The sequence below is a fragment of the Oerskovia sp. USHLN155 genome, assembly GCF_037145535.1.
Classification (GTDB): domain Bacteria; phylum Actinomycetota; class Actinomycetes; order Actinomycetales; family Cellulomonadaceae; genus Oerskovia; species Oerskovia rustica.
The window spans coordinates 341,235-398,058 of the sequence record NZ_JBBCXG010000002.1 but is presented as its reverse complement, the minus strand read 5'-3'; the positions used below and the strand labels follow the sequence as shown (position 1 = coordinate 398,058).

Genomic DNA, 56,824 nt, shown 5'->3' with positions numbered 1-56,824 from the left:
TGTGGTGCGGCGGCCCCGCGCGGTGCAGGTGATGCGATCGTACCGGTCGAAGGGCCCCGAAGCGCTGGCTGGAGCGCGTTCGGGGGGAGGTTTCGTGCACGTCGTGTCGACGTCCCGGCGCGAGCGGGAACGGATGCGGGTCCCGCGACGTTGAGAGGGGACAATGGACCGTGTGAGCAGTGACGTGAGTGCCCAGCCCTGGACGCCCCCCTCGTGGGACCAGATCGTGCGGGAGCACTCCGCGCGCGTGTACAGGCTGGCGTACCGCCTGACGGGGAACCAGCACGACGCCGAGGACCTGACCCAGGAGACCTTCATCCGGGTGTTCCGCTCGTTGTCGAGCTATACGCCCGGGACGTTCGAGGGCTGGCTCCACCGCATCACGACCAACCTGTTCCTCGACCAGGTCCGGCGCAAGCAGCGCATCCGGATGGAGGCCATGGGCGACGACTCGGCGCAGTACCCGGCCACCGGTGAGATGACCCACCCGGAGCGAGGGTACGAGCACACGAACCTCGACCACGACGTGCAGCGGGCGCTCGACGCCCTGTCCCCGGAGTACCGGGCGGCGGTCGTGCTGTGCGACATCGAGGGGCTGAGCTACGAGGAGATCGCGGTCACGCTCGGGATCAAGCTGGGCACGGTGCGCTCACGCATCCACCGCGCCCGCACCCAGCTCCGCGCGGCGCTGCCCCACCGCGACCCGTCCGAGCGCCCCGGGAGCGACGCCGGTTCCGTGCCCTCGGCGGACTCCGCCGTCGACGAGCTCGCCGCGCTCGCGGCGCACACCGCCCCGGGGGGACCATGACGCACCTCGGGACCCTCGTCAGCGCCCTCGCCGACGACCAGCTCTCACCGGCCACGCGCGAGCGCGCGCTGACGCACGTCGCGGGCTGCGACCAGTGCGCCGCGGAGCTCGCGGTGGCGCGCGCGGTGCGCAAGCGGCTCTCGTGCGCGCGCGACGTCCTGCCCACCACGGACCTGACCTCCCGCCTGCTGGCGCTCTCGTCGGAGATCCCTGCGGCGCAGGGGGACCCGCTGCGGCAGGGGCCGCCCGCCCGCGACCCGTGGGCTGCGGCGCCCGAGGCCGGCGCGCTGCGGGACGCCCTCACGGGGGACTTCGTGGCTCACGCCCGACGGCGGCGCTCGCGTCGGACGGTCGTCGCGGCGTCGAGCGGTCTCGCAGTCCTCGCGGTCGCGTTGTTCACGCTCGGTGACCGTCCGGTCGTGGTGCCCGACCGGCACGTCGCGGCCCCGCTGACGCTCCTCGCGCAGGCGGGGGACGACGCGCAGGACGCGACGGACCCCGGCCTGGTGCCGGTGCGTCCCACGGCCGGCGGGTCGGGGACCAGCGCCTCGGCCGCAGCCTCCACCGACTCGATGGACCTGGTCGACTCCGCGGCGCTCGCGTGGATGGCCGACCACGGCTGGACGAGCCCCTCGGGGATCCTCGAGGGATTCGACGTGACGGGCGTCCACCTCGTCGGGGACGACAGGGACGTCCTGCAGGTCGATCTCGCGGGGCCCGAGGGGACGATCGTGGTACGCGAGCAGGTGGGGCGGCTGGACACCACGTCGCTGACGCGGTCCGAGGGGTTCGACGGGCGCGCCGTCTACGTCCTGTCCGACGAGCCGTGGCACGTCGTGTGGCAGGCTGGGGACACGGTGATCGACGTGGTGGCCGAGGCTCGCAAGGAGGTCCTCGCCGCGTTCGTCGCGACGTTCCCGGCGCACGACTTCGACGCGGGGGTCCCGGCCCGCATCTCCCGGGGATGGACGACCATGACAGGAGCCTTGGGCACCCCATGACCGCACACGACTCAGCGCCCGGACCCGCGGAGCCGCAGCCGGACGGCGCCCGGCCGGAGCCCGCACCGTCCCAGCAGGCGTCCGACCACCGCGAGGCGCCGCCGCAGGAGCCCCGGAACCCGTTCGCGCCACCGTCGTCGTACCGGTCGACGCCTGCGGCGCCGGTGCCGGTCGAGAGGAACGCCTCGGTGCCGCCCGCCCCCGTGACCGGACAGCACGACACGCGACCCTACGGTGCGCCGCTCGGCCCGCTGCCGGTCGCGCGCCCCGGGCTTGCGGGCTACGGGGCCGCCCAGGGGCCACAGTCCCCGGTCCCGCCCCCGCCGTCGTACCAGGTGGCCCGGCCCGGGGTGTACCCACCGGGACAGCACCCCCAGCAGCCAGGCCGTCCTGCGCCGCAGCCGCAGGTCGGTCCGCCGGCTCCCCCCGTCGAGCCCTGGGGCGAGCAGCAGGCGCCGCCCGCCCCGTCACGACGGCGCGGGCTCGGCGCGGGGGCCGTCGCCGGCATCGCGGCTCTGGCCCTGGTCGCCGGGGCGGTCGGAGGGGTCGCAGCGGACAGGATCGTGGACGGGTCGGACCGTCGGCCCGTGGACGTCTCCCTCCCGGCCGCGGGCACGGCCCCGGGGGAGGAACGACCCGCAGGGTCCGTCGCGGCCGTCGCGGCGAGCGTGCTGCCGAGCGTGGTCTCGCTCCAGGTCGAGGGTGCGGACGGTGTCTCGACCGGGTCGGGCTTCGTGATCCGTGAGGACGGCTTCATCCTCACGAACAACCACGTGGTCGCGGGCGGTGCGGCGGGGGGCGAGGTCACGGTGCTCTTCGCCGACGGCAGCGAGCGTCCGGCCGAGATCGTCGGCCGCACCCCCGACTACGACCTGGCGGTCGTCAAGGTCGACGAGTCGGGGCTGACTCCGCTCGTGCTGGGCGACAGCGACGCGGTCGTCGTCGGCGACCCGGTCGTCGCGATCGGTGCGCCGCTCGGACTCAACGGGACGGTCACGACGGGGATCGTGAGCGCACTGCACCGGCCGGTCGCCGCGGGCGACTCGGCGGAGACGGCGTTCATCGACGCCATCCAGACGGACGCCGCGATCAATCCCGGGAACTCGGGCGGACCGCTCGTCAACGGTGCGGGGGAGGTCGTCGGGGTGAACTCGGCGATCGCGCAACCGCCGGGCACGGGCGCGGCGACGGGGAGCATCGGGCTCGGCTTCGCGATCCCCTCGAACCAGGCCCGGCGCACCGCGCAGGAGCTCATGGCCAGCGGTACGGCCACGTACCCGGTGATCGGCGTCCTGCTCGACTCCCGCTACCAGGGTGAGGGCGTCCAGGTCACGACCGAGCCGCAGGGCGGGCAGGCCCCCGTGACGGCGGACGGACCTGCCGCCGTGGCAGGGATCCAGGCGGGTGACGTGATCCTCTCGATCGACGGACGGCCCGTGAGCCTGAGCGACGAGCTCATCGTGGCGATCCGGGCCAAGGCGCCCGGGGACACCGTGACGCTGCGCGTGCGCACGGGGGACCAGGAGCGCGACGTCCGTGTCGTGCTCGACGAAGCCACGAGCGAGTAGTCTGACCGCGTGTTCGGAATCAACGGCTGGGAATTCGGGATCATTCTGGTGGTCGCCGTGATCGTCATCGGTCCGGAGAGGCTGCCCCGGTACGCCGAACAGCTCGGCGCGTTCGTCCGCACCGCTCGCGGCTTCCTGAAGGACGCCAAGGAGCGGGTCGACGACGAGCTCGGCGACCAGGTCGGCGACGTGGACTGGTCCAAGCTGGACCCGCGCCAGTACGACCCTCGGCGCATCGTCCGTGAGGCGTTGCTCGACGACGACGTGCTCGGCCCGTCGGCGCGACCGCGTGCTGGGGGCCCCGTCCCGCCCCCGCCCCCGCCTTCCGTGGGCTCTGCCACCGAGGTACCGGTGCCCGGGCGGCGCGCACCGTTCGACGACGAAGCCACCTGAGTCCGGGCCCTCCGGACCCGGCGGTCGGCCCGGATTCGGCCAGGGCACCTCGACCTGTCAGAATGGGGCAATGGTCAACGAGGTTCCCGGTGTACGGCGTCCACGCATCTTCTCGGGGATGCAGCCCACGGAAGACTCCCTCCAGCTGGGGAACTACATCGGGGCTCTGAGCCAGTGGGTGGCCCTGCAGGAGTCGTACGACGCGATCTACTGCGTGGTCGACATGCACGCCCTGACGGTCAACCCCGAGCCGGAGAAGCTGCGCGAGCGTACGCGCCGCACCGCGGCCCAGTACCTGGCCGGCGGCGTGGACCCCGAGGGGTCGACGCTGTTCGTGCAGTCGCACGTCCCGGAGCACGCGGAGCTCGCCTGGGTGCTCTCGTGCCAGACAGGGTTCGGCGAGGCCGGCCGCATGACGCAGTTCAAGGACAAGTCGGCGAAGCAGGGCACTGACGGCACGACGGTCGGGCTCTTCACCTACCCGGTGCTCATGGCCGCAGACATCCTGCTGTACGACGCGGCGCTCGTACCGGTCGGCGAGGACCAGCGCCAGCACCTGGAGCTCGCCCGCAACCTGGCCGAGCGCCTCAACTCCCGCTTCGGTGAGGACACCGCGGTCGTCCCCGAGCCGCACATCGTCAAGGCCGTCGCGAAGATCTACGACCTGCAGGAGCCCACGGCCAAGATGAGCAAGTCCTCCTCGGGGGGCAAGGGGGTCATCTGGCTCCTCGAGGACCCCAAGGTCGCGGCGAAGCGCGTCAAGTCGGCGGCGACGGACTCGGAGAACGAGATCCGTTACGACCCCGTGGCCAAGCCCGGCATCTCGAACCTCCTGACGATCTTCTCCGCGCTCACGTCGCGGCCCGTCGACCAGATCGCGGCGGACTACGAGGGCAAGGGTTACGGACACCTCAAGGTGGACCTGGCCGAGGTCGTGGTCGACTTCCTGACCCCGTTCCAGGCGCGGGCGAACGAGTACCTGTCGGACCCGGCCGAGCTCGACGCCGTCCTTGCGCGCGGCGCGGAGCGGGCTCGTGGCCTGGCTCAGGACACCCTCGACCGCATCTACGACCGGGTCGGGCTGCTGCCCGCTCGTCGGACGCGCTGATGAACCTCCCCGAGCGGGGTCCGCACCAGGTGCGGATCGGTATCGCGATCGAGATCCCCGAGCCCTACGGCACCGCGCTCCAGGAAGCACGGGCGGCGTTCGGCGACCCGTTCGCGGGAGACATCCCTCCGCACATCACCCTCCTCGGGCCGACCGTCGTGGACGAGTCCGACCTCGACGAGGTGTACGCCCACCTGGAGCACGTCGCGGCGCACGCGGCGCCGTTCCGAGCCATCCTGCGTGGTTCGGGGACGTTCCGTCCCGTCTCGCCCGTGGTCTTCGTGGTCGTCGCGCAGGGGATCGCGGAGTGCGAAGGGCTCGAGGGAGCCGTGCGTTCAGGGATCCTGGACCAGGAGCTGCGCTTCAACTACCACCCGCACGTCACGGTCGCGCACGAGGTCGACGACGAGGCGCTCGACCTCGCTTTCGACGAGATGGCAGGCTTCGAGGCCGCGTTCGACGTCACGGGTATCCACCTGTACGAGCACGGCGACGACGGCGTGTGGCGACCGGCTCGCAGGTTCGACCTCATCGGGCTGTCGGACGGGTGAGTCGCGCCGTCCTCTTCTAGGCTCGGGCGATGACCCAGGCAACCACCCCGGCACCCGTTCGTAGGGCCGGGACCGCACGTCCGGGCCGTGACGGCCCATCCTCCGACGCCCGGAAGACCAGCACGCCGCATGCCCGCACGCCCCGCACCGCGCCCGACGACGGTGCCTCGGACGTCCCCGGGACGGTCGCTCGCCTGACAGCCCGTGCCAAGGGGCTCCAGGCCTGGTGGAACACGACCCGACCGGCTCGCGCGCTCGCGCAGTACGGGGTCCAGCGCGGAGCCCTCCTGTGCGGCGGCATGGCCTACTCGGCCCTGTTCTCCCTGTTCGCCGGGCTGACGATCTTCTACACGGCCTTCATGGCCTTCCTGGGCAACCGGGAGGAGCTGCGCGACGAGATCTTCGCGCAGATCGACAAGGCGATCCCGGGGCTCATCGACACCGGGGACGGCAGCAGCGGGATCATCTCGCCCGACCAGCTGATCCTCGACCGTGGCTTCGACCTGTCGAGCATCATCGCGGTGTTCGTGCTGCTCTTCAGCGCGATCTCCTTCATGGCGGCGCTGCGCACCTCGACCCGGGCGATGTTCTCGCTCACGAACGTCGGTCAGAACCCGGTGCTGTCCAAGCTGCGCGAGCTGGGCGGGTTCGCCGTGCTGGGGATCAGCGTGGTGATCTCCGCGGCCGCGACGGTCGTGGTCCAGAGCCTCGGGGCGACGATCTTCGGCGACGGCGTCCTGGCGGCCGTCCTGGTGCCCGTGGGCGGCATCCTCGTCGGGCTCGTCTTCGACGCGATCGTGGTCCTGCTCATCGTCCGCTTCGTCGCGGGCGTACGTCCGCCGCGCAAGGACCTGTACATCGGCGCCATGACGGCGGCTGCGGCCTTCGGGGTGCTGCGCTACCTCGGGACGAGCATCATCGTGGGCAGCTCGTCGCGCAACGCGCTGCTGGGCTCGTTCGCCACGTTCGTGACGATCCTCCTGCTGGCCAACTTCGTCACCCGGATCCTGCTCATGGTCGCGGCGTGGATCGCGGACCCGCCCGCGCAGCCGACCGCGGACGAGCTGCGCGAGCAGGCCGAGGCGGAGCAGGACGAGCGGCTCGAGGCGCGCGTCCGTCGAGGGGCCGGGTACGGCTATCCCTGGAGCCCCCTGGTCCGCGGGGTCCGCCGGGGGCGGGAGCCCCGGGTGTCCGTCAGGCTCTGAGCCGCCGAACGCCGACGGCGGCCCACCGGCGAGAGCCGGGGACCGCCGTCGGGCAGTGCAGGGAGGCGTGTCAGAACGCGCGGGTGATCATCGCGCGCTTGACCTCCTGGATCGCCTTGGTGACCTCGATGCCACGAGGGCACGCCTCGGTGCAGTTGAAGGTCGTGCGGCAGCGCCACACGCCTTCCTTGTCGTTGAGGATCTCCAGGCGCTGGGCGGCTCCCTCGTCGCGCGAGTCGAAGATGAAGCGGTGGGCGTTGACGATCGCCGCGGGGCCGAAGTACTGACCGTCGGTCCAGAACACGGGGCAGGACGACGTGCACGCCGCGCACAGGATGCACTTGGTCGTGTCGTCGAACCGCTCGCGCTGCTCGGCCGACTGCAGCCGCTCCTTGCTGGGCTCGTTCCCCGAGGTGATGAGGAACGGCATGATCTCGCGGTAGGAGGCGAAGAACGGCTCCATGTCGACGACCAGGTCCTTGATGACCGGCAGGCCCTTGATGGGCTCGACGGTGATCGGCTTGTCCGGGTTGACGTCCTTGAGCAGCGTCTTGCAGGCCAGGCGGTTGCGGCCGTTGATCCGCATCGCGTCCGAGCCGCAGATCCCGTGCGCGCACGAGCGACGGAACGTCAGCGAGCCGTCGTGCTCCCACTTGATCTTGTGCAGGGCGTCGAGCACGCGGTCCGTGCCGTGGGCCAGGACCGTGTACTCCTCCCAGTACGCGTCGTCCCCGTGCTCGGACTCGGGGTTGTAGCGGCGGAGCTTGATCGTGACCTCGAAGGAGGGCACGGCGCCGACCTCGGTCTTCTCAGAACCGGCAGGGGCTTCGAGTGTGGCAGTCATCAGTACTTACGCTCCATGGGCTCGTACCGGGTCTGGGTGACGGGCTTGGAACCCAGCACGATCTTGTAGGAATCGAACTCCTCGACGTGGTCGAAGTAGCCGTCGACGTGACCGTCGGCGGTGTCGCCGGCGGAGGTGGGGCGACGGTAGGCCATCGTGTGGAGCATGTAGTTGGCGTCGTCGCGGTTCGGGAAGTCCTCGCGGTAGTGACCGCCGCGCGACTCCTTGCGGTTGATCGCGGCGATGACCGTGACCTCGGCGATGTCGAGCAGGAAGCCCAGCTCGATGGCCTCGAGGAGGTCCGTGTTGAACAGGCGTCCCTTGTCCTGGACCGAGACGTTGCGGTAGCGGTCCTGGAGGGTGCGGATGTCCGAGAGCGCCTGGTCGAGCGACTCGCCCGTGCGGAACACCTGGGCGTTGGCGTCCATGGTCTCCTGGAGCGCCTTGCGGACGTCGGCCACGCGCTCGCCGTCGGGCCGGTTGCGCATCTCGTCGAGCTGCGCGATCACGGCGGCCGCAGGGTTCTCGGGGAGCTCGCGGTACTCGGCCGTCGCGGCGTACCTCGCGGCCTCGCGGCCGGCGCGCTTGCCGAACACGTTGATGTCGAGGAGCGAGTTGGTGCCGAGGCGGTTCGATCCGTGGACCGAGACGCACGCGACCTCGCCGGCCGCGTACAGGCCGCGCACGACGTTGTGGCCGTCGCGGAGCACCTCGCCGCCGACGTTGGTCGGGATACCGCCCATGGCGTAGTGCGCCGTGGGGTAGACGGGCACGGGCTCCGTGTAGGGCTCGATGCCGAGGTACGTGCGCGCGAACTCCGTGATGTCCGGCAGCTTGGCGTCGATGTGCGCGGGCTCGAGGTGCGTGAGGTCGAGCAGGACGTAGTCCTTGTTCGGCCCGGCGCCGCGGCCCTCGCGGACCTCGTTCGCCATCGAGCGGGCGACGATGTCGCGCGGCGCGAGGTCCTTGATGGTCGGGGCGTAGCGCTCCATGAAGCGCTCGCCCTCGCCGTTGCGCAGGATGCCGCCCTCACCACGGGCTGCCTCCGACAGGAGGATGCCCAGTCCTGCGAGGCCCGTCGGGTGGAACTGGAAGAACTCCATGTCCTCGAGCGGGAGACCGCGGCGGTAGGCGAGCGCCATGCCGTCACCGGTGAGGGTGTGCGCGTTCGACGTCGTCTTGAAGATCTTGCCTGCGCCGCCCGTGGCGAAGATGATCGCCTTGGCCTGGAAGACGTGGATCTCGCCCGTCGCGAGGTCGTAGGCGACGACGCCCGTCGCGTTGACCTGCTCGCCGTCCGGCACGTCCTCGGCCGCGAGGTCGTGGTCCGTGATGAGGTCCAGGACGTAGAACTCGTTGAAGAACTCGACGTTCTGCTTGACGCAGTTCTGGTAGAGCGTCTGGAGGATCATGTGACCCGTACGGTCCGCGGCGTAGCACGAGCGGCGGACCGCGGCCTCGCCGTGGTTGCGCGTGTGCCCGCCGAAGCGGCGCTGGTCGATCTTGCCCTCGGGGGTGCGGTTGAACGGCAGGCCCATGCGCTCGAGGTCGAGCACCGCGTCGATGGCCTCCTTGGCCATGATCTCCGCGGCGTCCTGGTCGACGAGGTAGTCGCCGCCCTTGACCGTGTCGAACGTGTGCCACTCCCAGTTGTCCTCCTCGACGTTCGCGAGGGCGGCGCACATGCCGCCCTGCGCCGCGCCGGTGTGGGACCGGGTGGGGTAGAGCTTCGAGATGACCGCCGTGCGGACCTTGCCGGACGACTCCAGTGCCGCGCGCATGCCGGCGCCGCCTGCTCCGACGATGACGACGTCGTACTGATGGGTTTGCATCGGTGTCGATGCCTCCTGTGACGAGTGGGAAAGGGGACGGGGCTGTCGGTCGGCGGCTGGGGGACCGTCGGCCGGCAGGGCCGTCAGGCGGGGCAGAACGACGGGAGCTGGTAGTCCAGGGCGTTCGGGGGGCACGGGTCGAACGTGAAGACCACGAGCGTGCCGAGCACGGTGACGACCACGAACGCGAGGTACAGCGCGAGCTTGAGCACGAGGCGCGTGCCGTCCCGCTGCGCGTAGTCGTTGATGATCGTGCGCACGCCGTTGGTGCCGTGGATCATCGCGAGCCACAGCATCAGCAGGTCCCAGACCTGCCAGAACGGCGAGGCCCACTTGCCGGCGACGAAGCCGAAGTCGATCGCGTGGACGCCCTCGCCGACCATGAGGTTCACGAAGAGGTGACCGAAGATCAGGACGATCAGCACGACGCCCGAGGCGCGCATGAAGACCCAGCTGTACAGCTCGTAGTTCGAGCGCGTGGACTTCTGGCGCTTGTACGGGTCGCGGGGGGCCGCGAGGGGAGAGCTGGTGCTCGTGGTGCTCATCAGTGCCCACCTCCGAAGACGTTCATGAGGTGGCGCGGCAGGAAGCCCGCCATCGTCACCGCGAACAGGCCGACGACGACCCAGAGCATGGTGCGCTGGTACTTGGGCCCCTTGGCCCAGAAGTCGACGAGGATGATCCGGACACCGTTGAAGGCGTGGAACACGATGGCGGCCACGAGGCCGGCCTCTCCGAGTCCCATGATCACGGTCTTGTAGGTGCCGATCACGGCGTCGTACGCCTCGGGCGAGACTCGTACAAGCGCTGTGTCCAGCACGTGCACGAGGAGGAAGAAGAAGATGAGCACGCCGGTCACGCGATGCGCGACCCACGACCACATGCCTTCACGGCCGCGGTACAGCGTGCCAGCAGGTGCACTGGGCACTTAGGGGCCTCCTGTGGCGAGTTCAGGGGTGAGATATCGAGCTGGACGACGTCGTCCGCCGGTGGCCGTTCACGACCGCTCCGCGCCGAGGCCCTGGGGAGTCGGTAGGAGCGGCAGATCCACGGCTCGCCGGAGTCCGCCGATATCCGTCTCTGGGGTTCCACCATAGTGATACCGGCATCGTGGTGCGGACCGTGGTGCGTTCCCAGCGGCCTGGTCACCCCTGTTTGTGACCCATTCCACACGGCTCCCGATGACCCGAGGACGCCCCTCCGCGGGGTGTCCTCGGGCGCCCGGTCACGCGTCGGTCACGCGTCGGTCACTATGCTTCGAGGATGTCGACGCTTCCCGTCCCCGCGCCCAGCCCTGCCTCGTCGCCGGACGGGTCCGCCCCGGCGACCCCGGCGATCCCCGGTTTCTACGCCGTGATCCCCGCAGGAGGCGCCGGGACGCGGCTGTGGCCGCTCTCGCGCCGCGGCAACCCCAAGTTCCTGCTCGACCTGACGGGGGCGGGACGGTCGCTGCTGCAGGCCACGGTCGACCGGCTCGCGCCCCTCGCCGGCCAGGACGGCATCGTCCTGGTGACCGGTCGCCAGCACGTCGCCTCGGCGCGCACCCAGCTCCCGGGCCTGCGCGACGACGCCTTGCTCGCCGAGCCCTCGCCCCGCGACTCGATGGCGGCGATCGGGCTCGCCGCCGCGGTGCTCGAGCACCGCCACGGCGACGTGGTGATCGGCTCGTTCGCGGCGGACCAGGTCATCACCGGTCAGGCGGCGTTCGAGCAGGCGGTCCGGGAGGGCGTCGAGGCTGCCCGGGCGGGCTACGTCGTCACGGTCGGGATCGCGGCGTCGCGGCCGTCGACGGCCTTCGGCTACGTCCGGAGCGGCGCCTCCCTGGATCTTGCCGGTGCCCCCACGGCGCTGCACGCGCAGGGGTTCACGGAGAAGCCGGACGCGGTGACGGCCCAGCGCTACGTACGGTCGGGGGAGTACCGCTGGAACGCGGGCATGTTCATCACTCGCACCTCGGTGCTGCTCGGGCATCTCGCGGACCAGCGCCCCGAGCTGTACGAGGGTCTGCGCACCGTGGCTGCGGCATGGGACTCCCCGGACCGGGACCGCGTCCTGGCGGAGGTCTGGCCCGGGCTGGAGAAGATCGCGATCGACCATGCCGTCGCCGAGCCGGTCGCGGCCGTGGGCGGGGTCGCGGTCGTCCCGGGGAACTTCGGGTGGGACGACATCGGCGACTTCAACTCGCTGGCCGCGCTGCTGCCCTCGGCCGACGAGTCGGGCTCCAAGGTGCTCGGCGACACGGACCGGGTCGTGCGCCGCGAGAGCGCGGGGTCGGTCGTCGTCCCGGCGAGCGACCGGGTCGTCACGATCCTCGGGCTCGACGACGTCGTGGTCGTCGACACTCCCGACGCGCTCCTGGTCACCACGCGTGCCCGCGCGCAGCAGGTCAAGGCCATGGTCGACCTCGTGCGCGAGCGCGGTCTGGACGAGCTCCTCTAGCGCGACGCGCAGGGGCGCCGCGGACGCTCGTGGGCGCGGGACGCCGTCGGGCAGGGGAGGCCACGGCCCGACGCCGCCGCCTGCCTTCGCCGTGCCCGTGCCGTCCCGGTGCGTGGCACGGTCGCCCGCGCCGACGGGGCCGGGGATAGTCTCGGCTGGTGAGCAGTCCTGAGGAGAGCACCGAGAACAGCACCCCGTCGGACCGTGCCTGGACGGGTGCCCGGCCCGCGTCGACGCACCTCCTGGCGCGCACGGCGACCGGGGACGCGGTCGTCGACCTGGCCTCGACCTTCGAGGACGAGCTGGTCGCGATCCGTCGCGACATCCACGCGCACCCCGAGGTCTCGCGCACCGAGACCCGTACCACGGCCCTGATCGCCGACCGGCTGCGCGCGGCGGGGCTCGAGCCCCGGCTCCTGCCGGGCACCGGGCTCGTGTGCGACATCGGCGGCTCGGACGGGCCGGACGGTGCCGTGCTCGGGCGGGTCGCGCTGCGCGCCGACATCGACGCGCTCCCGGTCCAGGACCGGTGCGAGCTCCCGTGGGCCTCGACCACCCCCGGTGTCGCGCACGCGTGCGGGCACGACGTGCACGCCACGGTCGTGCTGGGGGCGGGCCTGGTCCTGGCCGCGCTCGCCGAGCGAGGCGAGCTGGCCCGTCCGGTCCGGCTGGTCTTCCAGCCCGCGGAGGAGGTCCAGCCCGGCGGCTCGCTCGACGTGATCGCCGCGGGCGGCCTGGACGGGATCGAGGAGATCTACGCGGTCCACTGCGACCCCAAGGTCGACGCCGGGCAGATCGGGACGCGCATCGGTCCCATCACCTCGGCGTCCGACGAGGTCTCCGTGACCATCACCTCGCCCGGCGGGCACACGTCCCGCCCGCACCTGACGGGCGACGTGGTCTACGCGCTCGGACAGGTCATCACGCAGGTCCCCGCAGTGCTGGGCCGCCGCCTCGACCCGCGCTCGGGCGTCAACCTCACGTGGGGCGCGGTGCACGCCGGCTCGGCGCACAACGCGATCCCCAGCACCGGGACGGTCCGAGGGACGCTGCGCTGCCTCGACGTGCGGGCCTGGGAGTTCGCGGGGCAGGTCCTGCACGACGCGGTCGAGCAGGTCGTCGCGCCCTACGAGGTCGAGGTGACGGTCAACCACACCCGCGGGGTCCCGCCGGTCGAGAACGCGGAGGAGTGCACGGCCTCGCTCGAGGCCGCGGCGCGCGACGTGCTGGGGCCTGCGTCGGTGCTCCTCACGGAGCAGTCGCTCGGCGGCGAGGACTTCGCCTGGTACCTGACCAAGGTTCCCGGTGCGATGGCCCGGCTGGGCACCCGGACGCCGGGCGGGCGGTCGTACGACATCCACCAGGGGGACCTGCGGGTCGACGAGGCGGCGATCGGCGCGGGGGTGCGTCTGCTCGCGCGCGTCGCGCTGGGCTGAGCGGTCGGCACGTCGGTCGACGCTCGAAACGTTGCCCTGTGCAACCAAGTGTCCGACCGCTGGAACGCGAACGGTCACGGCTGAGACGTCAGATGACGCTTCCATAACGAAGCGTCCGCGTTACCCGCAAGTAACGTCCGACGTCCCTCGACGTGGCTAGTGTTCGATCAATACAGGCCGACGGACCCCGTGACCTACCCGTGCAACGACGCGCGGGCAGGTCTCGGTTTTCTCCCGGGGGCCATCGACGAGATCGAACGGAGCTCATGGTGAAGAGAGCAACGCAGATGACAGCGCTCGCGGCCGTCGCCGCGCTGGCGCTGGCTGCATGTGGGAGCGCACCCGAAGAGGGCGGCGCCACGGGCACGGCCGGGGGCTCGGAGTCGAGCTTCAAGGCGTGCATGGTGTCCGACGCGGGCGGCTTCGACGACAAGTCCTTCAACGAGTCGGGCTACAACGGCCTCATGGCTGCCGAGAAGAACCTGGGCATCCAGACCGCCACGGCCGAGTCGAAGGAGGAGTCGAACTTCGCTCCGAACATCGACAACCTGGTCTCCGAGAACTGCAACGTCATCGTGACGGTCGGCTTCCTCCTCGCGACGGCCACGGGCGATGCCGCCCAGGCCAACCCGGACGTCGACTTCGCGATCGTCGACTCGACGGCACAAGACGCTGACGGCAACACGATCGAGCTCGACAACGTCAAGCCGATCAGCTTCGACACCGCCCAGGCCTCGTTCCTCGCGGGCTACCTCGCCGCGGGCATGAGCAAGACCGGCACGGTCGCGACCTACGGTGGTCTGGAGATCCCGTCCGTGACGATCTTCATGGACGGCTTCGTCGACGGCGTCGCGAACTACAACGAGACGCACGGCACCGACGTCAAGACGCTCGGCTGGAACAAGGACACCCAGGACGGCTCGTTCGCGGGCGGCTTCGAGGACCAGTCCCAGGGCCAGCAGCTGACCCAGACCTTCATCGACCAGGGCGCGGACATCATCATGCCCGTCGCCGGTCCGGTCGGCGTCGGCACGCTCGCCGCCGCCAAGGACGCGACCGACGTGTCGGTCATCTGGGTCGACGCGGACGGCTTCGAGACCAACCCCGACAGCGGCGACCTGATCCTGACCTCCGTGCTCAAGGAGATCGGCGCGGGCGTCGAGGACGTCATCACGGCAGCCTCCGAGGACGAGTTCTCGAACGAGCCCTACGTGGGCACGCTCGAGAACGGCGGCGTGGACATCGCGCCGTACCACGACTTCGACTCGAAGGTTCCTCAGGAGCTCAAGGACGAGATCGACCAGCTCCGCAAGGACATCATCGACGGCACGATCGTCGTGGAGTCCCCGAGCTCGCCGTGACCTGACGCAGTACATCGTGTCGAGGCGGCCCGGCCCCGCGCCGGGCCGGCTCGACCAGTCTTGGGCTAACGTCGCAGGCAAGGCTGCCTGTGCATCGAAGGAGACCGTACGTGAAGCTGGAGCTCCGCGGAATCACCAAGTCGTTCGGACCGCTCGTCGCCAACGACCACATCGACCTCGTCATCGAACCGGGGCAGATCCACGCCCTGCTCGGGGAGAACGGCGCGGGCAAGAGCACGTTGATGAACGTGCTGTTCGGCCTCTACCAGGCCGACTCGGGCAAGATCCTGCTCGACGACGTCGAGCGCGCCTTCCGTGGACCGGGAGACGCCCTGGCGGCCGGGATCGGCATGGTGCACCAGCACTTCATGCTCGTTCCCGTCTTCACCGTCGCCGAGAACGTCATGCTGGGCCACGAGGACACCAAGGCCGGGGGACTGCTCGACCTGGACGCTGCCCGCAAGCGCGTGCGCGAGCTGTCTGCGCGGTTCGGGTTCGGGCTCGACCCGGACGCCGTCGTCGAGGACCTCCCCGTCGGCGTGCAGCAGCGCGTCGAGATCGTCAAGGCTCTCGCTCGTGAGGCGAAGGTGCTCATCCTCGACGAGCCCACCGCGGTGCTCACGCCGCAGGAGACCGACGAGCTGATCGAGATCATGCGTCAGCTCCGCGAGTCCGGCACCTCGATCGTGTTCATCACGCACAAGCTGCGCGAGGTCAAGGCCGTCGCCGACGTCATCACGGTCATCCGCCGGGGCGCCGTCGTCGGGACCGCCGAGCCGACCGCCTCCGAGAGCGAGCTCGCCTCCCTCATGGTGGGACGTGCGGTCTCCCTCGGCCTCGACAAGGCGCCCGCGCAGCCCGGCGAGGAGACGTTCGTCGTCACCGACCTCACGGTCCTCGCGCCGAACGGGCAGGCGGTCGTGGACCGCGTGTCGTTCTCCGTCGCGCAGGGCGAGATCCTCGCCGTCGCAGGTGTGCAGGGCAACGGGCAGACCGAGCTCACCGAGGCCATCCTCGGGCTCCTGCCCTCGGCCGAGGGGTCGATCTCCCTGCACGGGCAGGAGCTCCGGGGCCTGACGCCCGACGCGGCGCTCGAGGCCGGGATCGGCTTCGTCCCCGAGGACCGCAAGGTCGACGGGCTCGTGCTCGACTTCTCGGTCGCCGAGAACCTCGTGCTCGACCTCTACGACAAGCGGCCCTACGCCAAGGGCATCGGCCTCGACCTGGGGGCGATCCGCCGCAACGCCGAGCAGCGCATCGCGGAGTTCGACATCCGGACCCAGGGCCCTGGCCAGGAGGTCGGCCGGCTCTCGGGCGGCAACCAGCAGAAGGTCGTGCTGGCGCGCGAGCTCTCGAGGCCGCTCAAGCTGTTCATCGCGAGCCAGCCGACGCGCGGCGTCGACGTGGGCTCGATCGAGTTCCTGCACCGTCGCATCGTGCAGGAGCGCGACAACGGCACGCCCGTGATCATCGTGTCGACCGAGCTCGACGAGGTCGTCGAGCTCGCCGACCGCATCGCCGTGATGTATCGGGGAGGGATCGTCGGCGTGGTGCCGCCGACGACGTCGCGCGAGGTGCTCGGCCTCATGATGGCCGGGGTCCCGCACGACGAGGCCATCGCACAGGTGCACGACCAGACCGACACGACGGGAGCAACCCAGTGACCGACCAGCAGCCCGCCCCGCCACCGACGGGAGAGCCGGCGCCCGAGCCGGCCGGCGCGGCAAAGCCTCAGCCCGAGGGCTCGGAGTCCGCTCGCTGGACCGCCACCTTCCGCGAGATCACGACCGGCCCGTTCGGCGTGACCGTCCTGGCGTTCGTCCTGGCGCTGGTCATCGGCGGGCTCCTGATCATCGTCACCGACCCCGACGTGACCGCGGCTGCGAGCTACCTCTTCGCCAAGCCGGCCGACTTCTTCGGTGCGGCCTGGACGGCCGTGAGCGAGGCCTACGCGGCCATGTTCCGCGGAGCGGTGTACAACTACGACGCCCCGACGTTCGCGCGCGGCATCCGCTCCCTCACGGAGACCATGACGGTCTCGACCCCGCTCATCATCGCCGCGCTCGGCGTGGCCGTCGGCTTCCGCGCCGGCATGTTCAACATCGGCGCTCAGGGCCAGGTCATCATGGGGGCCGCGATCGGCGGCTACGTCGGCTTCGCGTGGAACCTCCCGCCGGTGCTGCACCTCCTGCTCGCCCTGCTGGGCGGCATCCTCGCCGGTGGCTTCTGGGCCGGCATCGCAGGCTTCCTCAAGGCGCGCACGGGTGCGCACGAGGTGATCGTGACGATCATGCTGAACTACGTCGCGCTCTACCTCGTGGCATGGTTCCTCACGACGAGCGCCTTCACCCGGCCCGGGTCGAACCAGCCCAAGAGCCCCGGGGTCAAGGACACCGCCCAGCTCCCGCTGCTCCTCGGTGACCAGTTCCGCCTTAACGCGGGCTTCCTGGTCGCGATCCTTGCCGCGGTCTTCGTGTGGTGGCTCATGACGCGCTCGACCTGGGGCTTCCGCTTCCGGGCCGTGGGCTCGAACCAGCAGGCCGCCCGGACCGCGGGCATGGGCGTCGCGTCGTCCTTCGTCCTCGTCATGGTCGTCTCCGGTGCCCTCGCCGGGCTCGCAGGTGCCGTGCAGATCCTCGGCACCGAGAAGGCGCTCACGGGCGGCATCGCGGGCTCGATCGGGTTCGACGCGATCACCGTCGCCCTCCTGGGGCGTTCCAAGCCGCTGGGCATCTTCTTCGCCGGCCTGCTGTACGCCGGGCTCAACGTCGGCGGGCGCGCGATGGAGGCCTCGACCGGGACCTCGATCAACATCGTCCTGGTCATCCAGTCGCTCGTCGTCCTCTTCATCGCGGCGCCGCCGCTCGTGCGGGCGATCTTCCGCCTGCCCGCCCCGAACCCCGTCGTCATGAAGGGAGTCAGCGCATGACCGCCATGGCTGCACCTGCTACCCAGGTCGCTACCGTCACCGCGGCCCGCAGCTGGAAGCTCCCCATCACCCTGGGCGTCTTCGGGCTCCTCTCGTTCGTCCTGTTCGGTCTCCTCGGACCGGCGGGGTCGGTCACGACGTTCGGCATCTCGACCGGGGCTGACCTGCTCCAGTTCGACCCGGTCGCGGTCCCGACCAGGGCGACCGCGATCGTGCTCTCGGTCCTGTGCCTCCTGCTCGCGGGCTACGCGTACGTCCGGGTCCGCGCGGACCAGCCGGTCGGCCGGTGGGTGCTCGCCGTCTTCGGTGTCCTGTGGGTCCTGACGTTCCTCGTGTGGGCCGTCGCGGACAAGAGCACCTCGATCGTGAGCCTCCTCCAGGGGTCGCTGCTCCTCGCGGTCCCGCTCGCGTTCGGCGCCCTCGGCGGCCTGCTCAACGAGCGGGCCGGCGTGGTCAACATCGCGATCGAGGGTCAGCTCCTCACGGGGGCCTTCGGCGCCGCGGTACTCGCCTCGGTCGTGGGCAACGCCTACATCGGGCTGATCGCCGCCCCGATCGCGGGTCTGCTCATCGGTGCGATGCTCGCGCTGTTCACGGTCAAGTACCACGTGAACCAGATCATCGTCGGTGTGGTGCTCAACGTGTTCGCCGTGGGCCTGACGAGCTTCCTGTTCAGCTCGGTGCTCAAGAACGACGCGGCCACGCTCAACACCCCGCCGCGCCTGCCGACCCTCCCGATCCCCCTGCTGTCGGAGATCCCGATCATCGGACCGGTGCTGTTCCGCCAGTCGATCATCGTCTACCTGCTCTACGTCGCGGTCATCGTGATCAGCATCGCGCTGTTCCGCACCAAGTGGGGTCTGCGTGTCCGTTCGGTGGGCGAGTACCCGCAGGCGGCCGACACGGTCGGCATCGACGTCAACCGCACGCGGTGGCGCAACGTCCTGCTCGGGTCCATGGTCGCGGGGCTCGGTGGCGCGTTCTTCACGATCGGCTCCGTGGGGGCGTTCGGCCAGGAGATGACGGCCGGCAAGGGGTACATCGCGCTCGCCGCCATGATCCTGGGTCGGTGGACCCCGTGGGGTGCGCTCGGCGCAGCTCTCCTCTTCGGCTTCGCCGACAAGCTCCAGCAGGTGCTCGGTGTCCTCGAGACGCCGATCCCCAACCAGTTCATGCTGATGCTGCCGTACATCGTCACGATCTTCGCCGTGGCGGGTCTCGTCGGTCGCGTCCGTGGCCCTGCGGCCGCGGGCCAGCCGTATGTGAAGGGGTGACGGCGTGAACGAGAGCGGTGGCACGACCGTCGACGCCGGGGACCGCTTCGACTGGGAGGCCCTGCGCGTGGCCGCGCGGGGCGCCATGGAGAAGGCGTACGCGCCGTACTCGTCCTTCAAGGTCGGGGCGGCGGCGTTCGTCGACGACGGCCGTCTGGTCACGGGCGCGAACATCGAGAACGCGGCGTACGGCGTGACGCTGTGCGCCGAGTGCTCGCTCGTGAGCGACCTGATCGGGAGCGGGGGCGGTCGCCTCGTGGCGTTCGCGTGCGTCGACGGTCACGGCAACACGCTCATGCCGTGCGGGCGGTGCCGCCAGCTCCTGTGGGAGCACGGCGGCCCCGCGCTGCTCGTCGAGACGACCCGTGGCATCAAGCCCATGAGCGAAGTGCTGCCCGACGCTTTCGGGCCCGACGATCTGGTGGAGCGAGCATGAGCACGAAGAGCATCCCGGCAGGCGCCTCGGGCGCGCTGCCCGACAAGGCGACCGAGTCGTTCGACGCGGTCGACGTCATCCGCACCAAGCGGGACAAGGGCCGGCTGTCCGCCGAGCAGATCGACTGGGTCATCGACGCCTACACCCGTGGCGTCGTGGCCGAGGAGCAGATGGCCGCCCTCAACATGGCGATCCTCCTCAACGGCATGGACCGCACGGAGATCGGCCGCTGGACGGCCGCGATGATCGCCTCGGGCGAGCGCATGAACTTCTCGGCGCTCTCCCGGCCCACCGCGGACAAGCACTCGACCGGTGGCGTGGGCGACAAGATCACGCTGCCGCTCGCCCCGCTCGTCGCGGTCTTCGGCGTGGCCGTGCCGCAGCTCTCGGGGCGCGGGCTGGGGCACACGGGCGGCACGCTCGACAAGCTCGAGTCGATCCCGGGCTGGCGTGCGGCGCTGACCAACGAGCAGATGATGCACCAGCTCGAGCACGTGGGTGCGGTCATCTGCCAGGCGGGCTCCGGGCTGGCGCCCGCGGACCGCAAGCTCTACGCGCTGCGCGACGTCACGGCCACGGTCGAGGCGATCCCCCTCATCGCGTCGTCGATCATGAGCAAGAAGATCGCCGAGGGCACGGGCGCCCTGGTCCTGGACGTCAAGGTCGGTTCCGGCGCGTTCATGAAGGATCTCGACCAGGCGCGCGAGCTCGCGCGCACCATGGTGGACCTGGGCACCGACGCGGGTGTGCGCACGGTCGCGCTCCTGACCGACATGTCGACGCCGCTCGGCCTGACGGCGGGCAACGCGCTCGAGGTCCGCGAGACCCTCGAGGTGCTCTCGGGCGGTGGCCCGCGCGACGTCGTGGACCTCACGGTCGCGCTCGCGGTCGAGATGCTCTCCGCCGCCGGCAAGCCCGTCCCGGAGGAGGAGGTCCGGCACGCGCTGTCCAACGGCCGGGCCATGGACAAGTGGCGCGAGATGATCGCGGAGCAGGGCGGCGACGCCCGTGCGCCGCTGCCCGTCGCGCGCGAGAAGGAGCACGTGGTCGCGGACCGCGACGGCGTGCTCTCGCACCTCGACGCGTTCGGCGTCGGGGTCGCGGCCTGGCGCCTGGGTGCGGGTCGTGCCCGCAAGGAGGACCCGGTGCAGGCGGGCGCGGGCATCGAGATCCACGCCAAGCCCGGTGACGTCGTGACCAAGGGCCAGCACCTGCTGACGCTGCACACCGACACCCCCGAGCGTTTCGACCGCGCGGTCGAGGCCCTCGACGGGGCGTGGGGCGTCGCGGACCCGGGCACGGTCGTCGAGACCCCGGCTCTGATCCTCGACCGCCTGAGCTGAGATGACGACGCAGGCGGGGGAGCCCTCGGACGACGCGGCGACGCGTGGCCCGGGGGCGCCCCCGCCCGACGACCGTCGTCCGCGCTCGGTGTACGGCGTGGGCGAGGAGCCCGACATCCGCTTCAGCCTGGCCAACGAGCGCACCGCGCTGGCCTGGGTGCGGACGGGGCTCGGTCTCGTCGCGGGCGGTGTCGCGCTCACGTCGTTCGCGTCGCTCGCGAGCATGTCCGGCTTCGTCGACGTGATCGCGGCGGTCGCCTGCCTCGCGGGGGCGGGCTTCGCGGCCTACGCACTGCTCGCCTGGCGACGCAACGAACGGGCCATGCGCCGCGGAGAGCCGTTGCCCGCGCCGACGGGGCTGCCCGTGCTCGTCGCGGGCGTGCTCGTCCTCGCGCTGCTCGTGGCCGGGTACGCGGTCACCGAGGTCTGGCGGACGTGACCTCCGCGGCGCGCGACCCCGGCCTGCAGCCCGAGCGCACCGCCCTCGCGTGGCAGCGCACGGTCCTCGGCGTCGTGATCGGGTCGGTCCTGCTGGCCGCGGTGAACCTGCGGGTGGGGCAGCCCGTCCTGTCCGTGCTCGCGGGCGCCCTCGCGGTCGCGACCCTGGTGCCCGCCGTCCTGCGGCCTCCGTCGGGCGGCCTGCCGCGCGACGGCCGGCTGCACTCCTGGGGCTTCCTCGTGCGGGTCGCGTCGCTCGTGGGCGTCCTCGGGTTCCTCGGTGCGGCGAGCGCGGTCGTGAGCCTGCTGTGAGGGCGGCTCGTCGTCCGGGGGGAGGGGATGGCAGGCTGTCGGCATGATCCTCGCCGACCTCCAGCTGACCCGGGTCCTGCGTGCGGTGGGAGCGGGGCGGGGGCCGTTGCCGCCCGCGCCGCCGCCGGGCCGCTACGTCGTCCCGGAGCCCGACGGCGCCGCACCCGCCGTCCGTCGGCTCGCCCGTCGCGCAGGTCACTCCGAGCAGGTCGCCGACCGCCTGGTCGACGCGCTCGCGACGCTGCGCCCGTGGGAGCGGGCGCACGTGCTCGACCCGTTGCGCAGGGCCGCGCCCGTCCGGGTGTGGGGGCTGGGATCCCCGGCAGACGGCGCGCCCACGGCAGGACCCGACACACGCTTCGGCGAGCCGCTCGTGCTCGGCAGCGCCCGCGCGGTCCAGGTCGACGGGACGACGTGCGGCTCGGCGGTGCTCGCGGTCCTCGCCGCTGCAGGTGACCCCGTGGTCGGGCTGTGGCTCGTCGCGGGTACCGACGTCTCCCGGGGGGCGAGCGCGCACGTGGTGACCGAGGGGGAGGCCGACGCGACCGCCCGAGAGCTCGAGACGTCGTCGGGCCGGTTCGCCGCGCTCCAGCGCCTCCTCCAGGCGCGCACGACGCGCGCCGCGCTCGGCCCCCTCCCGTGGCCCGCCGGGCTCGGCACGCCGCCGTGGACGGCCGCACGCGACGCCCGCTACGCCGACGTGCGGTACACCCACCGCATCGTGCCGGGCGACGGCGCGCAGGACCGCGTGCTCGCGAGCGCGCTGCGCTCGGCCGCCGCGGGCGTGCCCGTGCCGCTGTACTCGGGCGGGGACCTCGGGACGGGGTGGTCGACGGCCGTGCCGCGCCACGTCGTGCTGCTCGTGGGCGTGAGCCTCCCGCCGGAGTCGCCGAAGGAGACCGCCGCACCGTTCGGCGGTCGGTGGTGCTCGGTGTACGAGCCGTCGACCGGGACGATGCACCGGCTGCGTGTCGCCGACCTCCTCGCCGGGGTCGGCGAGGACGGCGAGCCCGGCAAGGGTGTGCGGCGCGCGCTCGGCGGCTGGTCGCACGTCACCTGGGCGGTCCTGCCTGCGGGACGGGCTGGCGGGTCGCGCCCCGTCGGGTGACGATGGGGAGAGACGAGAGGAGCTCACCATGAGCACGGTCCCCGGTACCGACTCCTGGCGCGACGCCGGCCTGGTCGCACCCGACGACGACGCCCCGAAGAACCTGGTCGAGGAGGAGCTGACGCCCCCGTCCGCGTCCTCCGACGCGGACGACGCGGAGGACTACAGCCCCCGGACGCCGCGCCCGGACCTCGACGGCGAGGCGGACGAGGCCGACGTCGTCGAGCAGGCGTCCCTCGTGCCGCTCGACGAGGGCGACGACGCGGACGGCGAGTGAGCCGGGCACGAGCCGGGCGTGACGTACCCGTGACGCACCCGTGACCTGGGACCCGCACCGCCGTCGCGTGCGCCCGCCCCGCGCCCGGTAGCGTGAGCCCATGACCTCCACACCCTCCTCCGTGAGCGAGACCGTCGCGGCGATCGCCGCGCTCCCCAAGGTCGTCCTGCACGACCACCTCGACGGTGGGCTACGGCCGCAGACGATCATCGAGCTCGCCGCCGAGATCGGGCACGACCTGCCCGCGACCGACGCCGACGCGCTGGGCGCCTGGTTCGTCGAGTCGGCAGACTCGGGCTCGCTCGTGCGCTACCTCGAGACCTTCGACCACACGATCGCCGTGATGCAGACGCGCGAGGCGCTCGTGCGCGTCGCGCGCGAGTCCGTGCTGGACCTCGCGGCCGACGGCGTCGTGTACGCCGAGCAGCGGTGGGCCCCCGAGCAGCACCTGCGCGCCGGCCTGAGCCTGCAGGACACCGTGGACGCCGTCCAGGCAGGTCTGGAGGAGGGGGTGGCCCTCGCCGCCGCGCAGGGTCGCACGATCCGCGTGGGCCAGCTCGTGACCGCGATGCGGCACGCCGACCGCTGGCAGGAGATCGCCGAGCTCGCCGTGGCCAACCGGAGCAACGGCGTCGTCGGGTTCGACATCGCGGGCGCCGAGGACGGCTTCCCGCCCTCGCGCTTCCCGGGCGTGTGGCAGTACCTCGCGGACCAGAACTTCCCCGTGACGATCCACGCGGGCGAGGCGTCGGGCGTCTCGTCGATCGCCGAGGCCGTCCACCTGGGCCAGGCCTCGCGCGTCGGGCACGGTGTGCGCCTCATCGAGGACATCTCGTTCGACGAGCACCACGGCACCGCGGCCCTGGGCCAGCTCGCCCACTGGGTCCGTGACCACCAGATCCCGCTCGAGCTGTGCCCTGTCTCGAACCTGCAGACCGGTGCGGCGGGGACCTCGATCGCGGCGCACCCCATCACGCGGCTCAAGGAGCTCGACTTCGCGGTCACGCTCAACACGGACAACCGCCTCATGTCGGGCACGTCCATGACCCACGAGATGACGCTGCTCGTCGAGCAGGCCGGCTGGACGCTCGAGGACCTCTACGACGTCACGGCCACGGCCGCGTGGAGCGCCTTCATCCACCACGACGAGCGCCGCGCGCTCATCGACGACGTCATCCTTCCCGGTTACCAGGAGATCCAAGGAGCACAGCTGTGAGCACCCCCGGCACGTCCCCGCTCGACCGCGCGGCCCTCGCGCAGTTCGTCGACCACACCCTGCTCAAGCCCGAGGCGACCCGTGCGGACTTCGAGGCGCTCGTCGACGAGGGCGTCGCGCTCGGCGTCTACTCGGTGTGCGTCTCGCCCTCGGTCCTGCCGCTCGACGGCAAGGGTCTGAAGATCGCGACCGTGTGCGGGTTCCCGTCCGGGACGCACCACAGCGAGGTCAAGGCCGCCGAGGCGGCCCGCTCGATCGCCGACGGCGCGGACGAGGTCGACATGGTCATCGACCTGGGTGCTGCCAAGGCAGGCGACTGGGCGTACGTCCAGTCCGACATCGCGGCCGTCCGGGCCGCGGTCCCGGCCCCCAAGGTCCTCAAGGTCATCATCGAGTCCGCCGCACTCACGGACCACGAGATCGTCGAGGCGTGCCGCGCCTCGGAGGCCGCTGGCGCCGACTTCGTCAAGACCTCCACGGGCTTCCACCCGGCCGGCGGCGCCTCGACGCACGCGGTGTCCATCATGGCCGAGACGGTCGGCGGACGCCTCGGGGTCAAGGCCTCGGGGGGTGTGCGGACGCTCGCCGACGCGCTCGCCATGATCGAGCACGGTGCGACGCGCCTGGGCCTGTCGGGCACCGCCGCGGTGCTCGCGGGCTTCGACGGGGTCGAGCCGGCCGAGGGCGGCGCAGGGGGCTACTGACCTCTTCTCACGGACCGAGGGGTGGCCGAGCCTGGACGGGCGGTCACCCCTCGGCGCATCCGGGTTAGGCTAGCCTCACTTCGCCATCGCGGGCGGAGCGCACCCTGGAGGACCGAATGACCGACCCTGCCCCCCGCAAGCCCGAGCGCGTCGCGACCCACGCCGTGGTCGTGCGCACCGAGCGCCTCACACCGCACATGATCCGTGTGGTCCTCGGGGGAGAGGGGCTCGACGGCTTCGACCCCGGTCCGCACACCGACCGCTACGTCAAGCTGCTCTTCCCGGCCGAGGCCGGCCCCGAGGGACGCGTCCCCATGCGCACCTACACGATCCGCTCGTGGGACCCCGTCGCCCGCGAGCTCGCGATCGACTTCGTGGTGCACGGCGACGAGGGCCTCGCGGGCCCCTGGGCGGCCTCCGCCCAGCCCGGTGACGCGATGTCCTTCGTCGGTCCCGGCGGCGAGTACGCGCCGTCGGGTGCCTATGACTGGCACCTGCTCGTGGGCGACGAGAGCGCACTGCCCGCCATCGCGGCAGCCCTCGAGGCGATGCCCGACGGCGCGCCCGTCCTCGCGGTCGTCGAGGTCGCCTCCGCGGCGGAGGAGCAGGCACTCACGTCGCCCGGGGCGCTCGACCTGCGCTGGGTCCACCGTGACGCCCACCCCGACCGCGCGCCCGGCGACGTCCTCGTCGAGTCCGTCGAGGCGCTCGCGTTCCTGCCCGGGCAGCCCCAGGTGTTCCTGCACGGCGATGCCGGGTTCGTGCGTACGCTGCGCCGCCACGTGCGCCTCGACCGGGGCGTGCCCGTCACGGCGCTCTCCGCGTCCGGCTACTGGCGCCGCGGGCGCACCGAGGAGGGCTGGCGCGCCGAGAAGGCCGACTGGAAGGCCGCCGTCGCGCGTGACGAGGAGCCCGCGCTCCAGGCCTGACGGTTCCTCGGGGCCGCGCCGACGGCGGGCGGGTGTGCACGGCGGGCGCGCGCTCAGGGGACGCGCTCGACCGCGGTCGTGAGCGCGCCCGGGCCGGCTGCGGAGTCCCCCCTCCGGGTCCGCGGTCCTGGGCGCGTGTACGACTTTTGGTGCGCAGACCGTAGCCGGTCCGCCGACGCGCCCACCCGGTCCGAGGCGATGAAGTGGTCCCGTACGATCCGGAACCACGAGAGGCCCTCGCCATGCAGAACCAGCCCGACACCGAGCAGCCCTACCTGGGGCAGCCGGAGCCCGCCTCGCGGAAGTCGTCCTTCGACCGGCACAAGGTCCTCACGGTCTTCCTCACGAGCCTCGCGCTGATCGTCGTCGTGTCGGTCGTCGTGCCGACCCTCGGGGGCAGCGACACGCCCGCGGGGACCGCAGATGCGGCGGGCACGGCGGGCACGGGAGACGCCCCCGCCCCCGACGAGACCGTCCCGGGCCTCGGCTCGGCGGTGCGCGACGGGAAGCTCGAGTTCACGGTCACTGCCCTCGAGCCGGGGGTCACGCGCGTGGGCGACGAGATCCTGGGCGCGGACCCCCAGGGGCAGTTCGTCCTGGTGCACGTCTCGGTGACGAACATCGGGGACGCTGCCCAGATGTTCGACGCGAGCGCGCAGAAGATGCTCGACACCCAGGGACGCGAGCACTCGGCCGACCCCACGGCCGGGATCTACCTGGGGGACGCCAACAGCTTCCTCGACGACATCGACCCCGGCAGCTCGACCCAGGGTGTCGTGGTGTTCGACGTCCCGGCCGGCGCGGTGCCGGCGGGCGTCGAGCTGCACGACTCGTTCATGTCGGGCGGTGCGACGGTCACGCTCGGCTGACTGCCGGGGGCCCTGCCGCGCGCACGACGAAGGCCGTCGCCCGCTCCGTGAGGAGCGAGGCGACGGCCTTCGTCGTCAGGGGTGGGGTCGGCCGCCAGGACCGCCCGTCGTCAGATGCCGAGCGCCGCCGCCACGTCCGCCCGGACCTGGTCGAGGCGGGTCCGCGCGAAGGCGCGGGCTGCGGTGAGGTCGTCGTAGCTCGCGTCGGACGCGACCGGGACGATCACCTCGAGGTAGCACTTGACCTTCGGCTCGGTGCCGCTGGGGCGCACGATGACCCGGGTGCCGTCCGCGGACAGCAGCCGGACGCCGTCGGTCGGCGGCAGCCCGTCGAGCCCATCGGACAGGTCGACGACGTCGCTGACCCCCGAGCCCGCGAGCGTGCGCGGGGGCGCCGCCCGCAGCCGGGACATGGCCGCCGGGATCTGGTCGAGGTCGGTGAACCGGGCCGAGAGCTGGTCGGTCACGTGCAGGCCGTGAGCACGGGCCAGGTCGTCGAGCGCGTCGACGAGCGTGCGCCCCTCGGCCTTGAGGCGGTTCGCGAGCTGGGCCAGGAGCAGGGCGGCGCTGATGCCGTCCTTGTCCCGCACGACCTGCGGGTCGACGCAGTAGCCGAGCGCCTCCTCGTAGCCGTAGACCAGGCCGTCGACGCGCGAGATCCACTTGAATCCCGTGAGCGTCGCGGAGTAGCCCAGCCCGTGGCTGTCGGCGATCTTGCGCAGCAGCCGCGAGGACACGATCGAGCTCGCGAAGAACGGGGTCCCGTCCGCGCCTCCCGGCGCGTCCGCACGTCGGCCGGTCTCCTCGCCGAGCAGCGAGCCCACCTCGTCCCCGTGCAGCATGCGCCACCCGTTCGACCGGGCGGTCTCGGCCCCCTGGTACGTCCCGACGCGCGGGTCGTACACCGCGAGGGCGCACCGGTCGGCGTCGGGGTCGTTCGCGATCACCAGGTCCGCCTTGGCGTCCTGCGCGTACGCGAGCGCGAGGTCGATCGCGCCGGGCTCCTCCGGGTTGGGGAAGGCCACGGTCGGGAACAGCGGGTCCGCCTCGAACTGCTCGGCGACGCTGATGACGTCGGTGAAGCCCGCGTTCCCCAGGACCCGGTTGAGCACCTCGCCGCCCACGCCGTGCAGCGGGGTGGCGACGATGCGCAGGTCGCGCGCGGCGCCGTCGGACAGCCGGCCCACGGACTCGACGTAGCCGAGCGCGAGGTCGCGGCCCAGGACCGTCCAGCCGTCGGTCGCGCGGGGGACCTGCGCGGCCACGGGCGAGCGGTCGATCGCGGCTGCGATCCCGGCGTCGTACGGGGGCACGATCTGCGCCCCCTGGCCCGAGTCCGTGACCACTCGGCCGCCGAGGTACACCTTGTAGCCGTTGTCCGCCGGGGGGTTGTGGCTCGCGGTGACCATGACGCCCGCGTCGGCACCCAGGTGGCGCACCGCGTAGGCGAGCACGGGCGTCGGGAGGGCGGACGGCAGGATCGACGCCTCGACGCCCGCAGCCGTGAACACCGCGGCGCTGTCGAGCGCGAACGTGTGCGAGTGGTGCCGGGCGTCGTACCCGATGACGACGCGCGGTGTCTGCCCCGGCAGGGCGTCGCGCAGGAACGACGCGAGGCCCGCTGCGGCCCGGATCACGACCGCGCGGTTCATACGGTTGGGTCCCGCCGCCATCTCGCCGCGCAGGCCCGCGGTGCCGAACTGGAGCGTGCCGACGAAGCGGTCGCGCAGCTCGGCCCGTGCCCGGGCGCGCACCTCGTGGTCGCGCGGGTCGGGGGAGTCGGCCTCCGTGAGGAGAGTGCGCAGCTCGGCCTGGTCGGCGGGCTCGGGGTCCGCCTCGATCCAGGCCTCGACCTGCGCCAGGAAGGACGCGTGGCCCTGCCCGGCCTCGTAGCCGGGGTCGTCCACGTCGAGGTGGTCCTGGGGGTTCGTCATGTCACACCAGCTTCGCGATCTCGGCGAGCAGGGAGCTGATCCGGGGGCCGGCCGCCTGGCCGGCCTCGATGACCTCGCCGTGCGAGAGCGGCGTCGGGCTGATGCCCGCGGCGAGGTTCGTGACCAACGAGATGCCCAGCACCTCGAGCCCCGCGTGGCGCGCGGCGATGGCCTCGAGCGTGGTCGACATGCCGACGAGGTCCGCACCCAGGACGCCCGCCATGCGCACCTCGGCCGGGGTCTCGTAGTGCGGGCCGGGGAACTGGGCGTACACGCCCTCGCCGAGCGAGCCGTCGACCGACCTGGCCAGGTCCCGCAGGCGCGAGGAGTAGAGGTCCGTCAGGTCGACGAACGTCGCACCCTCCAGGGGGGAGGTGGCGGTGAGGTTGATGTGGTCGCGGATGAGCACCGGGGTGCCCGGGCCGTGGTCGAGGTTCAGGCCGCCGCACCCGTTGGTGAGGATCACGGTCTGCGCGCCGGTCGCCGCCGCGGTCCGCACGCCGTGGACGACGTGGCGCACGCCCTTGCCCTCGTACAGGTGGGTGCGCGAGCCGAGCACGAGCGCGTGACGGACCGAGCCGTCGGCGCGCTCGATCCGGATCGAGCGTGTCGTCGCGACGTGGCCGGCGACGGCGGGCTTGGAGAACCCGGGGATCTCGTTCGTGGGGATCTCCGCGACGACGTCGCCCAGGAGCTCTGCCGCCCCGCCCCAGCCCGACCCGAGCACGAGGGCGACGTCGTGGCCCTCGATCCCGGTGGCTTCGGCGATGTGGTCCGCAGCGGCGCGGGCCACGAGGAACGGGTCGGTCGTGGGGTCGTCGAGAGACAAGGTCGTCGTCATAGGACGAGGCTATCCGTTCTGACGCCCCGCGCCCCACGGAACGCCCGTCCTCGCCCCAGCGCGTCGTCCTGTCCGCATGCTGACACGAATGGCCCTCGGATGCTGACAGAATGGCACCTGTGACGAACGAGAACCCCGACCTGCAGGCCAGCCGCATCGTGATCCTGGGCGGTGGACCCGGAGGCTACGAGGCGGCTCTCGTCGCCCGTCGGCTCGGTGCCGACGTGACCGTCGTCGAACGCCAGGGCCTCGGCGGCGCCGCCGTGCTCACCGACGTGGTGCCGTCCAAGACCCTCATCGCGACGGCCGACTGGATGACCATCGCCGACCGCGCCGCCGACCTCGGCATCCGCCTGCCCGTCGACACGGCCAAGGCCGCGCACCCCGCGATGCGCCGCCACATGGTCGACCTCGACGCCGTCAACACCCGCGTCATGGCGCTCGCGGCCGCTCAGTCGGCCGACATCCACGCGCGTCTGGAGCGTGAGGGCGTGCGCGTCCTGATCGGCGAGGGGCGCCTCGAGGGTCCGTCGCGCGTGCAGGTCACGCTCCAGGAGGACGCGGCCGAGGTCTCGGTCGACGCCGACGTGATCCTCCTCGCGCTCGGCGCGACGCCCCGCGTGCTGCCGACCGCGATCCCCGACGGGGAGCGCATCCTCACGTGGACCCAGCTCTACAACCTCAAGGAGCTCCCTGAGCGCCTGATCGTCGTGGGCTCGGGCGTCACGGGAGCCGAGTTCGCGGGCGCCTACAACGCGCTGGGCTCCGACGTCGTGCTCGTCTCGAGCCGCGACCGCGTGCTGCCGGGCGAGGACGCCGACGCGGCCGAGCTCATCGAGGGGGTCTTCCGCTCGCGCGGCATGACGGTCATGTCCCGCACGCGCGCCGAGGCGGCCGTGCGTACCGACGAGGGCGTCGAGGTCACGCTCGCCGACGGTCGCGTGGTCAAGGGCTCGCACGTGCTGCTGGCCGTCGGGTCCATCCCCTCGACCGCGGGCATCGGGCTCGAGGAGGCCGGTGTGCGGCTGACCCCGAGCGGCCACGTGCAGGTCGACAAGGTCTCGCGCACCTCGGTGCGCGGCATCTACGCGGCAGGTGACTGCACGGGCATTCTGCCGCTCGCCTCGGTCGCCGCGATGCAGGGCCGCGTGGCCATGTCGCACGCACTGGGCGACGCCGTGAGCCCCATCAAGCTGCGCACGGTCGCCGCGAACATCTTCACGGCCCCCGAGATCGCGACCGTCGGGTACAGCGAGGAGAAGCTCAAGGAGCAAGGGTCCAAGTACGTGACCACGACGCTCCCGCTGGCCCGCAACCCGCGCGCCAAGATGCTCGGCATGCGCGACGGGTTCGTCAAGCTGTTCGCGCACCCCGAGGCGAGCGTCGTCCTGGGCGGTGTCGTCGTGGCCCCGCGCGCGAGCGAGCTCATCTTCCCCATCACTCTCGCGGTCGCGCACCGCCTCACGGTCGACGACGTCGCGGAGGCCTTCACGGTCTACCCGTCGCTGTCCGGGTCGATCGCCGAGGTCGCGCGCATGCTCCACCACCGCGAGGACTGAGGCGCAGGCCCCGCGGCCCCGACGGCGGCTCGGGACGTCGGGCGCCGAGCCGCCGGAGGCCGCTGCCCGCGGCTACCCGGCCGGTGCGGGCTCCTGCTCCTGCGCGGGACGCACCACGGTCACGAGCGGACGGTGGTCGGACGAGACGTCGTCCAGGACCCGGAAGCGCTCGAAGCCGAGGCCCGCGCCGAACATCCAGTCGATGCGGTGGCGTGGCGCGTCGGCGGGGGACGTGAGGTCGTCCGCGTTCCCCGCCTGGTCCTGCCCGCTCACGAGCCCCTGGGACTCGACCAGGGTGATCTCGTCCCAGTCGGGTTCGGCGTTGAAGTCACCCGCGAGCAGGTAGGCCCCCGCGACCGGCTCGGCCGTGAAGAGCGCGTCGAGCTGGTCGAGGCGGGTCGGGGTGTTCTCGCGGCGGTGCTGCAGGTGCACGGAGGTCACGCGCAGCCCGTCGGCCCAGGCGGCGCGCAGGTCGGTCCCGTCCGCAGGCGTGACGGTCGCGGAGATCGCGGACCGGTGCTGCGGACCTGCGCCGAAGGGCAGCGACGTCCGCGACACGTCGGAGACCGTGACGGTGTCCGGGTCCCAGAGGATCGCGTTCCCGAACTGGCGGTCGGCCGCCCCGACGAACGCGACCTCCATGTCGGTGGCGCGTGCGAGGTAGCTCGCCATGTCGATGCCACCGCCCAGCACCCAGCCGCGCGAGACCTCCTGGAGCGTCACGACCTGGGCGCCCGAGTCGCGGATCGTCGCGGCGACGTCGTCGAGCTCGACCGACGGCGTCGAGCTGACCCCGTAGTGCAGGTTCCAGTCGAGGACGACGAGGCCCTGCTCGTCGCCGGCCGCCGCCCCGCTCGCCGTCCGGTCCCCGGTCGGCAGGTCGACGAGCTGCACGGCGGCGCCGCCCACGGCCAGGACGGCGACCGCGGCCACGACGGGTAGCGCGACGCGCACGCTCGGCGGGGCGACGCGTGCAGCCGCGGCGGTGCCCGCGGCGGCCTGGGGCAGCGGGCCGGTGCGACGCAGCCCTGCGACCCCGATCACGAGGGCGACCAGGACCGGCACGGAGGCGTTGGGCACGGGCAGGGGCACGTCGTAGTCGAGCTGGTAGGCCAGGAGCGGCAGGATGAGCCCCAGCCCGACGGCGGTGCTCGCCCCGGCGAGGCGCAGCCAGCCGATCTCACGGGCCGGTCGGGTGAGGGCGTGCACGACGGCGTCGGTCGAGGCGACGGCGAGGCCGACGGCGCAGACCAGGAGCGCCCAGGCGAGCAGGTCGTCGAGCACCTCGGTCCGGCCGGGCAGCACGAAGACGACCAGGGCGAAGGCGACGAGCGCCACGAGGTCGGCCCACCGACCCAGGACCGACAGGACGACGTTGCCCCCGGGACGGCTCGACCGCGCGGTGCCCCGGACGGTCGTCAGCCCGACCATCAGGGCCATGACCACGACGGCTCCCGCGGCCACGGCCAGGGGGAGTCCGGTCTGCGACGCGATGAAGGCAGGGTTGCCGAAGACCATGACGCCCAGCGCGAGGTACGGGCCGAGCACCCAGATCCCGCGGGCCCCGGGGGCGGCGGGGTCTCGGCGCAGCAGCCAGGCCGAGACCACGGCCAGGCCGCCCAGCGCGAGGGGGGCCACCCAGGAGAGCAGACCGGTGCGCCAGTACGCGTCCCACGTCCCGTGGAGCAGGCTCACGCCCGCGGCGCCGAGGACGCCCAGGGACACGCCGAGGGCGACCATGCGCCCGTTCGCAAGAGGCGTCCAGGCGCCTCCCACCCTCTCGGGGGAGTCCTCGGCGGGCGACGGTCGGACGCCGCTCACGAACGCGACCACGATGACGAGCGTGGCCACCGCGAGCGAGGCGCCCCCGAGCCCCAGCCCGTAGCGGGCCGACCCGAGCGCCCCGTCCGAGCCGGCGGCGATCCCGAGCCCCTGCAGACCCAGCCGCCACCCGACCAGGGCGAGCACCGCGCCGAGCGTGACCCGCCCGGAGATCGGCAGTCGCGCGGCGATGATCGTCACGGCCAGCGCGGGAGCCGCGTACGTGATCAGTGCCGTCCCGGCGGCGACGGTCACGCTCGAGGCGAAGGCACGGTCGAGCAGGGGGCCGCTCGCCCGGATCATCTCGACCGCGAGCGCCGTGACGACGGTGAGCAGGAGCAGGCGGGCGGCGTTGCCGCGGCCGAGCCGTGTCACGTGCCGGGCCGCGTGGGAGAGCTGTCGACGGGTCGGGAACGGCGTCGACGAGCCGGCCGTGGCGCCAGGGGCCGTGGCGTCGGCGGTGTCGGCCGCGGCCTCGGTGGCGTCGGCGGAGGTCACCGCGCCGGTCGCGCCGTTCGTCGCGCCGGTCGCGCCACCGGTCGTCGACGGGGCGCGCGACGGGTCGAGCGGAGCCCCGGCGGACGCCGTCCGGCTCGGAGCGGGCGAGTCGGCCGCGTCCGGCTCGACCGCCGTGGGCGCGCCAGGCGCCTGTGACAGGTTCGGGGCGAAGCGTGCCGCACGCTCACGCCACGCCGACGGGGCCGGGGCGGTCTCTGTCGAGACCTCGACCCGCTCCCAGGCGGAGGCCCCGGCCGTGGTAGGCAGGGCAGACGTCCGGGGGCGCGCGGTCGGCAGCGCGCCGGTGGCGGGTGGCGAGTGCCAGGAGGTGTCCGCCTGGCGCACCAGGGCTGCCTGCTCGGCAGCACGTCGCTCGGCCCGGGTCATCGGCCGTGCGGGAGCGGGAGCGGGGTCCGGTCCGGGAGGAGGAGACCCTGCCGGGGTTCGCGGGTCGCCCGGGTCGTGGCTGCTCGTGGGGTGCTCGTCGGTCACGGCCCGACCGTACCCGGGCCCGGTGGCGCGATGACAGCGGCACGCACGGTGGGAGAGCGCCCCGGCACGCTTCACCCGGGCAGACCCTGCGATCTGTGATCGACCTCACACGAAAGGGGTCCTCGTGCCACACTGGGACTCAGTCGTCGACGACCCGGGCCGCCGTCCTGCGTGCCGCGCCCGGGAGGGAGGCCAGCATGACGAGCAGCACCCCCGAGAGGGCCCCAGGGGTGATCGGACACGTCGTGGGCGGCCGCCGCGTGGACGACGCGCACCGGTACGGAGCCGTCCACGACCCGGCCACCGGACGGGTCACGGGTCGCGTCGCCCTCGCCTCGGCGGCCGACGTGGACGCGGCCGTCGCCGCGGCGCTCGCGGCCTTCCCGGGCTGGTCCCGGACGGGCCTGTCGCGGCGCGTCGAGATCCTCTTCGCGTTCCACGAGCTGCTGCGCGGGCACCGGGACGAGATCGCCCGCCTGGTCTCGGCCGAGCACGGCAAGGTCGTGTCCGACGCCGAGGGGGAGGTCGCGCGAGCGCTCGAGAACGTCGAGTTCGCGACCGGTATCCCGCACCTGCTCAAGGGGGGCTTCAGCCAGCAGGTCTCGACCGGGGTGGACGTCCACGAGGTCAAGCAGCCGCTGGGCGTCATGGTCGGCATCACGCCCTTCAACTTCCCTGCCATGGTGCCGCTGTGGATGATCCCGACGGCGATCGCGTGCGGCAACACGTTCGTGCTCAAGCCGAGCGAGCGCGACCCGTCGGCGTCGTTGCTGGTCGCCCGGCTCCTGGCCGAGGCCGGGCTGCCCGACGGCGTCGTCAACGTGGTGCAGGGCGACCGGGTCGCGGTCGACCGGCTCCTGGAGCACCCCGACGTCGCCGCGATCAGCTTCGTCGGCTCCACGCCCGTCGCCCGCCACGTCTACGAGACGGGCACGCGCCACGGCAAGCGGGTCCAGGCGCTGGGCGGGGCGAAGAACCACCTGGTCGTCCTGCCCGACGCCGAGCTCGACGCCGCGGCGGACGCGGCGGTCTCGGCGGGCTACGGGTCTGCGGGGGAGCGGTGCATGGCGATCTCGGTCGTGGTCGCGGTGGGCGACGTCGCCGACGCCCTCGTCGAGGCGATCCGCACGCGCGTGGCGGGGCTCGTCGTCGGGCCGGGGAACGACCCCGCCTCCCAGATGGGGCCGCTCATCACGGCCGAGCACCGGGACCGGGTCGCGGCGCGCGTGGGCAGCGCGGTCGAGGAGGGGGCGGTCCTGGTCCTGGACGGGCGGGACGGGCCGCCCGTCGGACCAGGGCCGGACGGGCAGGACACGAGCGGCGGGTTCTTCCTGCGCCCGAGCCTCGTGGACCACGTGCGGCCCGAGCACACGGTGTACCGCGAGGAGGTCTTCGGGCCCGTGCTCTCGGTCGTGCGGGCCGAGACGTTCGACGACGCCCTGCGGCTCGTCAACGAGAACCCGTACGGCAACGGTGCGGCCATCTTCACGCGGGACGGGGGAGCCGCCCGACGCTTCGAGGTCGAGGTGCAGGCCGGCATGGTCGGCGTCAACGTCCCCATCCCGGTGCCCGTCGGCTACTACTCGTTCGGCGGCTGGAAGGGCTCGCTGTTCGGGGACACCCACATGTACGGCCCCGAGGGCATCCACTTCGCGACCCGGACCAAGGTCGTGACGTCGCGGTGGCCGGACCCCGCGACCAGCAGCATCGACCTGGGGTTCCCCCGGACCCGGTGACGAGGCGGACGAGCCGACGGACGAAAGGACGGCGAGCCGGATGACGGACGCAGTGCAGGGCACGGGACGGGCCGGACGGGACGACGCCCACGTCTTCTACTCGTGGTCGGCGCAGGAGCTGATCCGGCCCGTGACCATCGCCGGCGGTGAGGGCGCCTGGTTCTGGGACGAGAAGGGCACGCGCTACCTGGACTTCGCCTCGCAGCTCATCAACCTCAACCTGGGGCACCAGCATCCTGCGCTGGTGGGCGCGATCCAGGCGCAGGCCGGACGTCTCGCGACCGTCGCGCCGTCGTTCGCGAACCCGGTGCGCAGCGAGCTCGCACGCCTGATCGTCGAGCGTGCGCCGGGCGGCGCCGACGGCGGGCTGAACCGTGTGTTCTTCACCAACGGGGGCGCCGACGCCGTGGAGAACGCCGTGCGCCTCGCCCGGCGCCACACCGGTCGGCAGAAGGTTCTCGCGGCCTACCGGTCCTACCACGGCAACACGGGCACGGCCGTGACGGCCACGGGCGACCCGCGCCGCTGGCCCAACGAGGTGGACCCGGGCGTGCGGCACTTCTTCGGGCCCTACACCTACCGGTCGTCGTTCGGGGCCACGACCGACGCCGACGAGTGCGTCGCGGCGCTGCGCCACCTGCGCGAGGTCGTCGAGCTCGAAGGACCCGCGACGATCGCCGCGATCCTGCTCGAGACCGTGGTCGGGACCAACGGCGTGCTCGTGCCCCCCGACGGCTACCTCGCAGGGGTCCGCGAGCTGTGCGACGAGCACGGCATCCTGTACGTCGCGGACGAGGTCATGGTCGGCTTCGGACGCGTCGGCGAGTGGTTCGCCGTGGACCACTGGGACGTCGTGCCGGACCTCGTGGTCTTCGCCAAGGGCGTCAACTCGGGTTACGTCCCGCTCGGCGGGGTGATCGTGTCCGAGCGCGTCGCCGCGAGCTTCGACCGCACCCCGTTCCCCGGCGGGCTCACCTACTCGGGTCACCCGCTCGCGTGCGCGCCCGGCGTCGCGAGCATCCACGTGCTCGAGGAGCAGGGCATCCTCGACCGGGTCCGGTCGCTGGGCGAGCGGGTCCTGGGAGAACGCCTGCGTGACATGGCCGCGCGGCACCCCAGCGTGGGCGAGGTCCGCGGGCTCGGGTTCCTCTGGGCGATCGAGCTCGTCCGTGACCCCCTCACGCGCGAACGTCTCGTGCCGTTCCAGGGCACGCCCGAGCAGAACGCCCCCATGGCCGAGGTCGTCGCCGCGGTGACCGCGGGCGGCGTCTGGCCGTTCCCGCAGGTCAACCGCCTGCACCTGGCCCCGCCGCTCGTCACGTCGGTCGAGGACCTCGAGCACGGCCTCGACGTCGTCGACGCGGCGCTCGACGTCGCCGACCGGTACGTCGTCGAGCCGGTCCGGCACCGGCGCCGCACCGTGCCGACGGCGCCGTCCGCCGAGCACAACGGCCACCGCCCCCGTCCCGCCGCCCCACCCGAGGAGACCCCATGATCGTGCGCGCCGCCCTCACCCAGGTCCGCTGGACCGGCGACCAGGAGTCCATGGTCGCGGCCCACGAGCGGTACACCCGCCAGGCCGCCGACCAGGGGGCCCAGGTCATCTGCTTCCAGGAGGTGTTCAACGCGCCCTACTTCCCCCAGGTCGAGGACGCCGCGTTCTACTCCTACGCCGAGTCCGTCCCGGGCCCGACGACCGAGCGCTTCGCGGCCCTCGCCAAGGAGCTGGGCATCGTGGTCGTGCTGCCCGTGTACGAGCTCGAGCAGCCTGGGATCCTCTACAACACGGCAGCCGTGATCGACGCCGACGGCAGCTACCTCGGCAAGTACCGCAAGACCCACATCCCGCACCTGCCCGGGTTCTGGGAGAAGTTCTACTTCCGTCCCGGCAACCTGGGCTACCCGGTCTTCGACACCGCGGTCGGGCGCATCGGGGTCTACATCTGCTACGACCGGCACTTCCCCGAGGGGTGGCGGGCCCTGGGTCTCGCCGGAGCGACCATCGTCTTCAACCCGAGCGCCACGAGCCGCGGCCTGTCCAACTACCTGTGGCGGCTCGAGCAGCCCGCGGCGGCCGTGGCCAACGAGTACTACGTCGGTGCCATCAACCGGGTCGGGTTCGAGGAGCTGGGCTCGAACGACTTCTACGGCACGAGCTACTTCGTGAACCCCGAGGGTGCGTTCGTGGGCGAGACGGCCGACGCCTACGAGGAGGAGCTCGTGGTGCGCGTCCTCGACCTCGACCTGCTGACCGAGGTCCGCAACCGGTGGCAGTTCTACCGCGACCGCCGCCCCGACGCGTACGGCCCGCTGACCGCGCCCTGACGCCAACGTGACGGGCCCAGCCGGCCCGACGGCGCCGCACCCCGCACGGCGCCGCACCCCGCACCGCGCGGCACCCCCACCGACCGACGAACGAGAGGACGCACACCATGGCACTGACCCTCATCACGGGTGGCACCGTCGTCGGGCCCACGGGGCGCTCGCGCGCCGACGTCCTGCTCGACGGCGAGCAGGTCGCCGCCCTGCTACGCCCGGGCGACACGTCGCTCGGCGTGGACCTCGCCTCGGTCGCGCAGACCGTGATCGACGCGACCGGCAAGTACGTCATCCCGGGCGCGGTGGACCCGCACACCCACATGGAGCTGCCGTTCGGCGGCACGGCCGCCTCGGACACGTTCGAGACCGGGACGCGCGCCGCGGCCTGGGGAGGCACGACGACGATCGTCGACTTCGCGGTCCAGCGCACCGGCGAACGGGTCCAGGACTCCCTCGCGGCGTGGTTCGCCAAGGCCGAGGGGAACTGCGCCGTGGACTACGGCTTCCACCAGATCCTCGGCGGGGTCGACGACGACTCGCTCAAGGCCATGGACGAGCTCGTGGCCGAGGGCATCACGAGCTTCAAGCTCTTCATGGCCTACCCCGGGGTGTTCTACAGCGACGACGGGCAGATCCTGCGGGCCATGCAGAAGGCCGCGACCAACGGGTCGCTGGTCATGATGCACGCCGAGAACGGCATCGCGATCGACGTCCTCGTGCGCCAGGCCCTCGACCGTGGCGACACCGCCCCGTACTTCCACGGCACCACGCGCCCCTGGGAGACCGAGGAGGAGGCCACGCACCGTGCGATCATGCTCGCGCGCCTCGCGGGCGCCCCGCTCTACGTGGTGCACATGTCGGCCAAGCAGGCCGTGGCCACGCTCGCCCGGGCACGCGACGACGGGTGGAACGTGTTCGGCGAGACCTGCCCGCAGTACCTGTACCTCTCGCTCGAGGAACAGCTCGGGGCGCCCGGGTTCGAGGGCGCCAAGTGGGTCTGCTCGACCCCGCTGCGCTCGCGGGCCGAGGAGCACCAGGAGGAGCTGTGGCGCTACCTGCGCACGGGCGACCTGTCGGTCGTGAGCACCGACCACTGCCCGTTCTGCTTCAAGGAGCAGAAGGAGCTCGGGCTCGGCGACTTCTCCAAGATCCCCAACGGGATCGGGGGCGTCGAGCACCGCCTCGACCTCGTCTACCAGGGCGTCGTCGACGGGCGGATCTCGCTCGAACGCTGGGTCGAGCTGTGCTGCACGACGCCGGCGCGCATGTTCGGCCTCGGCGACCGCAAAGGGGTTCTCGCCCCGGGAGCCGACGCCGACGTCGTGGTCTACGACCCCGCCGGGCACACCTCGATCGGCTACCCCACGGACGCGGACACCGCGCGCGGGAACCGCAAGACCCACCACATGAACATGGACCACTCCGCCTGGGAGGGCTTCGAGATCGACGGGCACGTCGACGTCGTGATCTCGCGCGGTCAGGTCCTGATCTCCGGCGGCGAGTACCACGGCCACCCGGGGCACGGCCGGTACCTGCGTCGCAGCCACTCGGCGTACCTGAGATGACGGGCGGGGACCAGCCATGACCGCGACCGGCACGGCCGAGCGCCTCGACCTGGGCGTCGTCCTGCAGACCGACCCGCCCGCGTGGCGCGTCGTCGACCTCGCGCGACGCGCAGAGCTCCACGGCTTCAGCCACGTCTGGACGTTCGACTCGCACCTCCTGTGGCAGGAGCCGTACGTCATCCACTCCCAGATCCTGTCCGCGACCCACCGCGTGACCGTCGGGCCCATGGTCACCAACCCCGCGACGCGCGACGTGACCGTGACCGCGTCCACCTTCGCGACCCTCAACGACATGTTCGGCAACCGCACGGTCTGCGGGATCGGCCGCGGGGACTCAGCGGTCAGGGTGACCAACGGCAAGCCCGTGACCCTCGCCGAGCTGCGCACGGCCGTCACGACCATCCGAGGGCTCGCCGGCGGGCAGGCGGTCGAGCACCACGGCTCGACGCTCCACCTGCCCTGGGCCCCCGACAGCCGCACCCCCGTGTGGGTCGCCGCCTACGGCCCGCGCGCGCTGGCGCTCGCGGGCGAGGTCGGGGACGGGTTCATCCTCCAGCTCGCCGACCCCGACATCGTGGCCTGGTCGATCGACGCGGTGCGCCGGGCCGCCGAGCGCGTGGGGCGTGACCCGGCCGAGGTGAGCATCTGCGTGGCCGCGCCCGCGTACGTGACGGACGAGGCGTCGTCGGGCGGGGACGGGCCCGGGAACGTGGGCAGGCGTACGCTCGCCCACGCCTACGACCAGTGCCGCTGGTTCGGCGGCATGGTCGGCAACCACGTCGCGGAGATCGTCGCGCGCTACGGGGCGGGGGACAGCACGGGGACGGACGGCGACGGGGGGCCGAGCATCCCTCGGGCCCTGACCGACTTCGTCGCGGGCCGCGTCGACTACGACTACAACGAGCACGGGCGTGCGGGGAACACGCACACCGCGTTCGTGAGCGACGAGATCCTGGACCGGTTCTGCCTGATCGGGCCGCCCGCGCGGCACGTCGAGCGGCTGCTCGAGCTCAGGGCGCTCGGCGTCGACCAGTTCGCGCTCTACCTCCAGCACGACGCGAACGACGAGACGCTCCAGGCCTACGGCGAGCAGGTCCGTCCCGCGGTCCAGGAGGCGGGCCGGGTCCGCGGGTGACCGGGAAGCGCTCGGTGGTGCGTGGGCGCGGCGGACCGCTCAGGCGAACAGCTCCTGGCCCACGAACGCACCCTGGTCCCCGCCCAGCGTGGCCCCCTCGGCGACCCCGCGCGGCACGGCCCAGATCCCCGAGCCCGTGTGCCGCAGGTACTCGCTCATGAGGTCGTGCTTGGCGAGCGCGTTCTGCATGGGCACGTACTGCGTGGCCGGGTCGCGCACGTACGCGAGGAAGAAGAGCCCTGCGTCGAGCCTGCCGAGCCCGTCGGAGCCGTCGGTGTAGTTGTAGCCGCGGCGCAGCATGCGCGCGCCGCCGTTGCTCGTGGGGTGCGCGAGGCGCACGTGCGAGGCCGGGTCGATGAGCGGGGCGCCGCCGCGGCCCGCCGCCTCGAAGTCGGGCTCGGTGCGCTCCTCGCCGCCGGACAACGGAGCCCCCGACCCCTTGGTGCGGCCCACGATGGTCTCCTGCTCGCGCAGGGGAGCCCGGTCCCACGTCTCGATCGTCATCCGGATGCGGCGCGCGACCAGGTACGAGCCGCCCGTGAGCCAGTCGGCACCGTCGCCCGGTGCGACCCACACGTGCTCGTCGACCGCCGCCGACTCCTCGGACGTGATGTTGGCCGTGCCGTCCTTGAAGCCGAACAGGTTCCGAGGCGTGGGCTGGGTCGTCGTGGTCGACGACGTGCGCCCGTAGCCGAGCTGGCTCCAGCGGACCGACGCCGTCCCGAACGCGATGCGCGCGAGGTTGCGGATCGCGTGGACCGCGACCTGCGGGTCGTTCGCGCAGGCCTGGACCGCGAGGTCGCCGCCGCAGCGCGCGTCCTCGAGCATGTCGCCGGGGAAGTGCGGCAGGTCCGCGAGGAGGTCGGGCCTGCGGCCGTCGAGGCCGAACCGCGGCGTACCGTCCGCGGCCGTGAAGAACGAGGGGCCGAACCCGAAGGTGATCGTCAGGCCCGAGGCCGGCAGGTCCTCGGCCTCGCCCGTGTCGTCCGGCGGGGCGTCGTACGGCCCGGACATGGGCCCGAACTCCCCGGCGGGCAGGCCCTGCGTCATGCGCGAGGCCGCGAGGGTCCACGCGCGCAGCAGCGCGACCACCTCGTCGCGGTCCTGCGTCGTGACGTCCCACGTCGCGAAGTGCAGGCTGTCCTGGACCGGGGTCGTGATCCCGGCCTGGTGCTCGCCCGTGAACGCGAACGCGCCGTCGCCCTCGGCGGGGCCCGCGCTCGGCGCCGAGGTGCGGGCCGTGGCGTTCCCGGCGGCGAAGCCGCCTGCGAGCCCCGCCCCGGCCAGCCCGACGCCGGCCATCCCCAGGAGCGCGCGCCCCTATCGGGGGCGCGCCTCCAGAGGTGGCTCGGCCCGTCCCGAGGCGTCACCGGGAGCGGCGGCCTCGCGGGGTACGCCGGGGCTCTCGTGCTCGGGCGATCCGGTGTCGGGCTGGTCGGCCTGGTCGGGCTGGTCGGGCGTTGTCGTCATGGTGCGTCGATCCTCAGAGCACCACGGCGGCGGTGAGCTGCGAGAGCGGCTCGCTCAGCGAGTCGACGGCCTGCGAGAGCGCCTTGACCTGCTCGGGGGTGAGGTCGGTGTAGAGCACGAACCCGTCGCCCTGCTTCTGCTCGTCGAGCAGGCCCTGGAGCGTCGTGAAGCGGTCGTCGAGCGTCGCGGCGAGCTTCTCGTCCTTGGCCGCCACGACGTCGCGCAGACCGTCGTAGGCGACCTTGGCGCCGTCGACGTTGGCCTGGAAGTCCCACAGGTCGGTGTGCGACCAGATCTCCTCCTCGCCCGTGACCTTGCCCGTCGCGACCTCGTCGAGCAGCCCCTTGGCGCCGTTGCCGATCGCGGGTGCGTCGATGCCTTCCGCGAACGACGCCTCGTGCGTGCGGTCGAAGAGCTCCTGGGTGTCGGCGAGGAGCTGGTCGGCGTACTGCGCGCGCTGCGCGGGCGTCAGTGCCACGTAGGTCTCGCCGCCGTTGGCCTCGGGTGCGGGCTGCCACAGGTCCTTCTCGAGCAGGTGCCAGCCGGTCCACTCCTGGCCCTCTTCGAGGTCGGCCTCGCGCAGGTCCATCTTGGGGTCGAGGTCGCCGAAGGACTCGGCGACGGGCTCGATGCGCTCCCAGTGGACGCGCACCGGGGCGTAGAGCGCCTTGGCGGCCTCGTCGTCGCCCGCCTCGTACGCGGTCACGAACTCCTGGGTGCCCTCGAGGAGCTGCTCGGTCTGGTCCTTGACGTACGCGACGTAGTTGGTCGAGGCCAGCGCGACCTGGTCGGCGACCGCGCCCGTGGGCTCGACGTCCGCGCCCGAGTCGGTCACGGTGAAGTCGGAGCGGATGCCGTCGCCGATCATGCCGGGCTTGCACGCGGTGACGTACTGTCCGGCCTTGGCCGTGAGGACCAGGTCGCGGCTGATGCCCGGGCCGATGTTCTCGACCTCGGACACGATCCGCAGGCCGTCCTCGGCGAGCAGGTAGAACTCGGTCACGTCGTCGCCCGTGTTGGTCACGGTGAAGACGATGTTGCCCGAGGGGGCCTCGGTGGCCGAGAGCGTGCACGCGTCGGCCGACGAGTCGACCGTGAGCTTCGCGGAACCTGCCGCGGAGCTGCTCGCGCCGGCGGGGGCCGGGTCGTTGGGCGTGCAGGCGGCCAGGACGGGGACGAGCAGTGCGGCAGCGAGCAGCGGCGCTGCGGCGCGGGTGGCCCGTGAGCGGGTCATCGGTTTCCTCCGGGAGTCGTGACGGTGGGTGCCGGGGTGCTGGCCTGCGCGGGGGCACTGCTGCGAGGCGCGCTGAACCAGACGGTCCGGACGAAGAAGAACAGCGTGGGGACGAGGTAGAGCCACCAGGCGGCGAGCTCGAGCCAGGTGGTCGCGGGGGAGAAGTTGAAGACGCCCTTGAGGACCGTGCCGTACCAGCTCGACGGCGGGATCTGCGCGCTGACGTCGAAGGCGAGGTCGTGCAGCCCGGGCAGGATGCCGGCCTCCTGGAGGTCGTGCACGCCGTAGGCGAGCACCCCTGCGGCGACCACGATGAGGAACATGCCGGTCCACGCGAAGAAGATGCGCAGGTTGAGCCGGACGGCGCCCTTGTAGACGGCCCAGCCGAGCGCGACGGCGACGGCGAGTCCCAGCACCGCGCCGAGCAGCGGTCTGGTCGTGGTGCCCGTGGCCTGGGCGCCGGCCCAGAGGAACAGGGCGGTCTCGAGGCCTTCGCGCCCGACGGCGAGCAGCGCCATGACGACGACGGCCCACTTCCCGGCGGCCACGGCGTCGTCGAGCCTGTGCTGGAGGTCGGCCTTGAGGTGCCGGGCCGTCCTGCCCATCCAGAAGATCATCCAGGTGATGAGGCCGACCGCGATGATCGACAGCGTGCCGCCGATGGCCTCCTGGGCCTCGAACGTCAGCCCTTGCGGCCCGTAGGTCAGGGCCGCGCCGAAGCCGATCGAGACGGCCACGGCGACACCGACGCCGAGCCAGAGGAAGGGGAGCAGGTCGCGCCGGCCGGTCTTGACCAGGTAGGCGACGAGGATGCTGACGACGAGCGCGGCCTCGAGGCCTTCACGCAGGCCGATGAGGAAGTTGGCGAACACGGGAGTCCTTCGACGGGTCGCGGGGCGGGGGAGCCCGGGAGCCGGAGGCCGTGGCGGCCGGTGGTCGCAGCGGTGGGGCCCGGCCGACCTGGGACTCGCGTCCTAGTTTGGTAAGGCTTGCCTTCCTCCGCGAGAACAGTACTCCTGTCGCCGGTGTGCACGAACCCGTGGTCGCGTGACCCGCCCCACACGGCGGCGCTGACTGCGGGGCCGCGACCCGCGACCGGGAAGCTACGCCGGCGGCCGGTCGGCCACGACGACGAAGAGGGTCACCGACGCGAAGAACGGCTGCGTCGCAAGGTGCTCGGTCCAGCGTGCCTTCGCGCGCTCGCGCAGGTACCCCGCCTCGACGGCGCGACGGGCGACCCGCGCCAGGCCCAGGACCTGGTCCGCCTTGCGGACGTCGCGGAAGACGGCGGTCACGGGGACGACGCGCTCGACCACGAGGCCCGTCCGTTCGGCGAGCCCGGCGAGCCGGCGCCCGATCCTGCCGTTGCGGACGACCTGCTCGACGACGAAGCGCCCGTAGGCGTCGCTCGTCGCGGCGTCGGGGCCGTCGACGACGAGCGTGCCCCAGTCCGGCTCGGCGAGCACCGCGCGACCACCGCGCCGCAGGACCCGGAACGTCTCGGCGAGGACGAGCCCGGGGTCGGCCACGTGCTGGAGCACCCGGTCCGTGTGTGCGCGGTCGACGCTGCCGTCGGGAAGGTCGAGGTGGTGGACGTCCGCCTCCTCGACCCGGACGGTGGTCAGATGGCTCACCAGCGCGCGGGCCCGCGCCACGGCGCCGGCGTCGTGGTCGAGCCCGAGGACGCTCCCGGACGGCCCGACCGCTGTCGCGTACGCCGACAGGTCGGCGCCCGGGCCGCAGCCCAGGTCGAGCACGTCGAGGCCGTCGCGCAGGTCGAGCTCGGCCGTGGCGAGAGCCTTGTAGCCCCGGCCCAGGTCGGAGGCGGCGAGGCGCATCAGGTAGTCCTCGGGAGGAGAGGGCTCGAAGAGTGTCGGCATCCGACGATCCTGGTGGGGTCCTCGCGCCCGAGGGTGAGGCCGGTCGGGAGAGACGGGGTGGAACGTGTGGAGCCCGGGGTGCAGGAGAGCTGATCCCTGGCCAAGACGACACGATGTCGGTACGCTGGTACCAAGTTCCTCGTGACGAGGGACGCGCGGACGAGGGAGCAGTACCCGCACGGACAAGACTGACTCAGAGGGGTTACTTGTCATGGCTTGGGTTGTCCTCGTCCTCTCCGGGATGCTGGAGGCCGTCTGGGCGACGGCGCTGTCCGCATCCGAGAACTTCACGCGCAGGCGACCGACGGTCGTCTTCCTCGTCTCCCTGACGCTGAGCATGGTCGGTCTCGCCTGGGCGATGACCTCCCTGCCCACCGGCACCGCGTACGCGGTGTGGGTCGGCATCGGGGCCACGCTCACCGTGGTCTGGGGCTTCATCACCGGTTCCGAGACCTTCACCTGGCTGCGCGGACTGCTCCTGGTCCTCCTCGTCGGATCCGTCGTCGGCCTCAAGGTGGTGAGCTGACATGCCGTGGATCGTCCTGCTCGTCAGCGCCGTCTTCGAGGCCGTCTGGGCCACGGCCCTCGGCAAGTCCGACGGGTTCTCGCAGCTCGTCCCGTCGATCATCTTCTTCGTCGCGCTCGCCATCAGCATGGGCGGGCTCGGCTGGGCCGTCAAGCACATCCCGATCGGGACCGCGTACGCGGTGTGGGTCGGCATCGGCGCGGCCCTGACGGTCTCCTACGCGATCCTCACCGGCGACGAGTCCGCCTCGGTCGGCAAGGTCGTCTTCATCGCGGGCATCATCGCCGCGGTCGTGGGGCTCAAGCTCGTCCCCCACGGCCCCGGGAAGGGGAGCGCGGACATCGAGGGCGCCGAGGGGTCCTCGACCGGCGCCCCGTAGGCACCCGCACCACCGCACGGCCCGTGACCACCCGCACCGCGGGACGGTCACGGGCCGTGCGTGCGCCGGGGGCCTCGGCGTGACAGGCTCCCGGGAGGCGATGCTCCGGTCAGGCGACCTCGGCGAAGCGCCCCACGAGCTCGGGCCACGCGTCCCGGAACGCCTCCAGCAACGGGAGCGAGAGGACGTCACCGACCGCGACCCACGCGATCTCCAGGCTCTCGGCGTCGGTCGCGCGGGCTTCGAGGTGCGCGCCGGGCACGACCTCCGCGAGGACGGTCGTGTACCGCCAGGGCCCGTGGTCCAGGACCTGGTCGCCCACGATCGTCACGAGCGCGGGGTCGACGCCCGCCTCCTCGTGCGCCTCGCGCAGCGCTCCCTGCTCGGGCGTCTCGTCGGGATGGATCGCGCCGCCGGGCACCCCCCACGTGCCGCCCTGGTCGCTCCAGGGTGCCCGGTGCTGGAGGAGCACGTGGCTCACGCGGCCGTCCTCGCCCCGCCGGGCGACGAGCAGCCCCGCGGCGCCCGCGAGCCCCCAGTGCCGCCTGCCGCACGTGCACTCGACCCAGCCGTCCCCGGGCTGGAGGTGGCGCGGTGGATGCGGGGTGTCGGCTGCGTCGCGGGGCGGCGTGGGCTCGGTCGGGATCGTCACGGTCCCACCCTGCCATCCGGGGGAGTCTCGGGGACAGCACGTCGCCCGGGTGCTCACGACGTGGACGGGTGTCGGTCTTGCCGCGCGGGCTGAGGAGTCCGTGAGCGATCACCCGCGGAAATTCCTGGACGCGCACCGCCTCGCCCCGCACCATGGACGGGTGAGTCATCCCGAGCCGAACACCGTGTCCGACCCGACCGCAGAGGATGCCTCGACGGGCACCGACGCCGAGCCCTACGGCCCCCGCACGACCGCCGACCACGCGGCCGCCTCGCACGACCCCGTGGACCCCGTTGACCCGTCCGCGACGACCCCGACGGACGACGAGGCCGACAAGCCGCGCTGGCGCCGCGACGCGACGATCTTCCTGGGCGGCCAGACGGTCTCGCTGTTCGGGTCGATGCTCGTGCAGTACGCCATCATGTGGCACCTGACCCTCGAGACGAAGTCCGGCTCCGTGCTGGCGCTCGCCACGGTGTTCGGGTTCCTGCCGCAGGCCGTCGTGTCGATCTTCGGTGGGGTCTGGGCCGACCGGCTCAACCGCAAGTTCCTGATCATCGCGGCCGACGCGTCGATCGCCGTGACGACCCTCGCCCTCGCGCTGCTCATGCTCTCGGGCACCGACGACCTGTGGCTCATCTACGCCGCGCTCGCGATCCGTTCGGTCGGTGCGGGGATCCAGATGCCCGCGGTGTCCTCGCTCCTGCCTCAGCTCGTCCCGGTGAGCAAGCTCATGCGGGTCAACGGGATCAACGGGTCGATCCAGTCGGCCATGACGCTGCTGGCTCCTGCGGTCGCGGCCGGCGTCTACGCGAGCGCGTCGATCGTCGCGATCTTCTTCGTCGACGTCGTCACGGCCGTGATCGGGATCGGGCTCCTGGCCCTGATCCCCGTGACCAAGGTGCTGCGCGCCGACGAGGCCGCGGGCGAGAAGGTCGGGTACTTCGACGACCTCGTGGGCGGTCTGCGGTACCTGCGCGGCCACACCTTCGTGCGTTGGGTCCTGGGGCTGTACGCGGTCGTCTTCCTGCTGATCGTGGCCCCGTCCTACCTCACGCCGCTCATGGTCGTGCGCACGTTCGGCGAGGAGGTCTGGAAGCTCACCGCCAACGAGCTCGCGTTCTCGTTCGGCGCGATCCTGGGGGGCGTCCTGCTCGCCACGTGGGGCGGGCTCAAGAACCGCGTCGCGATGATCGTGGGCGCGACGTTCGTGTTCGGCGTGCTCTCCGTCGGCCTGGGCCTCTCGACGAACATGTGGGTCTTCTTCACGTTCATGTTCCTGCTCGGCGTCGCCGTGCCCGCCTTCGCCACGACCTCGATGACGGTCCTGCAGGAGACGGTCGAGCCCGACCGGCAGGGGCGGGTCTTCGGGTTCGTCGGCATCGTGATGGCGCTCGCGATGCCGCTCGGGATGCTGATCTTCGGTCCGCTCGCGGACCGGTTCTCGGTCGAGTCGCTCCTGATCGTGTCGGGTGCGCTCATGTTCCTCGTGATCGCGATCGCGGTGCTGGTCCCCTCGGGGCGTCGCGCGATGCGCGCGGCCGACGCGCACAGCACCGTCGCCGCGTAGCCGCGTCCCGTCGAACCCGAGGTTCGTCGGGCGGCTCCCACGAGCTGCCCGACGAACCTCGGGTTCGACGTACCGAGGTCAGGCGGTGACGTCGGTGATCTCGCAGATCGCGGTGCCCGAGCTCACGCTCGCGCCGACGCCGGCCGAGAGGCCCGTGACGCGACCCGCGCGGTGCGCGACGAGAGGCTGCTCCATCTTCATGGCCTCGAGGACCACGATGAGGTCGCCCTCGGCCACCACGGCGCCGTCGGTGACCGCGACCTTGACGATCGTGCCCTGCATGGGCGACGCGAGCGTCGTGCCGTTGCCCCCGTTGGTCTTGGCGACGGCACGACGCGCCGGACGGCGCGCGGCGTTGGCGGTTCGCGCGCGACCGGCGGCCATGCCGAGCCCGGCGGGCAGCACGACCTCGAGGCGCTTGCCGCCGACCTCGACCACGACACGCTCGGTCGCAGGTGCCTCCTCCTCCTCGGGCGCCTGGGCCGGGGCAGCCGGGGCGAGCCGCTTGAGCTCGTCCGCGAACGACGTCTCGATCCAGCGCGTGTGCACGCGGAACACCGAGTCGTCGGCCGGGACGAAGTCCTCGGCGTCGAGGACGGCCCGGTGGAACGGCAGGACCGTGGGGATGCCCTCGACGACCGTCTCGCGCAGCGCGCGGCGTGCGCGCTCGACGGCCTCGCGGCGGGTGGCGCCCGTGACGATGATCTTGGCGATCATCGAGTCGAACGCCCCCGAGATGACGTCGCCCTGCGTCACGCCGCTGTCGACGCGGACGCCCGGGCCGCTGGGGAAGTGCAGGCGCGAGATGCGGCCGGGGGCCGGCAGGAAGTTCGCGGCGGGGTCCTCGCCGTTGATGCGGAACTCGAGCGAATGACCCCGGGTGGCGACCGAGGAGTAGCCGAGGGGCTCGCCCGCGGCGATGCGGAGCTGCTCGCGCACGAGGTCGATGCCCGAGACCTCCTCGGTGACGGGGTGCTCGACCTGGAGCCGCGTGTTGACCTCGAGGAAGGAGATCGTGCCGTCGGCGCCGACGAGGAACTCGCAGGTCCCCGCACCGACGTAGCCGGCCTCGCGCAGGATGGCTTCGGAGGCCTTGTAGAGCTCTGCGCGCTGCTCGTCCGTCAGGAACGGCGCGGGGGCCTCCTCGACGAGCTTCTGGTGGCGGCGCTGGAGCGAGCAGTCGCGCGTGGAGACGACGACGACCGTGCCGTGCTCGTCGGCGAGGCACTGCGTCTCGACGTGGCGCGGGGTGTCCAGGTAGCGCTCGACGAAGCACTCGCCGCGACCGAACGCGGCCGTGGCCTCACGGACGGCCGAGTCGAACATCTCGTCGATCTCGTCGATGGTGCGCGCGACCTTGAGGCCGCGACCGCCGCCGCCGAACGCCGCCTTGATCGCGATGGGCAGCCCGTGCTCCGCGGCGAACGCGTGGACCTCGGTCGCGTCAGCGACCGGGTCGGGCGTCCCGGGCACCAGGGGAGCTCCCGCGCGGTGCGCGATGTGCCGTGCGCTGACCTTGTCGCCCAGCGCGTCGATCGCCGCGGGCGGTGGGCCGATCCAGACGAGGCCCGCGTCGATGACCGCCTGGGCGAACCCGGCGTTCTCGGCGAGGAACCCGTAGCCGGGGTGCACGGCGTCGGCGCCCGAGCGGCGGGCGACGTCGAGCAGCTTGGCGATGTCGAGGTACGTGTCCGCAGCGCGCGCGCCGTCGAGCGCGAAGGCCTCGTCGGCGAGACGCACGTGCAGGGCCTCGCGGTCGGAGTCCGCGTACACGGCCACCGACGCGATCGAGGCATCGGCGCAGGCGCGCGCGATGCGCACGGCGATCTCGCCGCGGTTGGCGATGAGAACCTTCGACAGGCGTCGGGTCGGGCTGGTCGCGGGGTTCGTGGAGTTCTCGGGCACGGCTCACGGTAGCGCGTCGGGCGCCCTGGGTTCACGCTGCGACCGGCGGTACTGGACAAGATTGGAGATCGGGCCAAGGCTCACCGGGGTCGTTTGTAGGAACCCTCCATGGTCGGCGGGGTCGACCGGCCGGTTGTGCGTCGTGGTTGTGCGCCCTCGACAAGCAGACGGCCCGCCCGCTCCCCGTCCCGCAGGCGCGGGCGGGGGGAACGGGCGGGCCGGCTGGCGGGCCGTGGCCCCGCGGGGCCGGACGGACCTCAGGACCAGAGGTCGGTCCAGGTCACCCCGATCTCGCCGAGCAGCTCGCGCACGAGCGGCAGGCTGATCCCGACCACGCCGTGGTGGTCGCCCTCGATGCTCTCGACGAACGCACCGCCCAGGCCGTCGACGGTGAACGCACCGGCGACCGCGAGGGGTTCGCCCGTCGCGACGTACGCCGCGATCTCGGCGTCGGAGACGTCGGCGAAGTGGATCGTCGTGGAGCTCGTGGCCCCGAGCGTGGCGCCGCTGCCGCCGTCCTGCGGGTCGCGCAGGTCGACGATCCAGTGCCCGGTGTGGAGCACGCCCGTCCTGCCGCGCATCGCGCGCCAGCGCTCGGTCGCCTCCGCGGCGTCCCGGGGCTTGCCGTGGACGGCCCCGGCGAACTCGAGCATGGAGTCGCAGCCGACCACGACGGGCGCGACCTCGTCGGGCCCGACGACGTCGCTCACGTCGTCGCGCTCGTGCGCCTCGCGCGAGAGGACCTGGGCGACCTCCTCGGCCTTGGCCTGGGCGAGGACGAGCACCGCGTCGGCGGGGTCGAGCGCGCCGAACCGGGCCGCGGCCGCCTCGAGGACCGCGTCCTCGTCGAGGCCCGAGACGCGGACCTCGGGCGAGACCCCCGCGGAGCGCAGGGTCGCGAGGCGGGCGGGGGACTGCGAGGCCAGGAGGAGCCGGACGCCCGGGGCCGGCGTCGCAGCCGTCACCTGAGCGCCTCGCGCAGGACGTCGAGCCCCACGGACCCGAGGTTCAGGGCGCGCTCGTGGAACGCCTTGACGTCGAACTCCTCGCCGCGTGCCTCGGCGGCCGCGCGGGCGGCGTCGCGAGTCTGCTCCCACAGCCGCTGGCCGACCTTGTAGGACGGGGCCTGGCCCGGCCACCCGAGGTAGCGGTTGAGCTCGAAGCGCACGAACGACTCGTCCATGTTCACGTTGGCCTTGAGGAACTCCCAGGCCTTGTCGGCGTCCCAGCGCGGGTCCTCGGAGTCGCCGCGCCACTCCTCGGGTGCGTCGAGCCCGAGGTGCACGCCGATGTCGAGCACGACGCGGGCCGCGCGCATGCGCTGGCCGTCGAGCATCCCGAGGCGGTCGCCCGGGTCGTCGAGGTAGCCGAGGTCGGCCATGAGGCGCTCGGCGTACAGGGCCCAGCCCTCGCCGTGGCCCGAGACCCAGCAGGCGAGACGGCGCCACGAGTTGAGGGTGTCGCGCGCGGCGACGGCCTGGCCGCACTGGAGGTGGTGGCCGGGGACGCCCTCGTGGTAGACGGTCGTCTTCTCGCGCCAGGTGTTGAACTCGGTCACGCCCGGCGGGACGGACCACCACATGCGCCCGGGGCGCGAGAAGTCGTCGCTCGGCGGCGTGTAGTAGATCCCGCCGGTCTGGGTCGGGGCGATCATGCACTCGAGGTCCAGGACCGGGGTCGGGATGTCGAAGTGCACGCCGTTCAGCGCGGCGATCGCGGCGTCCGAGGTCTCCTGCATCCAGGCGCGCAGCGCCTCGGTGCCGTCGAGCTTGCGGCTCGGGTCGGCGTCGAGGGCCGCGACGGCCTCCTCGACCGTGGCACCGGGACCGGCGATCTGTGCCGCGACGGCCTCCTGCTCGGCGATGACGCGTGCGAGCTCTTCGAGTCCCCAGCGGTAGGTCTCCTCGAGGTCGACCTCGGCGCCGAGGAAGGCCCGCGATGCCAGTGCGTATCGCTCGCGCCCGACCCCGTCGGCCACGGGGGCCTGCGGTGCGAGCTCGTTCTCCAGGAAGTCGGCGAGCCTCGCGTAGGCGGCCAGGGCGCCCGCGGCGCCGAGCTCGAGCTCCTTGCGCACCAGGGCGCATGCGGACGACTCGTCGAGCACGGCTGCGGCGGCCTCGCCCCGGACGAGGTCCAGGAAGAACGAGGACTCGGGGTCGGCAAGCTCGCGGGCCTGCTTGACGCCCTCGCGGACCTGACGGATCGCGGCGACCTTGCCGCGCTCGGCGGCGCTGGTCAGCGAGGCGATGTACCCGTCCATGGCGCCGGGCAGGGCCACGAGACGGGCCGCGACGTTCTCCCACGCCTCGATCGTGCCCGTGGGCATCATGTCGAAGATGTCGCGCAGCTCCTGGAGCGGCGAGGCGATGTTGTTGAGCATCGCGAGGTCCTCGCCCGCCTCGTGCAGCTCGAGCGAGAGCCCGATGCGCTCGCGCATCGCGGCGAGCGTGACCCGGTCGACGTCGTCGACGGGCTGGGCGTCCGCGAGCTCGGCCAGCACGGCCCGGTCCGCGGCCGCGAGGGCCTCGTACCCGGCGGGCGACAGGTCGGTCATGAGGTGGTCGTAGCCGCTGAGCCCCATGGCCGTGGCGGCGAGCGGGTTCAGGTCGGCGACGGTGCGCACGTAGGCGTCGGCGATGGCGTCGATCGCCGTGGGCGTGCGGGGGGTCCGGGCGGTGGGGGTGCCGGGCTCGGCCGGCGACGTGGGTGAGGTCACCCGGTAGAGGTTACTGCGTGGTACCGGCGGCGGCGTCGTCCGCGAGGATGATCAGCTCCCTCGCAGGAGCCGCTCTGCCAGGTCGAGCGCGGCCGACGGGTCCGTGGGGTCGAGCGGCTGCGGGGCGCCCCCGTCCGGTCCGATGTACACGAGCTCGTCGTCGTCCTCGTAGACGAGGACGGACCGGGTGCTCCCCGGGAGCGAGACGTCGACGCGAACGGTCCGCCACGCCCCGGTGGGCGGGACCTGCTCGACGTCCAGGTGCGGGTGCTCGGCACCCTCCCGGCCCAGGGCCACGAGGAAGTCCTGGTGCGCGGACTCCGCGGCAGGGGGCTGAGCGCCGTCGGGCGACGCGGCGGTGGCCGCGGCCCCCGAAGGGGCAGCACCGGCCGCGTGTTCCGGGTGCATCGCGCCCAGGAGGTCGTCGGCCCACGAGCGCTGGTAGCGCACGAGCACGACGCGCGGTCGCCCGTCCGTGCCGCGGGGGTACCAGACCGCGACGGGGTCGCCCGAGCGCGGACCGTCCGTCCCCGCCGGGACGGGCACGGTGAACGACGTCCGGACGGGGAGATGGTCGACCGAGAACGTGAGCCGACCGCTCACGCGAGCGGCGCCGTCGGGCAGGACGCGCAGGGCAGCGGCCTCGCCGGACCCCGCGGTGCTGTCGACGAGCACCGAGCCCGTCGTGCGTTCGGCGTCGGCGAGCAGGGCGTCGCGTGCGCGCGACTCGCGCTGCGCGTCGCGGTCGTCGAGGTAGCGCGCGAGCGCGAGGACCGCGACGAGCAGGAGCAGCACGGCCAGGACGCCCAGGACGGCCGCGGGCAGCGGCCAGCCCTGGGAGGGCGCGAGCTGGCGGTAGGTGACGAGCACGACCGCGGGGACGGTCGGCACGGTCCACGCCCACCGGCGCCAGCCGGTGCGGGCCGGGAGCGGGGGCAGGACCAGCCCGGTGCCGTCCGCCGCGAGCGGACGTTCGACGGCCCCGGGGTCGTCCGCGAGCTCGACCAGGACGGTCGTGGTCTGGCTCATGACTGCAGGCTCCACCGCCAGGCGTCGGCGTTGTGCCGGCCCGAGCGTCCGCCGAAGCTCTTGGCCGTCGCGCCCGCGCCGGTGCCTCGCAGGCTGCGCGACCGGTTGGTCCACTCGGGCAGGGGGGCCTCGTCGTCGGGCACGTGCGACGCGGCCGCCGCGGCGGCGAGCCCGGCGACGAGCGCCGCGACCTCGAGGTCGTCGGGGGCGCCGCGCACCACGCGCAGCTCCCGGCCCGACGACGCAGCACCCGTCTCGCTCACCGCTCGGCCTCCGGCGCCTCGTCGTCCGCGTCGCCGTACCCGTCGAAGTCCGCGGCCTCACCGCGCGACGCGGCCCACTCGGGGACGTCGAAGCCCGACTCGACGAGCGCGGCCACGACCTGCTCGCCCGCGTTGTCGAGGAAGTCGATCACGGCGTCGAGGGACGTGTCGGGAGTCTGGCCCGGCCCCACGACGAAGCCCAGGTAGAACGGCTCGGCGACCTCGGGGGCGGGCGGCGCGTCGGCGTCCGCCCCGGTCCCGAGGTCCTCCTCCGCGCCCCACACGAGCGAGCTCAGGTCCGGGTGCATGCCCAGCGAGTCGTGCAGCGCGTCGTAGAGCTGGGCGTTGAGCGCGCCGATCGCGGCCTCGAGCGCGAGGACCCGCGGGTCCTCGTCGGCCTCGGACGCGCCGAACTCGGTGCGCACCCCGACCGCCGTGCCGACGTACTCGTGCAGGGCTGCGGCCAGGGCGTCCACGGCCGCATGGATCGGGGCGTCGTCGACCGGGCCGAGGGGCTCGGTGCCGTGCGACGCGCCGTCGTGGCCGTCGGCCGGGTGCTCGTGGCCGTGTCCTGCGTGGTCGTCGTGCTGCTCGTCGGGCATGTCGTCCTCGCGGTTGGTGTCGTCGTTCGGTGGCGGTATCGGGGGCAGGGCCGGTGGCGACCCGGGTGTCATCGCGTCTCCAGGATCACAGCGGGATGTTCCCGTGCTTCTTGGGAGGCAGGCTCGCCCGCTTGGTGCGCAGGGCGCGCAGCGCCCGCACGACCTGCACGCGGGTCTCCGACGGACGGATGACCGCGTCGACGTAGCCGCGCTCGGCCGCGTCCCACGGGTTCACGATGGCCTCCTCGTACTCGGCGACCAGGCGGGCGCGCTCGGCGTCCACGTCCAGCCCTGCCTCTGCCGCTGATCGCAGGGCTCCGCGCTGGAGGATGTTGACCGCACCACCGGCCCCCATGACCGCGATCTGTGCCGTGGGCCAGGCCAGGTTCACGTCCGCGCCGAGCTGCTTGGAACCCATGACGATGTACGCGCCACCGTACGCCTTGCGCGTGATGAGCGTGACGAGCGGGACCGTGGCCTCGGCGTACGCGTAGATGAGCTTGGCGCCGCGGCGGATGATGCCCTGGTGCTCCTGGTCGACGCCCGGGAGGAAGCCCGGGACGTCGACGAGCGTCAGGACCGGGATGTTGAAGGCGTCGCACGTGCGCACGAACCGCGCGGCCTTCTCGGCCGCGTCGATGTCGAGCGTCCCCGCCATCGCGAGGGGCTGGTTCGCCACCACACCGATCGACTGGCCCTCGACGTGCCCGAACCCGACGATCACGTTCTTCGCGAACAGCGGCTGGACCTCCAGGAAGTCCCCGTCGTCCAGGACGTGCTCGAGCACGGTCCGCATGTCGTACGGCTGCGTGTCGGAGTCGGGGATCAGCGTGTCGAGCTCGAGGTCGTCCTCGGACACCTCGAGCTCCGTGTCCTCGGGGGCGAAGCTCGGCGCGTCGGAGAGGTTGTTCTGCGGCAGGTAGCCGATGAGGTGGCGCACGTAGTCGATCGCGTCGTCCTCGTCGGTGCCCATGTAGTGCGCGACGCCCGAGCGCTCGTTGTGGGTGCGGGCGCCGCCCAGCTCCTCGAAGCCCACGTCCTCGCCCGTGACGGCGCGGATGACGTCGGGGCCCGTGATGAACATGTTCGACGTCTGGTCGGCCATGACGATGAAGTCCGTGAGCGCGGGGGAGTACACCGCGCCGCCCGCGCTCGGGCCCAGGATGAGAGAGATCTGCGGGATCACGCCGGAGGCCGCGACGTTGCGACGGAAGATCTCCGCGAACTGGGTCAGGGCCGCGACGCCCTCCTGGATGCGCGCGCCGCCGCCGTCGGAGATCCCGATGAGCGGGACGCCCGTGCGCAGCGCCAGGTCCTGGACCTTGGTGATCTTCTGGCCGTGGACCTCGCCGAGGCTGCCGCCGAAGACCGTGAAGTCCTGCGAGTAGATGCAGACCTGGCGGCCGTCGACCGTGCCGTGCCCCACGACCACGCCGTCGCCCGCGAGCCGCTTCTTCTCGAGCCCGAAGTTCACCGAGCGGTGCTTGGCGAACGCGTCGAGCTCGACGAAGCTGCCCTCGTCGAGCAGGGCCTCGATCCGTTCGCGGGCCGTCTTCTTGTTCCGGGCGTGCTGCTTGGTGCGCGCTGCCTCCTCGGGCGCGACCGATGCCTCGGCACGCCGACGGTCGAGGTCGGCCAGCTTCGCTGCGGTGCCGATGAGGTGACCGGTGGGGGCCGGGGTGGTGCCGGCGACAGGTTCGTTCACGCAGCCGAGCCTAGTTGGTGGGTGGGACCAAGGGGGTGCGAGGGATCGCACCGGCGTGGGCGCGGCCGTTGGAGGGTTCCCACAACGTGTCGCCTCCGGGGTGAGCGCGCGGCCGTCGCCTCTGCCGCACCTGGGGTGCACGCGTGCATGATGGGCACATGACGACTGTCGACCACCCCGCGCTGCGTCCCGGCTTTCTGGCGGACCTTCTCGTGGCCCCGCACGGCCCGCTCGCCCGGCTCGAGGTCGTGGAGGAGTCGGCCTCGACGAACACCGAGCTCGCGGCGGCCGTGGCTGCCGACCCGCAGGCCTGGCCGGCGCCCGCCCTGCTCGTGGCCGAGCACCAGGTCGCCGGGCGTGGTCGCTCGGGCCGCGAGTGGGACACGCCCGCACGGACCGCGTTGACGGGCTCGCTCCTGGTGCGCCCCGACGTGCCGCGCGAGCGCCTGAGCTGGTTGCCGCTGCTCGCCGGCCTCGCGACGGTCCGGTGCCTGCGAGCGACGGCGGGGGTCGAGGCCGTGGTCAAGTGGCCCAACGACGTCCTGGTCGCGGCGCCCGGCGCGGCCGACGGGTCGGCACGGGAGGAGGCCGGGTGGGGCACGTACCGCAAGG

At 72.7% G+C, this 56,824-nt stretch carries 53 protein-coding genes and 1 riboswitch (1 of these 54 running past the window's edge); of the genes, 33 read left to right on the top strand and 20 right to left on the bottom strand.

Going from position 1 to position 56,824, the window contains the following annotated elements:
• Positions 1-163 precede the first annotated feature (163 nt).
• The 7 genes from sigE to WFH32_RS04740 all read left to right on the top strand — a co-directional run bounded on the left by sigE (position 164) and on the right by WFH32_RS04740 (position 6,634).
• Entirely contained in the window at positions 164-808 is a 645-nt protein-coding gene (gene sigE / locus WFH32_RS04770) for an RNA polymerase sigma factor SigE (protein ID WP_442946300.1), read from the top strand.
• Positions 805-1,809 (top strand): anti-sigma factor family protein, encoded by a 1,005-nt coding sequence (locus WFH32_RS04765; protein WP_336706354.1) that lies wholly within the window; start codon positions 805-807, stop codon positions 1,807-1,809. The genes sigE and WFH32_RS04765 overlap by 4 nt, the downstream gene beginning before the upstream one ends.
• A complete protein-coding gene (locus WFH32_RS04760; protein WP_336706353.1) occupies positions 1,806-3,377 on the top strand; it encodes a S1C family serine protease in 1,572 nt (523 codons plus the stop codon). Before WFH32_RS04765 ends, WFH32_RS04760 begins: the two co-directional genes overlap by 4 nt.
• 9 nt (positions 3,378-3,386) lie before the next feature.
• Entirely contained in the window at positions 3,387-3,770 is a 384-nt protein-coding gene (locus WFH32_RS04755) for a twin-arginine translocase TatA/TatE family subunit (protein ID WP_336706352.1), read from the top strand.
• Positions 3,771-3,840: 70 nt separating this feature from the next.
• On the top strand, positions 3,841-4,878 hold the full coding sequence (trpS, locus tag WFH32_RS04750; protein ID WP_191794400.1) for a tryptophan--tRNA ligase: 1,038 nt from the start codon (positions 3,841-3,843) through the stop codon (positions 4,876-4,878).
• Positions 4,878-5,429 (top strand): 2'-5' RNA ligase family protein, encoded by a 552-nt coding sequence (locus WFH32_RS04745; protein WP_336706351.1) that lies wholly within the window; start codon positions 4,878-4,880, stop codon positions 5,427-5,429. The genes trpS and WFH32_RS04745 overlap by 1 nt, the downstream gene beginning before the upstream one ends.
• Positions 5,430-5,458: 29 nt before the next feature.
• A complete protein-coding gene (locus WFH32_RS04740; protein WP_191794398.1) occupies positions 5,459-6,634 on the top strand; it encodes a YihY/virulence factor BrkB family protein in 1,176 nt (391 codons plus the stop codon).
• Between the two features lie 70 nt (positions 6,635-6,704).
• Here the strand turns inward: WFH32_RS04740 and WFH32_RS04735 are convergent, their stop codons facing one another.
• From WFH32_RS04735 to sdhC, 4 genes are all read right to left on the bottom strand, one after another.
• Entirely contained in the window at positions 6,705-7,478 is a 774-nt protein-coding gene (locus WFH32_RS04735) for a succinate dehydrogenase iron-sulfur subunit (protein WP_138823851.1), read from the bottom strand.
• The gene (sdhA, locus tag WFH32_RS04730; RefSeq protein ID WP_191794397.1) at positions 7,478-9,310 is read right to left on the bottom strand and encodes a succinate dehydrogenase flavoprotein subunit; all 1,833 of its coding nucleotides are present in this window, start codon (positions 9,308-9,310) and stop codon (positions 7,478-7,480) included. The genes WFH32_RS04735 and sdhA overlap by 1 nt, the downstream gene beginning before the upstream one ends.
• 83 nt (positions 9,311-9,393) lie before the next feature.
• Positions 9,394-9,855, bottom strand: coding sequence for a succinate dehydrogenase, hydrophobic membrane anchor protein (gene sdhD, locus WFH32_RS04725; RefSeq protein WP_191794396.1), 462 nt, complete (start codon positions 9,853-9,855; stop codon positions 9,394-9,396).
• Positions 9,855-10,238 carry a succinate dehydrogenase, cytochrome b556 subunit gene (gene sdhC / locus WFH32_RS04720; RefSeq protein ID WP_082608862.1) on the bottom strand — a complete coding sequence of 128 codons (384 nt, stop codon included), beginning with the start codon at positions 10,236-10,238 and terminating at the stop codon, positions 9,855-9,857. Before sdhC ends, sdhD begins: the two co-directional genes overlap by 1 nt.
• A gap of 335 nt (positions 10,239-10,573) precedes the next feature.
• On the opposite strand from sdhC, the gene WFH32_RS04715 reads away from it, so the two are divergent.
• The 16 genes from WFH32_RS04715 to WFH32_RS04640 all read left to right on the top strand — a co-directional run bounded on the left by WFH32_RS04715 (position 10,574) and on the right by WFH32_RS04640 (position 26,381).
• Positions 10,574-11,749, top strand: a complete 1,176-nt coding sequence (locus tag WFH32_RS04715) for a mannose-1-phosphate guanylyltransferase (RefSeq protein WP_336706350.1) — start codon at positions 10,574-10,576, stop codon at positions 11,747-11,749.
• Between the two features lie 242 nt (positions 11,750-11,991).
• Entirely contained in the window at positions 11,992-13,185 is a 1,194-nt protein-coding gene (locus WFH32_RS04710) for an amidohydrolase (RefSeq protein WP_336706373.1), read from the top strand.
• 269 nt (positions 13,186-13,454) lie between these two features.
• Positions 13,455-14,546, top strand: a complete 1,092-nt coding sequence (locus WFH32_RS04705) for a BMP family lipoprotein (RefSeq protein WP_442946303.1) — start codon at positions 13,455-13,457, stop codon at positions 14,544-14,546.
• A 110-nt stretch (positions 14,547-14,656) separates the two neighbouring features.
• Complete coding sequence (locus WFH32_RS04700) at positions 14,657-16,210, top strand: ABC transporter ATP-binding protein (protein ID WP_336706348.1); 1,554 nt, start codon at positions 14,657-14,659, stop codon at positions 16,208-16,210.
• On the top strand, positions 16,207-17,475 hold the full coding sequence (locus WFH32_RS04695; protein WP_191788828.1) for an ABC transporter permease: 1,269 nt from the start codon (positions 16,207-16,209) through the stop codon (positions 17,473-17,475). The genes WFH32_RS04700 and WFH32_RS04695 overlap by 4 nt, the downstream gene beginning before the upstream one ends.
• A complete protein-coding gene (locus tag WFH32_RS04690; protein WP_336706347.1) occupies positions 17,472-18,749 on the top strand; it encodes an ABC transporter permease in 1,278 nt (425 codons plus the stop codon). Before WFH32_RS04695 ends, WFH32_RS04690 begins: the two co-directional genes overlap by 4 nt.
• A gap of 4 nt (positions 18,750-18,753) precedes the next feature.
• Positions 18,754-19,185, top strand: coding sequence for a cytidine deaminase (locus tag WFH32_RS04685; protein WP_318243942.1), 432 nt, complete (start codon positions 18,754-18,756; stop codon positions 19,183-19,185).
• Complete coding sequence (locus WFH32_RS04680) at positions 19,182-20,528, top strand: thymidine phosphorylase (RefSeq protein ID WP_191794391.1); 1,347 nt, start codon at positions 19,182-19,184, stop codon at positions 20,526-20,528. The genes WFH32_RS04685 and WFH32_RS04680 overlap by 4 nt, the downstream gene beginning before the upstream one ends.
• A gap of 1 nt (position 20,529) precedes the next feature.
• Positions 20,530-20,967 carry a YidH family protein gene (locus tag WFH32_RS04675; protein WP_191794390.1) on the top strand — a complete coding sequence of 146 codons (438 nt, stop codon included), beginning with the start codon at positions 20,530-20,532 and terminating at the stop codon, positions 20,965-20,967.
• Complete coding sequence (locus WFH32_RS04670; RefSeq protein ID WP_191794389.1) at positions 20,964-21,278, top strand: DUF202 domain-containing protein; 315 nt, start codon at positions 20,964-20,966, stop codon at positions 21,276-21,278. Before WFH32_RS04675 ends, WFH32_RS04670 begins: the two co-directional genes overlap by 4 nt.
• A gap of 43 nt (positions 21,279-21,321) precedes the next feature.
• The gene (locus tag WFH32_RS04665; protein WP_336706346.1) at positions 21,322-22,386 is read left to right on the top strand and encodes a hypothetical protein; all 1,065 of its coding nucleotides are present in this window, start codon (positions 21,322-21,324) and stop codon (positions 22,384-22,386) included.
• A 28-nt stretch (positions 22,387-22,414) separates the two neighbouring features.
• The gene (locus WFH32_RS04660; protein WP_336706345.1) at positions 22,415-22,663 is read left to right on the top strand and encodes a hypothetical protein; all 249 of its coding nucleotides are present in this window, start codon (positions 22,415-22,417) and stop codon (positions 22,661-22,663) included.
• A gap of 100 nt (positions 22,664-22,763) precedes the next feature.
• Entirely contained in the window at positions 22,764-23,879 is a 1,116-nt protein-coding gene (locus tag WFH32_RS04655) for an adenosine deaminase (RefSeq protein ID WP_191794386.1), read from the top strand.
• On the top strand, positions 23,876-24,583 hold the full coding sequence (deoC, locus tag WFH32_RS04650; protein ID WP_191794385.1) for a deoxyribose-phosphate aldolase: 708 nt from the start codon (positions 23,876-23,878) through the stop codon (positions 24,581-24,583). Before WFH32_RS04655 ends, deoC begins: the two co-directional genes overlap by 4 nt.
• Before the next feature lie 116 nt (positions 24,584-24,699).
• Positions 24,700-25,512, top strand: a complete 813-nt coding sequence (locus tag WFH32_RS04645; protein WP_336706344.1) for a siderophore-interacting protein — start codon at positions 24,700-24,702, stop codon at positions 25,510-25,512.
• Between the two features lie 242 nt (positions 25,513-25,754).
• The gene (locus tag WFH32_RS04640) at positions 25,755-26,381 is read left to right on the top strand and encodes a DUF4352 domain-containing protein (protein WP_191794383.1); all 627 of its coding nucleotides are present in this window, start codon (positions 25,755-25,757) and stop codon (positions 26,379-26,381) included.
• Positions 26,382-26,491: 110 nt separating this feature from the next.
• Here WFH32_RS04640 and WFH32_RS04635 read toward each other — a convergent pair whose 3' ends face one another.
• Both WFH32_RS04635 and WFH32_RS04630 read right to left on the bottom strand, forming a co-directional pair.
• A complete protein-coding gene (locus WFH32_RS04635) occupies positions 26,492-28,315 on the bottom strand; it encodes a phospho-sugar mutase (protein ID WP_336706343.1) in 1,824 nt (607 codons plus the stop codon).
• A 1-nt stretch (position 28,316) separates the two neighbouring features.
• Complete coding sequence (locus tag WFH32_RS04630; RefSeq protein ID WP_191794381.1) at positions 28,317-29,156, bottom strand: purine-nucleoside phosphorylase; 840 nt, start codon at positions 29,154-29,156, stop codon at positions 28,317-28,319.
• Positions 29,157-29,275: 119 nt separating this feature from the next.
• Between WFH32_RS04630 and WFH32_RS04625 the strand changes: the two genes are divergently transcribed.
• Entirely contained in the window at positions 29,276-30,715 is a 1,440-nt protein-coding gene (locus WFH32_RS04625) for an NAD(P)H-quinone dehydrogenase (RefSeq protein ID WP_404821984.1), read from the top strand.
• 72 nt (positions 30,716-30,787) lie between these two features.
• Here WFH32_RS04625 and WFH32_RS04620 read toward each other — a convergent pair whose 3' ends face one another.
• The gene (locus tag WFH32_RS04620) at positions 30,788-33,526 is read right to left on the bottom strand and encodes an endonuclease/exonuclease/phosphatase family protein (RefSeq protein WP_336706342.1); all 2,739 of its coding nucleotides are present in this window, start codon (positions 33,524-33,526) and stop codon (positions 30,788-30,790) included.
• Positions 33,527-33,723: 197 nt separating this feature from the next.
• Between WFH32_RS04620 and WFH32_RS04615 the strand changes: the two genes are divergently transcribed.
• The 5 genes from WFH32_RS04615 (at position 33,724) to WFH32_RS04595 (ending at position 40,281) form a co-directional block, all read left to right on the top strand.
• Positions 33,724-35,262, top strand: a complete 1,539-nt coding sequence (locus WFH32_RS04615) for a CoA-acylating methylmalonate-semialdehyde dehydrogenase (RefSeq protein WP_336706341.1) — start codon at positions 33,724-33,726, stop codon at positions 35,260-35,262.
• Between the two features lie 40 nt (positions 35,263-35,302).
• Positions 35,303-36,757 (top strand): aspartate aminotransferase family protein, encoded by a 1,455-nt coding sequence (locus WFH32_RS04610; RefSeq protein ID WP_191794377.1) that lies wholly within the window; start codon positions 35,303-35,305, stop codon positions 36,755-36,757.
• Positions 36,754-37,587: a nitrilase-related carbon-nitrogen hydrolase gene (locus WFH32_RS04605; RefSeq protein WP_336706340.1), complete on the top strand. Its 834-nt coding sequence runs from the start codon at positions 36,754-36,756 to the stop codon at positions 37,585-37,587. The genes WFH32_RS04610 and WFH32_RS04605 overlap by 4 nt, the downstream gene beginning before the upstream one ends.
• A gap of 107 nt (positions 37,588-37,694) precedes the next feature.
• Positions 37,695-39,146: a dihydropyrimidinase gene (gene hydA, locus WFH32_RS04600; RefSeq protein WP_191794375.1), complete on the top strand. Its 1,452-nt coding sequence runs from the start codon at positions 37,695-37,697 to the stop codon at positions 39,144-39,146.
• Between the two features lie 16 nt (positions 39,147-39,162).
• On the top strand, positions 39,163-40,281 hold the full coding sequence (locus WFH32_RS04595) for a TIGR03842 family LLM class F420-dependent oxidoreductase (protein WP_336706339.1): 1,119 nt from the start codon (positions 39,163-39,165) through the stop codon (positions 40,279-40,281).
• Positions 40,282-40,320: 39 nt separating this feature from the next.
• Here WFH32_RS04595 and efeB read toward each other — a convergent pair whose 3' ends face one another.
• The 5 genes from efeB to WFH32_RS04570 form a co-directional block, all read right to left on the bottom strand.
• Positions 40,321-41,589, bottom strand: a complete 1,269-nt coding sequence (gene efeB, locus WFH32_RS04590; protein WP_336706372.1) for an iron uptake transporter deferrochelatase/peroxidase subunit — start codon at positions 41,587-41,589, stop codon at positions 40,321-40,323.
• A 12-nt stretch (positions 41,590-41,601) separates the two neighbouring features.
• On the bottom strand, positions 41,602-41,751 hold the full coding sequence (locus WFH32_RS04585; RefSeq protein ID WP_336706338.1) for a hypothetical protein: 150 nt from the start codon (positions 41,749-41,751) through the stop codon (positions 41,602-41,604).
• A 13-nt stretch (positions 41,752-41,764) separates the two neighbouring features.
• The gene (efeO, locus tag WFH32_RS04580; RefSeq protein ID WP_191794372.1) at positions 41,765-42,985 is read right to left on the bottom strand and encodes an iron uptake system protein EfeO; all 1,221 of its coding nucleotides are present in this window, start codon (positions 42,983-42,985) and stop codon (positions 41,765-41,767) included.
• Positions 42,982-43,857 (bottom strand): iron uptake transporter permease EfeU, encoded by an 876-nt coding sequence (efeU, locus tag WFH32_RS04575; protein ID WP_336706337.1) that lies wholly within the window; start codon positions 43,855-43,857, stop codon positions 42,982-42,984. The genes efeO and efeU overlap by 4 nt, the downstream gene beginning before the upstream one ends.
• A 231-nt stretch (positions 43,858-44,088) precedes the next feature.
• Positions 44,089-44,865 carry a methyltransferase domain-containing protein gene (locus WFH32_RS04570; protein WP_336706336.1) on the bottom strand — a complete coding sequence of 259 codons (777 nt, stop codon included), beginning with the start codon at positions 44,863-44,865 and terminating at the stop codon, positions 44,089-44,091.
• A 131-nt stretch (positions 44,866-44,996) separates the two neighbouring features.
• Positions 44,997-45,063, top strand: a riboswitch (guanidine-III (ykkC-III) riboswitch).
• A 13-nt stretch (positions 45,064-45,076) separates the two neighbouring features.
• Here WFH32_RS04570 and WFH32_RS04565 point away from each other — a divergent pair.
• Together WFH32_RS04565 and WFH32_RS04560 are read left to right on the top strand one after the other, a co-directional pair.
• Positions 45,077-45,391 carry a DMT family transporter gene (locus tag WFH32_RS04565; RefSeq protein WP_138823905.1) on the top strand — a complete coding sequence of 105 codons (315 nt, stop codon included), beginning with the start codon at positions 45,077-45,079 and terminating at the stop codon, positions 45,389-45,391.
• A gap of 1 nt (position 45,392) precedes the next feature.
• On the top strand, positions 45,393-45,770 hold the full coding sequence (locus WFH32_RS04560) for a DMT family transporter (RefSeq protein WP_191794369.1): 378 nt from the start codon (positions 45,393-45,395) through the stop codon (positions 45,768-45,770).
• Positions 45,771-45,879: 109 nt separating this feature from the next.
• Here the strand turns inward: WFH32_RS04560 and WFH32_RS04555 are convergent, their stop codons facing one another.
• On the bottom strand, positions 45,880-46,422 hold the full coding sequence (locus tag WFH32_RS04555; RefSeq protein ID WP_318243941.1) for an NUDIX hydrolase: 543 nt from the start codon (positions 46,420-46,422) through the stop codon (positions 45,880-45,882).
• Positions 46,423-46,582: 160 nt separating this feature from the next.
• Between WFH32_RS04555 and WFH32_RS04550 the strand changes: the two genes are divergently transcribed.
• Positions 46,583-47,992, top strand: coding sequence for an MFS transporter (locus tag WFH32_RS04550; protein WP_336706335.1), 1,410 nt, complete (start codon positions 46,583-46,585; stop codon positions 47,990-47,992).
• 78 nt (positions 47,993-48,070) lie between these two features.
• Here WFH32_RS04550 and WFH32_RS04545 read toward each other — a convergent pair whose 3' ends face one another.
• The 7 genes from WFH32_RS04545 to WFH32_RS04515 form a co-directional block, all read right to left on the bottom strand.
• Complete coding sequence (locus WFH32_RS04545; protein ID WP_336706334.1) at positions 48,071-49,897, bottom strand: acetyl/propionyl/methylcrotonyl-CoA carboxylase subunit alpha; 1,827 nt, start codon at positions 49,895-49,897, stop codon at positions 48,071-48,073.
• 257 nt (positions 49,898-50,154) lie between these two features.
• Positions 50,155-50,862, bottom strand: a complete 708-nt coding sequence (locus WFH32_RS04540; RefSeq protein WP_191794368.1) for a Maf family protein — start codon at positions 50,860-50,862, stop codon at positions 50,155-50,157.
• A complete protein-coding gene (locus tag WFH32_RS04535) occupies positions 50,859-52,613 on the bottom strand; it encodes a DUF885 domain-containing protein (protein WP_336706333.1) in 1,755 nt (584 codons plus the stop codon). The genes WFH32_RS04540 and WFH32_RS04535 overlap by 4 nt, the downstream gene beginning before the upstream one ends.
• Positions 52,614-52,664: 51 nt before the next feature.
• A complete protein-coding gene (locus WFH32_RS04530; RefSeq protein ID WP_336706332.1) occupies positions 52,665-53,642 on the bottom strand; it encodes a hypothetical protein in 978 nt (325 codons plus the stop codon).
• Positions 53,639-53,905, bottom strand: a complete 267-nt coding sequence (locus WFH32_RS04525; RefSeq protein ID WP_191794365.1) for an acyl-CoA carboxylase epsilon subunit — start codon at positions 53,903-53,905, stop codon at positions 53,639-53,641. Before WFH32_RS04525 ends, WFH32_RS04530 begins: the two co-directional genes overlap by 4 nt.
• Entirely contained in the window at positions 53,902-54,579 is a 678-nt protein-coding gene (locus WFH32_RS04520) for a hypothetical protein (RefSeq protein ID WP_336706331.1), read from the bottom strand. Before WFH32_RS04520 ends, WFH32_RS04525 begins: the two co-directional genes overlap by 4 nt.
• 13 nt (positions 54,580-54,592) lie before the next feature.
• Complete coding sequence (locus tag WFH32_RS04515) at positions 54,593-56,212, bottom strand: acyl-CoA carboxylase subunit beta (protein ID WP_336706330.1); 1,620 nt, start codon at positions 56,210-56,212, stop codon at positions 54,593-54,595.
• Positions 56,213-56,370: 158 nt separating this feature from the next.
• On the opposite strand from WFH32_RS04515, the gene WFH32_RS04510 reads away from it, so the two are divergent.
• Positions 56,371-56,824, top strand: the 5' portion of a protein-coding gene (locus tag WFH32_RS04510) for a biotin--[acetyl-CoA-carboxylase] ligase (protein ID WP_336706329.1). It continues 500 nt past the right edge of the window; the window shows 454 of its 954 coding nt (coding positions 1-454); it begins with the start codon at positions 56,371-56,373; the stop codon falls past the right edge of the window.

Excerpts from the sequence above, each read along its gene's own strand:
- WFH32_RS04615 (WP_336706341.1), top strand. The coding sequence starts at position 33,724 with ATGACGAGCAGCACCCCCGAGAGGGCCCCAGGGGTGATCGGACACGTC.
- WFH32_RS04595 (WP_336706339.1), top strand. The coding sequence starts at position 39,163 with ATGACCGCGACCGGCACGGCCGAGCGCCTCGACCTGGGCGTCGTCCTG.
- trpS (WP_191794400.1), top strand. The coding sequence starts at position 3,841 with ATGGTCAACGAGGTTCCCGGTGTACGGCGTCCACGCATCTTCTCGGGG.
- WFH32_RS04605 (WP_336706340.1), top strand. The coding sequence starts at position 36,754 with ATGATCGTGCGCGCCGCCCTCACCCAGGTCCGCTGGACCGGCGACCAG.
- WFH32_RS04640 (WP_191794383.1), top strand. The coding sequence starts at position 25,755 with ATGCAGAACCAGCCCGACACCGAGCAGCCCTACCTGGGGCAGCCGGAG.
- WFH32_RS04610 (WP_191794377.1), top strand. The coding sequence starts at position 35,303 with ATGACGGACGCAGTGCAGGGCACGGGACGGGCCGGACGGGACGACGCC.
- WFH32_RS04715 (WP_336706350.1), top strand. The coding sequence starts at position 10,574 with ATGTCGACGCTTCCCGTCCCCGCGCCCAGCCCTGCCTCGTCGCCGGAC.
- WFH32_RS04690 (WP_336706347.1), top strand. The coding sequence starts at position 17,472 with ATGACCGCCATGGCTGCACCTGCTACCCAGGTCGCTACCGTCACCGCG.
- WFH32_RS04530 (WP_336706332.1), bottom strand. The coding sequence starts at position 53,642 with ATGAGCCAGACCACGACCGTCCTGGTCGAGCTCGCGGACGACCCCGGG.
- WFH32_RS04630 (WP_191794381.1), bottom strand. The coding sequence starts at position 29,156 with ATGACGACGACCTTGTCTCTCGACGACCCCACGACCGACCCGTTCCTC.
- WFH32_RS04565 (WP_138823905.1), top strand. The coding sequence starts at position 45,077 with ATGGCTTGGGTTGTCCTCGTCCTCTCCGGGATGCTGGAGGCCGTCTGG.
- WFH32_RS04665 (WP_336706346.1), top strand. The coding sequence starts at position 21,322 with ATGATCCTCGCCGACCTCCAGCTGACCCGGGTCCTGCGTGCGGTGGGA.
- WFH32_RS04560 (WP_191794369.1), top strand. The coding sequence starts at position 45,393 with ATGCCGTGGATCGTCCTGCTCGTCAGCGCCGTCTTCGAGGCCGTCTGG.
- sdhA (WP_191794397.1), bottom strand. The coding sequence starts at position 9,310 with ATGCAAACCCATCAGTACGACGTCGTCATCGTCGGAGCAGGCGGCGCC.
- WFH32_RS04570 (WP_336706336.1), bottom strand. The coding sequence starts at position 44,865 with ATGCCGACACTCTTCGAGCCCTCTCCTCCCGAGGACTACCTGATGCGC.
- WFH32_RS04745 (WP_336706351.1), top strand. The coding sequence starts at position 4,878 with ATGAACCTCCCCGAGCGGGGTCCGCACCAGGTGCGGATCGGTATCGCG.
- hydA (WP_191794375.1), top strand. The coding sequence starts at position 37,695 with ATGGCACTGACCCTCATCACGGGTGGCACCGTCGTCGGGCCCACGGGG.
- sdhD (WP_191794396.1), bottom strand. The coding sequence starts at position 9,855 with ATGAGCACCACGAGCACCAGCTCTCCCCTCGCGGCCCCCCGCGACCCG.
- WFH32_RS04520 (WP_336706331.1), bottom strand. The coding sequence starts at position 54,579 with ATGACACCCGGGTCGCCACCGGCCCTGCCCCCGATACCGCCACCGAAC.
- sigE (WP_442946300.1), top strand. The coding sequence starts at position 164 with ATGGACCGTGTGAGCAGTGACGTGAGTGCCCAGCCCTGGACGCCCCCC.
- WFH32_RS04680 (WP_191794391.1), top strand. The coding sequence starts at position 19,182 with ATGAGCACGAAGAGCATCCCGGCAGGCGCCTCGGGCGCGCTGCCCGAC.
- WFH32_RS04635 (WP_336706343.1), bottom strand. The coding sequence starts at position 28,315 with ATGACGAACCCCCAGGACCACCTCGACGTGGACGACCCCGGCTACGAG.
- WFH32_RS04660 (WP_336706345.1), top strand. The coding sequence starts at position 22,415 with ATGAGCACGGTCCCCGGTACCGACTCCTGGCGCGACGCCGGCCTGGTC.
- efeO (WP_191794372.1), bottom strand. The coding sequence starts at position 42,985 with ATGACCCGCTCACGGGCCACCCGCGCCGCAGCGCCGCTGCTCGCTGCC.
- WFH32_RS04585 (WP_336706338.1), bottom strand. The coding sequence starts at position 41,751 with ATGACGACAACGCCCGACCAGCCCGACCAGGCCGACCAGCCCGACACC.
- WFH32_RS04675 (WP_191794390.1), top strand. The coding sequence starts at position 20,530 with ATGACGACGCAGGCGGGGGAGCCCTCGGACGACGCGGCGACGCGTGGC.
- WFH32_RS04760 (WP_336706353.1), top strand. The coding sequence starts at position 1,806 with ATGACCGCACACGACTCAGCGCCCGGACCCGCGGAGCCGCAGCCGGAC.
- WFH32_RS04645 (WP_336706344.1), top strand. The coding sequence starts at position 24,700 with ATGACCGACCCTGCCCCCCGCAAGCCCGAGCGCGTCGCGACCCACGCC.
- WFH32_RS04740 (WP_191794398.1), top strand. The coding sequence starts at position 5,459 with ATGACCCAGGCAACCACCCCGGCACCCGTTCGTAGGGCCGGGACCGCA.
- WFH32_RS04735 (WP_138823851.1), bottom strand. The coding sequence starts at position 7,478 with ATGACTGCCACACTCGAAGCCCCTGCCGGTTCTGAGAAGACCGAGGTC.
- WFH32_RS04765 (WP_336706354.1), top strand. The coding sequence starts at position 805 with ATGACGCACCTCGGGACCCTCGTCAGCGCCCTCGCCGACGACCAGCTC.
- WFH32_RS04655 (WP_191794386.1), top strand. The coding sequence starts at position 22,764 with ATGACCTCCACACCCTCCTCCGTGAGCGAGACCGTCGCGGCGATCGCC.